Annotated in this window: 45 protein-coding genes (1 of these 45 only partly in view); 24 read left to right on the forward strand and 21 right to left on the reverse strand. The window is 72.5% G+C overall.

What is annotated here, in order from left to right; translation table 11 throughout:
• Positions 1-165 carry the 3' portion of a VOC family protein gene (locus FHU30_RS33630; protein ID WP_253881483.1) on the forward strand. Its footprint begins 225 nt before the window's first position, so the window shows 165 of its 390 coding nt (coding positions 226-390); its start codon lies off the left edge, out of view; its stop codon occupies positions 163-165.
• A gap of 681 nt (positions 166-846) precedes the next feature.
• Here FHU30_RS33630 and FHU30_RS33635 read toward each other — a convergent pair.
• On the reverse strand, positions 847-1,317 hold the full coding sequence (locus FHU30_RS33635; RefSeq protein WP_253881485.1) for a hypothetical protein: 471 nt from the start codon (positions 1,315-1,317) through the stop codon (positions 847-849).
• Positions 1,318-1,455: 138 nt separating this feature from the next.
• Positions 1,456-2,346 carry an LAGLIDADG family homing endonuclease gene (locus FHU30_RS33640; RefSeq protein WP_253881487.1) on the reverse strand — a complete coding sequence of 297 codons (891 nt, stop codon included), beginning with the start codon at positions 2,344-2,346 and terminating at the stop codon, positions 1,456-1,458.
• A 321-nt stretch (positions 2,347-2,667) separates the two neighbouring features.
• On the opposite strand from FHU30_RS33640, the gene FHU30_RS33645 reads away from it, so the two are divergent.
• Entirely contained in the window at positions 2,668-3,861 is a 1,194-nt protein-coding gene (locus FHU30_RS33645; RefSeq protein ID WP_253881489.1) for an RtcB family protein, read from the forward strand.
• A gap of 80 nt (positions 3,862-3,941) precedes the next feature.
• Positions 3,942-4,667: a hypothetical protein gene (locus tag FHU30_RS33650; protein ID WP_253881491.1), complete on the forward strand. Its 726-nt coding sequence runs from the start codon at positions 3,942-3,944 to the stop codon at positions 4,665-4,667.
• Here the strand turns inward: FHU30_RS33650 and FHU30_RS33655 are convergent.
• Together FHU30_RS33655 and FHU30_RS33660 are read right to left on the reverse strand one after the other, a co-directional pair.
• Positions 4,657-5,484, reverse strand: a complete 828-nt coding sequence (locus FHU30_RS33655; protein ID WP_253881493.1) for a MerR family transcriptional regulator — start codon at positions 5,482-5,484, stop codon at positions 4,657-4,659. The genes FHU30_RS33650 and FHU30_RS33655 overlap by 11 nt on opposite strands.
• A gap of 84 nt (positions 5,485-5,568) precedes the next feature.
• Positions 5,569-6,390 carry an alpha/beta hydrolase gene (locus tag FHU30_RS33660; RefSeq protein ID WP_253881495.1) on the reverse strand — a complete coding sequence of 274 codons (822 nt, stop codon included), beginning with the start codon at positions 6,388-6,390 and terminating at the stop codon, positions 5,569-5,571.
• Between the two features lie 176 nt (positions 6,391-6,566).
• Here FHU30_RS33660 and moaA point away from each other — a divergent pair, with 176 nt between their 5' ends.
• From moaA to FHU30_RS47355, 3 genes are all read left to right on the forward strand, one after another.
• Positions 6,567-7,556, forward strand: coding sequence for a GTP 3',8-cyclase MoaA (gene moaA, locus FHU30_RS33665; protein WP_253881497.1), 990 nt, complete (start codon positions 6,567-6,569; stop codon positions 7,554-7,556).
• A gap of 224 nt (positions 7,557-7,780) precedes the next feature.
• On the forward strand, positions 7,781-8,089 hold the full coding sequence (locus FHU30_RS33670; protein ID WP_253881498.1) for a DUF3467 domain-containing protein: 309 nt from the start codon (positions 7,781-7,783) through the stop codon (positions 8,087-8,089).
• An 11-nt stretch (positions 8,090-8,100) separates the two neighbouring features.
• Complete coding sequence (locus FHU30_RS47355) at positions 8,101-8,967, forward strand: NTP transferase domain-containing protein (protein ID WP_308211448.1); 867 nt, start codon at positions 8,101-8,103, stop codon at positions 8,965-8,967.
• A gap of 24 nt (positions 8,968-8,991) precedes the next feature.
• On the opposite strand, the gene FHU30_RS33685 is transcribed toward FHU30_RS47355, so the two are convergent.
• A complete protein-coding gene (locus FHU30_RS33685) occupies positions 8,992-9,231 on the reverse strand; it encodes a hypothetical protein (protein WP_253881500.1) in 240 nt (79 codons plus the stop codon).
• Positions 9,232-9,511: 280 nt separating this feature from the next.
• On the opposite strand from FHU30_RS33685, the gene FHU30_RS33690 reads away from it, so the two are divergent.
• Both FHU30_RS33690 and FHU30_RS33695 read left to right on the forward strand, forming a co-directional pair.
• Positions 9,512-10,948 carry an MFS transporter gene (locus FHU30_RS33690; protein ID WP_253881502.1) on the forward strand — a complete coding sequence of 479 codons (1,437 nt, stop codon included), beginning with the start codon at positions 9,512-9,514 and terminating at the stop codon, positions 10,946-10,948.
• 138 nt (positions 10,949-11,086) lie between these two features.
• Entirely contained in the window at positions 11,087-13,468 is a 2,382-nt protein-coding gene (locus tag FHU30_RS33695) for an FdhF/YdeP family oxidoreductase (protein WP_253881504.1), read from the forward strand.
• A 107-nt stretch (positions 13,469-13,575) separates the two neighbouring features.
• On the opposite strand, the gene FHU30_RS33700 is transcribed toward FHU30_RS33695, so the two are convergent.
• A complete protein-coding gene (locus FHU30_RS33700) occupies positions 13,576-14,943 on the reverse strand; it encodes an FAD-dependent oxidoreductase (RefSeq protein ID WP_253881506.1) in 1,368 nt (455 codons plus the stop codon).
• Positions 14,933-15,916, reverse strand: coding sequence for a tryptophan 2,3-dioxygenase (locus tag FHU30_RS33705; protein WP_253881511.1), 984 nt, complete (start codon positions 15,914-15,916; stop codon positions 14,933-14,935). Before FHU30_RS33705 ends, FHU30_RS33700 begins: the two co-directional genes overlap by 11 nt.
• 295 nt (positions 15,917-16,211) lie before the next feature.
• Here FHU30_RS33705 and FHU30_RS33710 point away from each other — a divergent pair, with 295 nt between their 5' ends.
• The 3 genes from FHU30_RS33710 (at position 16,212) to FHU30_RS33720 (ending at position 18,810) form a co-directional block, all read left to right on the forward strand.
• Complete coding sequence (locus FHU30_RS33710) at positions 16,212-16,868, forward strand: RNA polymerase sigma factor (RefSeq protein ID WP_253881513.1); 657 nt, start codon at positions 16,212-16,214, stop codon at positions 16,866-16,868.
• Positions 16,861-17,835: a CU044_5270 family protein gene (locus FHU30_RS33715; protein ID WP_253881515.1), complete on the forward strand. Its 975-nt coding sequence runs from the start codon at positions 16,861-16,863 to the stop codon at positions 17,833-17,835. The genes FHU30_RS33710 and FHU30_RS33715 overlap by 8 nt, the downstream gene beginning before the upstream one ends.
• Positions 17,836-17,976: 141 nt before the next feature.
• Positions 17,977-18,810 (forward strand): phosphoribosylaminoimidazolesuccinocarboxamide synthase, encoded by an 834-nt coding sequence (locus tag FHU30_RS33720; protein WP_253881517.1) that lies wholly within the window; start codon positions 17,977-17,979, stop codon positions 18,808-18,810.
• Positions 18,811-18,816: 6 nt separating this feature from the next.
• On the opposite strand, the gene FHU30_RS33725 is transcribed toward FHU30_RS33720, so the two are convergent.
• Both FHU30_RS33725 and FHU30_RS33730 read right to left on the reverse strand, forming a co-directional pair.
• A complete protein-coding gene (locus tag FHU30_RS33725; protein WP_253881519.1) occupies positions 18,817-19,593 on the reverse strand; it encodes a methylenetetrahydrofolate reductase in 777 nt (258 codons plus the stop codon).
• Between the two features lie 19 nt (positions 19,594-19,612).
• A complete protein-coding gene (locus tag FHU30_RS33730; protein WP_308211449.1) occupies positions 19,613-20,287 on the reverse strand; it encodes a MarR family winged helix-turn-helix transcriptional regulator in 675 nt (224 codons plus the stop codon).
• 45 nt (positions 20,288-20,332) lie between these two features.
• On the opposite strand from FHU30_RS33730, the gene icmF reads away from it, so the two are divergent.
• From icmF to FHU30_RS33745, 3 genes are read left to right on the forward strand one after another with little or no spacing between them, the layout of a single operon-like run.
• Positions 20,333-23,545: a fused isobutyryl-CoA mutase/GTPase IcmF gene (gene icmF, locus FHU30_RS33735; protein ID WP_253881521.1), complete on the forward strand. Its 3,213-nt coding sequence runs from the start codon at positions 20,333-20,335 to the stop codon at positions 23,543-23,545.
• A gap of 44 nt (positions 23,546-23,589) precedes the next feature.
• The gene (locus FHU30_RS33740) at positions 23,590-24,309 is read left to right on the forward strand and encodes a helical backbone metal receptor (protein WP_253881523.1); all 720 of its coding nucleotides are present in this window, start codon (positions 23,590-23,592) and stop codon (positions 24,307-24,309) included.
• A 26-nt stretch (positions 24,310-24,335) separates the two neighbouring features.
• Positions 24,336-26,657 (forward strand): TerD family protein, encoded by a 2,322-nt coding sequence (locus FHU30_RS33745; RefSeq protein ID WP_253881525.1) that lies wholly within the window; start codon positions 24,336-24,338, stop codon positions 26,655-26,657.
• 85 nt (positions 26,658-26,742) lie between these two features.
• On the opposite strand, the gene FHU30_RS33750 is transcribed toward FHU30_RS33745, so the two are convergent.
• Complete coding sequence (locus FHU30_RS33750; protein WP_253881527.1) at positions 26,743-27,471, reverse strand: TetR/AcrR family transcriptional regulator; 729 nt, start codon at positions 27,469-27,471, stop codon at positions 26,743-26,745.
• Between the two features lie 2 nt (positions 27,472-27,473).
• A complete protein-coding gene (locus FHU30_RS33755) occupies positions 27,474-28,625 on the reverse strand; it encodes an acyl-CoA dehydrogenase family protein (RefSeq protein WP_253881535.1) in 1,152 nt (383 codons plus the stop codon).
• A gap of 224 nt (positions 28,626-28,849) precedes the next feature.
• Here FHU30_RS33755 and FHU30_RS33760 point away from each other — a divergent pair, with 224 nt between their 5' ends.
• The gene (locus FHU30_RS33760; RefSeq protein WP_253881537.1) at positions 28,850-29,953 is read left to right on the forward strand and encodes a calcium:cation antiporter; all 1,104 of its coding nucleotides are present in this window, start codon (positions 28,850-28,852) and stop codon (positions 29,951-29,953) included.
• A gap of 6 nt (positions 29,954-29,959) precedes the next feature.
• Here the strand turns inward: FHU30_RS33760 and FHU30_RS33765 are convergent, their stop codons facing one another.
• From FHU30_RS33765 to FHU30_RS33780, 4 genes are all read right to left on the reverse strand, one after another.
• The gene (locus tag FHU30_RS33765; RefSeq protein ID WP_253881539.1) at positions 29,960-30,418 is read right to left on the reverse strand and encodes a DUF1003 domain-containing protein; all 459 of its coding nucleotides are present in this window, start codon (positions 30,416-30,418) and stop codon (positions 29,960-29,962) included.
• Positions 30,419-30,936: 518 nt separating this feature from the next.
• Positions 30,937-31,290: a DUF3099 domain-containing protein gene (locus tag FHU30_RS33770; RefSeq protein ID WP_253881541.1), complete on the reverse strand. Its 354-nt coding sequence runs from the start codon at positions 31,288-31,290 to the stop codon at positions 30,937-30,939.
• Positions 31,291-31,632: 342 nt separating this feature from the next.
• Positions 31,633-33,015: a metallopeptidase TldD-related protein gene (locus FHU30_RS33775; protein ID WP_253881543.1), complete on the reverse strand. Its 1,383-nt coding sequence runs from the start codon at positions 33,013-33,015 to the stop codon at positions 31,633-31,635.
• Entirely contained in the window at positions 33,012-34,511 is a 1,500-nt protein-coding gene (locus FHU30_RS33780; RefSeq protein WP_253881545.1) for a TldD/PmbA family protein, read from the reverse strand. Before FHU30_RS33780 ends, FHU30_RS33775 begins: the two co-directional genes overlap by 4 nt.
• Positions 34,512-34,757: 246 nt before the next feature.
• On the opposite strand from FHU30_RS33780, the gene fabG reads away from it, so the two are divergent.
• Entirely contained in the window at positions 34,758-35,462 is a 705-nt protein-coding gene (fabG, locus tag FHU30_RS33785; protein ID WP_253881547.1) for a 3-oxoacyl-[acyl-carrier-protein] reductase, read from the forward strand.
• Between the two features lie 5 nt (positions 35,463-35,467).
• Positions 35,468-36,256 carry an enoyl-ACP reductase FabI gene (gene fabI / locus FHU30_RS33790; RefSeq protein ID WP_253881549.1) on the forward strand — a complete coding sequence of 263 codons (789 nt, stop codon included), beginning with the start codon at positions 35,468-35,470 and terminating at the stop codon, positions 36,254-36,256.
• A gap of 74 nt (positions 36,257-36,330) precedes the next feature.
• Here the strand turns inward: fabI and FHU30_RS33795 are convergent, their stop codons facing one another.
• From FHU30_RS33795 to FHU30_RS33805, 3 genes are all read right to left on the reverse strand, one after another.
• Positions 36,331-37,011 (reverse strand): hypothetical protein, encoded by a 681-nt coding sequence (locus tag FHU30_RS33795; protein WP_253881552.1) that lies wholly within the window; start codon positions 37,009-37,011, stop codon positions 36,331-36,333.
• Positions 37,012-37,221: 210 nt separating this feature from the next.
• Positions 37,222-39,063: a helix-hairpin-helix domain-containing protein gene (locus tag FHU30_RS33800; RefSeq protein ID WP_253881553.1), complete on the reverse strand. Its 1,842-nt coding sequence runs from the start codon at positions 39,061-39,063 to the stop codon at positions 37,222-37,224.
• 320 nt (positions 39,064-39,383) lie between these two features.
• Positions 39,384-40,334, reverse strand: a complete 951-nt coding sequence (locus FHU30_RS33805) for an aldo/keto reductase (protein ID WP_253881563.1) — start codon at positions 40,332-40,334, stop codon at positions 39,384-39,386.
• Between the two features lie 172 nt (positions 40,335-40,506).
• Between FHU30_RS33805 and FHU30_RS33810 the strand changes: the two genes are divergently transcribed.
• Positions 40,507-41,325 carry an undecaprenyl-diphosphate phosphatase gene (locus tag FHU30_RS33810; protein ID WP_253881565.1) on the forward strand — a complete coding sequence of 273 codons (819 nt, stop codon included), beginning with the start codon at positions 40,507-40,509 and terminating at the stop codon, positions 41,323-41,325.
• Between the two features lie 102 nt (positions 41,326-41,427).
• Complete coding sequence (locus FHU30_RS33815; protein ID WP_253881567.1) at positions 41,428-42,063, forward strand: hypothetical protein; 636 nt, start codon at positions 41,428-41,430, stop codon at positions 42,061-42,063.
• A 106-nt stretch (positions 42,064-42,169) separates the two neighbouring features.
• Here FHU30_RS33815 and FHU30_RS33820 read toward each other — a convergent pair whose 3' ends face one another.
• The 3 genes from FHU30_RS33820 to corA all read right to left on the reverse strand — a co-directional run bounded on the left by FHU30_RS33820 (position 42,170) and on the right by corA (position 44,274).
• Positions 42,170-42,685, reverse strand: a complete 516-nt coding sequence (locus tag FHU30_RS33820) for a hypothetical protein (protein ID WP_253881569.1) — start codon at positions 42,683-42,685, stop codon at positions 42,170-42,172.
• A gap of 194 nt (positions 42,686-42,879) precedes the next feature.
• The gene (locus tag FHU30_RS33825; RefSeq protein WP_253881571.1) at positions 42,880-43,161 is read right to left on the reverse strand and encodes a hypothetical protein; all 282 of its coding nucleotides are present in this window, start codon (positions 43,159-43,161) and stop codon (positions 42,880-42,882) included.
• A gap of 141 nt (positions 43,162-43,302) precedes the next feature.
• Positions 43,303-44,274 (reverse strand): magnesium/cobalt transporter CorA, encoded by a 972-nt coding sequence (corA, locus tag FHU30_RS33830; protein ID WP_253881572.1) that lies wholly within the window; start codon positions 44,272-44,274, stop codon positions 43,303-43,305.
• A gap of 75 nt (positions 44,275-44,349) precedes the next feature.
• On the opposite strand from corA, the gene FHU30_RS33835 reads away from it, so the two are divergent.
• The 5 genes from FHU30_RS33835 to FHU30_RS33855 form a co-directional block, all read left to right on the forward strand.
• Positions 44,350-45,045: a histidine phosphatase family protein gene (locus FHU30_RS33835; RefSeq protein WP_253881574.1), complete on the forward strand. Its 696-nt coding sequence runs from the start codon at positions 44,350-44,352 to the stop codon at positions 45,043-45,045.
• An 11-nt stretch (positions 45,046-45,056) separates the two neighbouring features.
• The gene (locus FHU30_RS33840; protein WP_253881576.1) at positions 45,057-45,608 is read left to right on the forward strand and encodes a DUF3090 domain-containing protein; all 552 of its coding nucleotides are present in this window, start codon (positions 45,057-45,059) and stop codon (positions 45,606-45,608) included.
• Between the two features lie 46 nt (positions 45,609-45,654).
• Complete coding sequence (locus FHU30_RS33845) at positions 45,655-46,431, forward strand: SCO1664 family protein (protein WP_253881578.1); 777 nt, start codon at positions 45,655-45,657, stop codon at positions 46,429-46,431.
• Between the two features lie 33 nt (positions 46,432-46,464).
• Positions 46,465-47,226: an NRDE family protein gene (locus tag FHU30_RS33850; RefSeq protein WP_253881580.1), complete on the forward strand. Its 762-nt coding sequence runs from the start codon at positions 46,465-46,467 to the stop codon at positions 47,224-47,226.
• A gap of 215 nt (positions 47,227-47,441) precedes the next feature.
• The coding region (locus FHU30_RS33855; RefSeq protein WP_253881582.1) for an ABC transporter substrate-binding protein at positions 47,442-48,484 on the forward strand (1,043 nt) is incomplete at its 3' end.

Below are 48,484 nucleotides of genomic sequence, written 5' to 3' on the forward strand. Positions count from 1 at the left end.
CCCGCCACCTCCTTCGCCGTCGACGACGTCCGCGCCGAACACCGCCGCCTCACCGACCTCGGCGTCGCCTTCACCCAGGACCCCGCCGAAATGGGCCCCGTAACCACCGCCGTCTTCGACGACACCTGCGGCAACCTCATCCAAATAGTCCAACTCCCGAACTAACCCCACCCACCCGCGCACCAACTCGCCCACACCGCAAGCCCGCCCGCACCGCTCGCCTGCCCGCAGTGCACGCCGCCTGGCTGGCCGGACCGCGCAAACCTCTACGCTGCGCCCGCTCCGAGACCACACCCGCGCAAGCATGAGCGCCGCGCGCTACCCGCCTTCCGCGGCCCCCACACCATCGCCCGCTCCACACCATCGCCCGCCCCGCGCAGCGCCCGCCCCGCGCTTTGCCGTGCCGCGCTTTGCCCGTGCTTCGCCTGCGCCGCGCGGTCGGGGCTGCCCGAGCTAACACGCGCGGGCTGCTTGAGCTGCCTGGACCACGCCGCACACCTCCCTGCAATGCGCCCCACTCCACTCGCGCACGCGCGGTCAGGCACCCAAAGCTGCGCGCCTCCTCGCGCTCCCCGTCCACGCTGCGCGCCTCACCGCCCGCGCCGCGCTCCCGCACAGCGCACACCCGCGACCGCAACCTTTGCGAAGCGCGTGACCCACCCCCGAGCTACGCCCGCGTATGCCCCTGCGCCGTGCTTGCTGCCCGTTTCTGTGTCCGCGCCGCGCGGGCGTCCGATCTGCGGCTGTCGTCTCCGCCGTGCATTCGGCGTTGAGCAGGCTGCCCGCCACGCCGCCCCCAGACTGGGCTCAGGCCTGAGCTGGGATACGGCTGCCTTGGGGGCTTGCTCAGGGGAGGCAGCGGCGGAGGGTGGGTGGGGCGCTGTGGCCACCGAACACGTTAACGCCGCTGGTCCATGCGCCGCCCCAGCTGCCGCTCGCGCCGTCGACTCGGTACCAGACACTGGTGCCGCCGCCCGCCGAGGCGTCGTCGTCCTCCCAGTTGCCGTAGGTCCAGCAGTACATCTGGACCTTGGCGGCGAACACCGAGACGTCGATGGTGTGCCCCGTCGAACCCTGTGGTCCGTAGCATCCGACCGGGTCGCCCTCCGGCCACGGTGTCGACCGCAGTACTGAGTTGGCCTCCAGAGTGACCCCCACATCGTCCCCGCCGCTGGTGCCGCAGAACTTCGGACCGGCCGCCTGCGAACGGCCAGGCTGGGAACCTGGTGCCGCCTGCGCGGTGCCGCCGGCCAACGATGCGGTGGCGGCGACCGTCACCGCCATGGCGCCTCTGAGTGCGATTCGGCCTGCATTCATGAGCCCGTCCCTTCGTTTTCGGTGTATTCAGGCCAGGACGATCACACTCGGCGGTATGTCTTCGGTTCAGGGTGGGTAGAGCCCAGCACCGAGCTTTCTTCGGACTGGGCGAAGGGCGCCTTGCGTAGCAGCCGCTCCCTACTCGATGAGCGGCGGAAGGGTGATTCCTTGCCGTAGGCGCACTCGTCTGATCGCGACGCTTCTCTCTGTGCGCCCCAGGACTGTGGCGGCCTCGGCTGTCTTCATCGACAGGACGACCTGGTCTTCCTCGGGCGTCCACCGGCGGGGGTTGGCGCGTTTTCGCATGCCCTCGGGACGGACCCAGGCGGCGACCTCGATAGCCTTCGTGTATTTGCGTTCGAGCGCCAGGCAGCCGTCGTAGTACAGCCAGCGCGCGAACTTCACAGCCGGATCGGAGGTGAGGAGCAGGTTGTAGATGCCGTCGCGGTTGTTCGGCTGCACATTGCGCCGAACGCCTGTCACCTCGAAGACCTTGGTGCAGACGTAGGTGCTCAGAGCCGGGCTCGCCGTTGTGAAGCTGACGAACGGGTAGCCCTGGCCCGTGAATCCCACGGAACCGTCGGCGTCGACGAGCGCCCGCACGTAGTCGGGCTCACTGAACGGCGGCTGGGGCGGCTTGATGACGGCCGACTTCTTGCCGGGCGGCAGCCCGAGACCTTCAAGAGTGCGGCGCACCTCCAGGTCATACAGGTTCCATACCGCCGAACGGTGGGGATCGTTGGTGGTGAAGTTCGTCGATCGCGTTCGGAAGGTGATCGTGGACGGGTAGGGGACGAGCCGCTGGAAGGTCTCAAGGAGAGGCAGGTCACGCTGCGAGAGTTCGATCGAGACGCGTCCTCGATTACGCGTCGAATTGTACAGGTTTCCATCTGCCTGGAGGAATCCGAACAGGTAGGCCATCTCCGGTCGAGCAAGGTCGAACATGCGACGGCAGTGCTCCAGATCGATCTCCTTGGGCGCGAGCCCAATGCGTACCGGAGGCCGTAACTCCACGGGAGTCGCCTTCATCCACCGCTTGTAGCAGGCATTGCACATCCCGCGGGTTTTCACGGGTTTTGCACAGCCCGGATGTGAGCATTCTTCGGGTTTCATTGCACCGCTCTTCGAGTTGGATCATTCGAACTTTTATTCGACTCGCCGGGCTGAATACTATACGCATCCTTGAGTTGAAAAGCTGAAAATCTCATAACTTTGAGTGCATGTCTTGTGACTGCTGGTAACGAAGATGTGTCGTGGTCGACGGCACCGAAAATGAGTTGAACCGGATTGCGGTGGTCTGGCGTCATAGTTCCCGGTTCGCATCACTATCGAGTTCGGAAGGGGCACGACGTGCCGTATCGGGAGCTGAAGGGCGGGCGCGTCCCCATCCGCATGTGGACCGACCCGTCCACCGTTGAGGACGTCGCGCTGCAGCAGCTGCAGAATGTTTCGCGTCTGCCGTGGGTGGAGGGTCTGGCCGTCATGCCGGACGTGCACTACGGCAAGGGCGCGACCGTCGGTTCGGTCATCGCCATGCGCAATGCCGTGTCTCCGGCCGCCGTCGGAGTGGACATCGGCTGCGGGATGACGGCGGTGAAGTCGTCGCTGACCGTCGAGGATCTGCCGGACGATCTATCGGGGCTCCGGCGCCGTGTCGAGGCGGCCATTCCGGTCGGCCGTGGAGTTCACAAGGAGGCGGTGGACCCGTCCGGCGTCCCCGGCCTGAAGATGCGCGGCTGGTACGAGTTCTGGAAGGAATTCGAATCGCTGCATCCGGGTGTGCAGAACCGTCGCGGAAGGGCGAGTGTCCAAATTGCCACGCTCGGGTCCGGGAATCATTTTTGGGAACTGTGTTCCGACGACGAGGGGAACGTCTGGATTGTTCTGCATTCTGGGTCTCGGAATATCGGGAAGGAGCTGGCTGAGCGGCATGTAGAGGCTGCTCGGAAGCTTCCGCATAACCAGGATCTGCCCGACCCCGACCTTGCGGTTTTCCTTGCTGGGACCGAGCAGATGGAGGCCTACCGGCACGATCTGTTCTGGGCGCAGGAGTACGCGCGGCGCAACCGCGCGGTCATGATGGCGCTCGCGCAGAACGTGATCACGCAGCGGTTCGGCGAGAAGCGCTGCCAGTGGGGCGAGGTCATCTCCTGCCACCACAACTACGTGGCGGAGGAGACCTACGACGGCGTCGAGCTGCTGGTCACCCGGAAGGGCGCGATCCGCGCCGGGTCGGGCGACCTGGGCATCATCCCGGGCTCGATGGCGACCGGGACCTACATCGTGCGCGGCCTGGGGAACGCGCTCGCCTTCAACTCGGCGTCGCATGGCGCGGGGCGGAGGATGAGCCGGAACAAGGCGCGCAAGACGTTCACGGTGGCGGACCTGGAGGAGCAGACCAGGGGTGTCGAGTGCCGCAAGGACGGGGGCGTGCTCGATGAGATCCCGGGTGCGTACAAGGACCTGGAGACGGTCATGCAGCAGCAGACCGATCTGGTCGAGGTCGTGGCGCACCTGCGCCAGCTGATCTGCATCAAGGGGTGAGGGTGAGGACGGCTCGGAAGAGGCAGCGGCCCGGTACGGCGCGGGCCGCGGCGGACGGCATGAAGGTGCATCGCCGTTCGGTGGGTCTTGCGGGCCGTCCTCACACGGTCATCTCGCTGCGGCCGGGGACGGCGGTTCGGTTCAGCACGAACCTGTACCACCGGACGTGGCATGTGCTGTCGGACCAGCACGGCGCGCGGGTGCTGGCCCGGCTGCTCTGGGGGCTGTCGTACCAGTCGCGGCCGGGGACGATCGTGGTGATCGATCGCGAGTTCGTCACGACCACGCCGTTCGACGGGGACCCGGCGGATCCGATCGTGCTGGTGCCAGCGTGGGACACGCCGTTCACGGGTCGGCATGCGCGGGCGTTGAAGGCGCGCCTTCCGCTGTCGTCCGCGCCGGAGGGGACGGTCCGGTGGCGGACGCATGGCCTGGACGAGGCGTTGACCGCTCCGCGCGCGTGGTTCAGGGAGCACGAGGACAGGGACGATCCGCTCCGCGGCCGTGTGGAGAACCTGAACGGCCTGGTCGTACTCCGGGTGCACACACCGCATGAGATGCGCGAGTGGGCGGTCCTGTCGGGGATGCTCAATCCGCACAACAAGTACGGGACGGACCATTCGTATCTGGGTGAGGGGATGTGCTTCTACGCGTCCGGTGAGGTCCAGGTGTTCCGGGACTTCCGGCGCGATGTGTCGGTGGCGCGGCGTGCCCGCGCGGACGTGCTCGACGGCCTGGAAGCCCCGGTCCACCCGGACGTGCTGCGCCCGCTGGTATGGGATCGGGCGGATCGGCTCAAGCGGTGACGCCCGTGGCCAGGACGACGGGTTCCTGGAGCTCGGTGACCCAGTCGTCCTGGTTCTCGGGGCATTCGAGGTTGACTTCGCGGGGGTAGCCGGTCGAGCGGTAGCCGTTGGCGTCGATCCAGCGTCCGAGGGCCTGGATCGTCGGCAGGGCGGCGGCGGGCGCGCCGTGGTGCATGATCGTCGCGGCCTGCTCGACGGCCGGCAGGTCCAGGACGCGGAGGCGGTCGTCGTCGTGGAGCGGGGCGTCGACCTGGACGCAGGCGTGGACGAGGACGCCGCCGTCGGGCGCGTCCTCGTAGTAGGCGATGCCGGGTCCGGACGGAGCGATGCCCGCCTTCTCCAGGAGCTGGAACAGTTCGCCGTAGAGCGGTTGGATGACCGGCCCGATGTTGTCGAATCCGGTGGCGACGCCGGAGACCTCGGCGACGCGGACGGGCGGCAGGTTCCTGACCACGACGTCTTCGCTGGGCATCTGGCCCTCCCTTTCGATCGACCGGAGTCTCGCCTCGACCTGGACGAGCCGGGCCGCGGCGGCGGTCATGGCCGCTTCGAGCTCGGCGCGGCGGAGCCGGAGCATGGCGCGCAGCTCCTCGGTGGTGACCTTGTCGTCGAGGATCTCCCGGACCTGCTGGAGGGTGAATCCGAGGTCCTTGAGCGCGATGACGCGGTTGAGGCGGGCGAGCTGGGCGGCGGTGTAGTACCGGTAGCCGCTGGCCGCGTCGACGTGCGCGGGGTGCAGGAGGCCGAGGGCGTCGTAGTGCCGCAGCATCCGGACCGACACGCGCCCGTGCCGGGCGAACTCTCCGATGGTGAACATGGTGTCTCCAGATCAGCGCCTGACACGGTGTGAGGGTCAAGCGCCGTCCGCCGCGCGAATGCGGTGCCGGGCCGCTGGGGGCGTTCAGCGAGGGGGCGTGGTTGCGAGTGTGGCGTCGATGGCTGCGGTGACGTCGGTGAGGACCTCGTCGCGGTTGGTCTCGTTGAAGATCTCGTGGCGGGCGGACGGGTAGACCTTCGAGGTGAGACCGGGCCCGCGGATCGCCTCGATGCCGAGGCGGGTGCCCGATAGCGGGACGAGCCGGTCGTCCTCGCCGTGCAGCCACAGGACGGGCAGGTCGCCGAGGGAGCCGTCCGCGTTCACGGCCCTGATCGACGCGTCGAGGGCCTCGACGGTGCGGCGCCTGAACGGCCCGTGCCAGACGAGCGGGTCGGCGGCGTAGGCCTTCCCGACCTCGGGGTCGCGGGACAGCGTGGCCGGGTCGATCGGGATGTCGGGGATTTCGGGCAGCTCCAGCAGCGCCGACAGCGCGTCCCACCGGCCGAGGACGGGCCCGGACAGCACCAGCGCGGCCAGTCCGGCGCCGTGCAGCTGGGCGTAGCGGGTGGCGATGAGCCCGCCCATCGAGTGCCCGATCATGACCACCGGGAGCCCGGGCAGGTCCTCGCGGGCGGACTCGACGACGGTGTGCAGGTCGGCGACCAGGTCGTCCACGTCGTCGATGAGGACGCGCTCGCCCGCCGACAGGCCGTGCCCGGCGTGGTCGGGGCCGCAGACCAGCGCGCCGTGCCGGTGCAGGAACTCCGCCACGTGCTCGTAGCGGCCCAGGTGCTCACCGTAGCCGTGCACCAGGACGGCGACGTAGCGCGGCGCGTCGTGCGGCCAGATCCGGGCGGTGACCGCGCCGTTGCGACCGGCGAACTCCCACTGGCGGGCGGCGGGCATGGGACCTCCAGGTGGCGGGGCGTTTGGAGGAACCTCCGAACGCGGCGGGCACGGATCGCGCCGATACCGTCTCCCGCGGTGCGCCGGATCGTCAACCCGGGCAATAGGCTGGACCGTCAGAGTTCCGAACGGCAGGAACCGGACGTCAGGGTTCCGAACGGCAGGAAGGGGCGCCCGTGCTGGTCGACAGCTTCGGTCGGACCGCGACGGACCTGCGGGTCTCCCTCACCGACCGGTGCAACCTGCGGTGCTCGTACTGCATGCCGGCCGAGGGGCTGGAGTGGCTGCCCAAGCCCGAGCTGCTGACCGACGACGAGGTCGTCCGGCTCGTCCGGATCGGGGTGGAGCGGCTCGGCGTCACCGAGGTCCGGTACACCGGCGGCGAGCCGCTGCTGCGCCGGGGCCTGCCGGACCTGGTGCGCCGGACGGTGGAGCTGTCGCCGCGCCCGCGCGTGTCGCTGACCACCAACGCGATCGGCCTGGCCCGCCTGGCGGCGCCGCTGGCGGACGCGGGCCTCGACCGGGTGAACGTGTCGCTCGACACCCTCGACCGCGAGACGTTCAGGCGCCTCGCGCACCGCGACCGGCTCCCGGACGTCCTGGCGGGCCTGGCCGCCGCGCGGGACGCGGGCCTGCTGCCGGTGAAGGTGAACGCGGTGCTGATGCGCGGGGTGAACGACCACGAGGCCGTCCCGCTGCTGCGCTGGTGCCTGGAGCAGGGCTACCGGCTGCGGTTCATCGAGCAGATGCCGCTGGACGCCCAGCACGGCTGGAACCGCGACGACATGATCACCGCGGACGAGATCCTCGCCCGCCTCGGCGAGGCGTTCGCGCTCACCCCGGCCGGCTCCGCCGAGCGCGGCAGCGCCCCGGCCGAATCGTTCCTGCTGGACGGCGGCCCCGAGACGGTCGGCGTGATCGGCTCGGTGACGCGCCCGTTCTGCGGCGCCTGCGACCGCGTCCGGCTCACAGCCGACGGCCAGGTCCGCAACTGCCTGTTCGCCACCGAGGAGTCCAACCTGCGCGACGCCATGCGCGCCGGCGCCACCGACGACGACCTCGCCGATCGGTGGAGCGCGGCGGTCGCCCGCAAGCGCGCCGGCCACGGCATCGACGACCCGACGTTCCTCCAGCCCACCCGCCCCATGTCCGCCATCGGCGGCTGAGACCCGCCGAACCCGGGCGCCCCACGTCCGCCCCAGCGGCTGAGAGCCGTCGAACCTGTGCGCCCCTGCCCGCCAACGGCGGTTGAGACGCGTCGGATCGCGCGTTCCACGTCCGTCAACGGTGCCTCAGATCCGTCGGGCCCGTGCGCCGCGCCCAAGTGCGTCGGCCGCGGGCGGCGGCGCGGGGGACGGCGGGGGTCCGTGCGACGTGCGACGATGGCGGGGTGACGGACGAGCCGCTGGACACCCGTGTCGAGATCACCGTCCCTCCGGAGGCCGAGGTGGGGGCGTTCGCCGGGTTCGCCTCGGTCTGGCGGGCCCGCGACAGCTTCGTGCTGGACTTCGCGACCGAGGTACGGCCGCCCGAGGTCGCCGAGGACCGGGCGACCGGCGAGCGGTACGTGCACGTGCCCGCGCGCGTCGTCGCCCGTGTCCGGATCCCGCCGGGGCAGGTGTGGGAGCTGATGCGCGCGCTGGAGCAGAACCTCAGCGCCTACGAGCGCGAGACCGGCACCAGCACGCACAACGATTGACGCCCGCGCGCATGGCAAGGGAGCCCACGCCCGACTTCGACGCGGTGCTGCTGGCGGGCGGGCTGGCGCGGCGGCTCGGCGGTGCGAACAAGCCGGCGTTGACGGTCGGCGGTACGCCGCTGATCGTCCGGACGGCCCGCGCAGTCGAGGCGGCAGGACGGCTGGTGATCGTCGGCCCGAGGCATCCCGCCCTCCCGCAGGCCCGCTACGTCCGGGAGGACCCGCCCGGCGCCGGGCCTGTCCCGGCTCTGCGCGCGGGGGTCGCCGAGGTCGCCGCTCCCTGGACGGTCCTGCTCGCCGCCGACCTGCCGTTCCTGGCGCCCGAGCATGTCGCGGCGCTGGTGGGAGCGGCCGCGCGGCGCGGCGCCGAGGGCGCGGTGTTCGTGGACGACGACGGCCGCGTCCAATGGCTGACCGGCGTGTGGCGGACGGACGCGCTCCGCCACGCCCTTGACGCGTACGAGGGGACGCGGCTGCGCGGGGTGCTGCGGCAACTGCGTCCGGCCGGAGTGGCGGCGCGGGACGCGGGGGAGTGGCCGCCGTGGGCGGACTGCGACACCCCGGAGACGCTGGCCGCCGCCGACCGCGCCGCCTCCGGGCCGTACGATCGGTTGCGGCAGCCGGCTAAGGGGGAGATGACGGTGCTGGAGGACTGGATCGACGCGGTGTGCCTGGAACTGGGCATCGACCGCTCCGACATGGACCGCGACCTGGTCCTGGACCTGGCCCGCGACGTCGCTCACGGGGTGGCCCGGCCCGCCGCGCCGCTGACCGCCTACCTGATCGGCCTCGCGGTCGGACGCGGCGCCGCCGCCCGGGACGCCGCCGCCCGCGTCAGCGAGATGGCCGAGTCCTGGAAGGGCGACGCCCAGCCCTGACGCCCGAACCTGGCACCGGCCTGGTCAGCCGTCGGCGGGGGTGAGGTCGGTGACCGGGATGACGTCGCGGAGGAAGTCGCGGCGGTTCAGGAACTCCGAGAGCTGAGCGCGGTGGTCGTCGCAGGCCAGCCAGACCTTGCGCCGCTCCGGAGTGTGGATCTTCGGGTTGTTCCAGCGCAGCGCCCAGGCGGCGGGGGCCCGGCAGCCCTTGGCCGAGCAGATGAGTTCGTCGTCCGCCGGCCCGCCGGGGTGGGTTTCGGTCACGTTCCAAGCCTAGCCACCCGCGCCCGCCCGCAGCTCCCGCGCCCGCCCGCAGCTCCCGTGCCCGCCCGCAGCTCCCGTGCCCGCCCGCAGCTTCGCGCCCGCCCGCAGCTTCGCGCCCGCCCGCAGCTTCGCGCCCGTCCGCAGCTTCGCGCTCGGCGCACGTCCCCGCTCGGCCGTGGAGCGGGGTGGGCTAAAGCGGGGGGCAAGGGGGCGCACTGGAATGGTCGGGGGCTCTGCGTGGCGGGTTTGCCCGGTTCCCGAGCGGTGAACGTCTCGTCGGGTGAGTACCGAGTCGGCGTCGCCCCACGCGTGCGTCCACCCGTGGCGGGCCCTCTCGGTGTGCCTGGTGGCGGCGTTCATGACGCTGCTGGACGTCAGCATCGTCAACGTGGCGCTGCCGTCGATCCGGACGTCGCTGCACGCCTCCGAGGGCGGGCTGCAGTGGATCCTGTCGGGGTACGCGCTGACCTTCGGGCTGGTGCTGGTCGCGGCGGGACGGATCGGGGACGCTCGCAGCCGCCGGGCGACGTTCATGTTCGGGCTGGCGCTGTTCACGCTGGCCAGCGCGGCGTGCGGGCTCGCGCCGACGCTGCTGTGGCTGGTGGTGGCGCGGCTCGTCCAGGGGATGGCGGGCGGTGTGCTGACCCCGCAGGTCGCCGGGCTGATCCAGCAGCTGTTCCAGGGCGCGGACCGGGGACGGGCGTTCGGCGCGCTGGGGGCGGTGATCGGCATCGCGACGGCGGTCGGGCCGGTGCTCGGCGGCATCCTGATCCAGATCGCCGGGGAGGGCTCCGGCTGGCGCTGGATCTTCCTGATCAACATCCCGATCGGCCTCGTCGCGCTGGTGCTCGCGCGGCGGCTGCTGCCCGATCCGGTGTACGGCAAGAGCCAGGGCCTGGACCCGGTCGGGGTGGTGCTGCTCGGCGCGGCGGTCATCGCGATCATGCTGCCGTTCCTCCAGGAGCGGACGTGGAAGGGCGACGCCAAGTGGCTGCTGGTCGTGGCCGGGCTGGTGCTGCTGGTGGTGTTCGTGGCGTGGGAGCGGCACACCGGCGCGCCGATGGTGGACCTGGGCCTGTTCCGGCTGCGCTCCTACTCGCTGGGCTCGGGGATCGCGCTGCTGTACTTCGCCGGGTTCACCTCGATCTTCTTCATCTTCACCCTGTACCTGCAGAACGGCCTGCACTACAGCCCGCTGTCGGCGGGCTTGGCGATCACGCCGTTCGCGCTCGGGTCGGGGGTCTCCGCGGCGGTCGGCGGCCGCCTGGTCGGACGGCTCGGACGTCCGCTGGTCTGCGTCGGCCTGGCGCTGGTGGTGGTCGGGCTGCTGCTGACCTGGCTGGCGGTGGAGGTGCATCCGGACAAGGGCGTGGCCTGGTGGACGGTCCTGCCGCTGCTGGTCGCGGGTATCGGCAGCGGCCTGGTGATCTCGCCGAACCAGACCATCACGCTGTCGGAGGTGCCGTTCCAGCAGGGCGGCAGCGCGGCGGGCGTGCTGCAGACCGGCCAGCGGGTCGGGACGGCGGTCGGCATCGCCTGCGTCGGCGCGGTGTTCTTCGCGTCGGTCGCGAACAGCAAAGGGGATTGGGCGGTCGCGTTCCGGCACGGCCTGCTGGTGGTGTTCGGGTTCGTCCTGGCGGCACTCGTGCTCAGCCTGTTCGACCTGTTCGGCCAGGGCGCCAAGCCGATCGTCCGCCGCCTGAACCCCGTCGCATGAGCCCGCCATGAGACCCGTCCCATACGACCCCACCATGAGACCCGTCCCATACGACCGTCCCGCGAGCCGCGTCGCATGATCCGGCCGCAGCGGGAGACACCGAGCAACGACACGGACAGACGAGAGGGGGCGGCGCCCGTGCAAGGCGGCGACCAGGAGAAGATCAGGAGCCAGGGGGCGCCCGGTTCCCCGGCGCTCGGCCTCGGACCGGGCGGCGCCGGGCCGCCGTCCCGCGTGAAGTACCGGCATCCGACGGCCGGGTGGGGCGCGGCCAAGGAGGTCGGTGAGATCCTCGCCGGGTCGCGCGAGGTGGTCGAGCTGCCCCGCGCGCTGCTGACGATGAACCACGAGAACGGCGGGTTCGACTGCCCGGGCTGCGCCTGGCCGGACGCGCGCGACGGCCTCAAGCTGGACGTCTGCGAGAACGGCATCAAGCACATCGCGTGGGAGATGACCCACAAGCGGGCCGACCGGGCGTTCTTCGCCGCGCACACCGTGTCCGAGCTGGCGACCTGGAGCGACTACGCCCTGGAAGAGGCCGGGCGGCTGACCGAGCCGATGGTGTACGACGAGGCGTCCGACAAGTACGTGCCGATCTCGTGGGAGAAGGCGTTCCAGCTGGTCGGGCAGACCCTCCGCGGCCTGGACGATCCGGACCTCGCCGCGTTCTACACCTCCGGGCGGCTCAGCAACGAGGGCTCGTTCCTGTACCAGCTGTGGGTGCGCGAGTTCGGCACCAACAACCTCCCGGACTGCTCGAACATGTGCCACGAGGCCAGCGGGAAGGCGCTCACCCCGTCCCTCGGGACGCCGAAGGGCACCGTCGACCTCGACGACTGGGACATGGCCGACGCGATCATCCTGCTCGGCAACAACGCCGCGTCCAACGCGCCGCGGATGCTGACCGCGCTCGCCAAGGCCTACCGGCGCGGCGCCGCCCTCGTCCACGTGAACCCGCTGGTCGAGGGCGCGGCGCGGCGGACGATCGTCCCGCACGACTTCCTCGCGATGGGCCTGAACAAGTCGACCCCGACCGGGACGATGGACGTCCAGGTGCGGATCGGCGGCGACATGGCGCTGCTGCGCGGTGTCGCCAAGGCCGTCCTGGAGAGGGCCGAGACCGAGCCGCGCGCGATCGACCGCGACTTCCTCGACCGGCACACCAGCGGCTTCGACGACTACGCCGCGCTGGTCCGGGGCACCTCGTGGGCCGAGCTGGAGCGGGTCTCGGGCGTCCGGGAGGCGCGGATCCGCGAGGTGGCCGACGTCTACCTGCGCTCGGACCGGACGATCATCGCCTGGTGCCTCGGCATCACCCAGCACGACCACGCCGTCGACACCATCCGCGAGATCGCCAACGTGCTGCTGCTGCGCGGCAACCTCGGCACCGAGGGCGCGGGCGCGTGCCCGGTGCGCGGGCACAGCAACGTCCAGGGCAACCGCACCTGCGGCATCAACCACAGGGCGCCGGAGTTCCTCTGCGACCGGATGGACGAGATCTACGACTTCACCTCGCCGCGCGAGCCCGGCCTGGACGTCGTGCACACCGTCAAGGCGATGCACGAGGGCAAGGTGAAGGTGTTCGTGTCGCTGGCCGGCAACTTCGCGCTGGCCTGCCCCGACACCGCCTACACCTTCGAGGCGCTGCGCCGCTGCGACCTGACCGTGCACGTCTCGACCAAGCTGAACCGCAGCGACATCGTGCACGGGAGGAAGTCGCTGATCCTGCCCGCGCTCACCCGCAGCGAGCAGGACCGGCGCGCGGACGGCGAGGTCCAGGGCCTGACCGTCGAGGACTCGATGAGCATGGTGCACCTGTCGCGCGGTATGAAGCGCCCGGCGTCCCCGCACCTGCGCTCGGAGATCGCGATCCTCGCCGGGATGGCCCGCGCGACCCTGCCCGGCAGCACGACCCCGTACGAGTCCTACGCCGAGGACTACGACCGGATCCGGGACGTCATGGCCAGGTGCCTCGAAGGGTTCGAGGACTTCAACCGGCGCGTCCGGCAGCCGATGGGGTTCCGGCTGCGCCAGGCCGCACGCGAGCGGGTGTTCGAGACCCCGTCGGGCAAGGCCGAGTTCAACACCGCGGACCTCGGCGACGTCACGCCCGGCGAGGGACGGCTCATGCTCAGCACCGTCCGCTCCCACGACCAGTGGAACACCACGATCTACTCCGACGAGGACCGGTACCGCGGCGTCCGCAACCTGCGCACGCTGGTGTTCATGAACCCCGCCGACATGGCCGACCGGGGCCTGAAGGAGTTCGACCTGATCGACCTCACCTCCTTCGCCAAGGACGGCTCGGAGCGCTCGGTCTACGGCTACCGCGCGGTCGCCTACGACATCCCGCGCGGCTGCGCGACCGGCTACATGCCGGAGCTGAACGTCCTGTGCCCGATCGACGACTACAGCCGGCAGAGCGACCAGCCCTTGATGAAGCAGATCACCGTCGAGATCGTCCCCAGCGGCACCCGGACGCCCGCCAAGGAACGCAAACGCGCCTCAGCGGCGACGTGACCCGCGTCGGACGCGCGTCTGACCCGCGTCGGACGCGATGTCACAGCGTTCGGGCAACGTTCCCGCGGCTGTGCGACGTCTCAGCGGTTGCGAGACGTCGCAGGACGCTAGCGGCGACGTCGTGAGCGGGCGCGGAGCAGGCGGACGGCGGCGGCGGTCAGGACCGTGGCCCCGGCGGCCGCCCCGGCGACGGCGAGGTTCTGCTTCCTGATCCGGGCCGGGATCTCCGCGTAGGGGAGCGTCGAGAACGACACGAGTTCGTAGCGGGAGACGTAGCGTCCGGCGAGGCGCCGTTCCAGGGCGTGCACGGCGGCCTGCTTGGCGCGGAAGACCGGGGACGCGACCTTGTCGCGCATCTCCACGAAGTTCTCCAGCGCCATCTCGGCGATCGCGTCGGTGTTGGCCTTGCGGCGCTCCTGGTACAGCGCCAGCGCGGCGGGCCAGTCGCCGCCCGTCTCGTCCAGGCAGCGGTCGATCTCGATGCAGTCCTCGAACGCGCAGTTGGCGCCCTGCCCGAAGAACGGGACGATCGCGTGCGCGGCGTCGCCGAGCAGCGCCACCGAGGCGCCCTCGCCGGTCCGCACCCACGGCCACGCCCGGACGGTGACCAGCGACCCGACCGGGTTCTGCGCGAAGTCGTCGGCGAGGTCCGGCATCAGGTCGGCGACGTCGGGGTAGTGCCGCCGGAAGTGCGCGGTGACCGCCTCGGGGGTGGACAGCGCGTCGAAGTCGTCCTTGGGCCAGAACAGCGTGCAGGTGAACGACCGGTCCAGGTTCGGCAGCGCGATCATCATGGCGGTGCCGCGCGGCCAGATGTGCAGCGCGTCGGGGTCGAGCGCGAAGTCGCCGCCGCGCGGCGGGATCGTCAGCTCCTTGTACCCGTGCTCCAGGAAGTCGGTGTCGACGTCGAACGCGCCGCCCGGCCGGACGCCGCGCCGGACCGCGCTGTAGGCGCCGTCCCCGGCGAAGACGACGTCGGCGGACTCGGTGACCGTGCCGTCCGGACCGTCCAGGGTGAGCTTGCCGGACGCGGTGTCCACACCGCTGACCTTGTGCTCGAACCGCAGCGTCACGCCGGGCGTCGCCTCGGCGGTGTCCAGCAGCGCGGCGTTCAGCTCGGCGCGGCTGATCGAGTTGATCGCGCGCGTGCCGTCGGCGCTGTAGGACTGGAAGTTGGTCGCGCCGCCGCGAGGGTGCACCATCCGGCCGTGCATCGGCAGCGCCCGCGCGAGCGCGGACTCGCGCAGCCCGACCTGCTCCAGCGCGGCCAGCCCGCGCGCGGAGATCGCCAGGTTGATCGACCGGCCGCGCTCGGCCCCCGCCACGCGCGGGTCCGGACGCCGCTCGTACACCGTCACCGCGATGCCGCGGCGTCCCAGCAGGGTCGCCAGCAGCGCGCCCGCCAGGCCCGCGCCGACCACGGCGACGCGCCGCGCCTCCCCCTGCGGGGCCACCCCGGACGTCTCACTCGGCATCGTCGCCGCTCCCCTCGCTACCGGCGGACGTTCCGTTGGCGGCGCTCCGCCCAGTGTCGGCGGACGTTCCGGTATCGGCGCTCCGCCCGGTGTCGGCGGACGCTTCTGTGGCGGCGGGCGTTTCGGTGGCGGCGCTTCGCTCCGTGGCGGCGGACGGTTCGGTGGTGACGGTCTCGTCGATGCGCGAGCGGACCTCCCACAGGTCCGGGAAGGCCGGGACGAACAGGGTGGAGCGCAGGTAGTCGGCCCCGGCCGAGCCGCCGGTGCCGAGCTTGGCGCCGATCGTCCGCTCGACCATCTTCACGTGCCGGTACCGCCACTCCTGGACGCCCTCGTCGATGTCCACGAGCGCCTCGCACACCTCGGCGGCGGGGCCGCCGTCGTCGGCGTACACCTTCAGCAGCGCCTCCTGGACGCCCGGGTCGGACCGCCACGGCGCCGACGGGTCGCGCCGCAGCGCCGCGTCCGGGACGGGGTAGCCGTGCGCGGACAGGTAGCGCATCAGCGAGTCCATCAGCGAGCGGCGCGCGACCGCGGCCTTCAGGCCCTCGTCGTCGCGCAGGTCGGACGCGGGGAAGGTGCGGCGGCCGAGCACCGCCTCGATCTGCCGGAACTGCGCCGACTGGAACCCGCTGGAGGTGCCGAGCGCGTCGCGGAAGGAGGCGAACTGGCGCGGGGTCATGGTCTCCAGCACGTCCAGCTGCCCGACCACGGTCTTGAGGATCTTGGCGATCCGGCGCGCGGTGCCGAGCGCACCGGCGCTGTCGCCGTCCTCCAGCCGCCGCTGCAGCAGGTCCGCCTCGTGCAGGATCTGCTTGAACCACAGCTCGTACACCTGGTGGATGATCACGAACAGCAGCTCGTCGTGCGCGCGGGTGCGCGGCTCCTGGCAGTCCAGCAGCCGGTCCAGCGCCAGGTAGCCGCCGTAGGTGAGGGCTTCACCGTCCGGACGGCCGCTCGCCGGTTCGCCCATCGCCTGTCCTCCTTCGTCCCCGTCCGCCCGGCACGCCGATGTGCCGGACGGCCACACGCAGAACAGCGTCAAACGGGTGGATACATCGCAGACTCTATGAAGGCGGGCGGACGGCATGTCAGGGGAGGAGCTCAACCCTTTTCTCCTCCAGCTATACCCATCCCGTTATGGCCCGAACCGGTACCCGCCACTCCCGTCCCGCCCGCACCGGGAAAGCGATCGGCGCGATCGGTGAAGCATGGGTGTCCGATCAACCGAAACCCTCCGCGGAGACGCCCATGATGGATCTGATCGCGTGACCGCCGACCTGGCGTCCGGCCGTGCGCGACATGCCGGCGGGCCCGCCGCCCACCCGGCCGGCGGGCCGGGCGGCGGCGCCCGGGACGGCGAGCCGGCCGGCGGGATGGACGACGCGCGGCTGGCGGCGGCGATCCGCCGCGATCCCGACCTGTTCACCCTCGTGTACGACCGGTACTTCCGCGACGTGTACCGCTACGCGGCCGGACGGCTCGACACGCAGGCGGGCGAGGACATCGCCGCCGAGACGTTCTGCACGGCGTTCGCCACCCGCGACCGCTTCGACCCCGAACGCGGCGGCCTGCGCCCTTGGCTGTTCGGCATCGCCACCAACCTCATCGCCCGGCACCGCCGCCAAGAGGCCCGGCACTACAGGGCCCTGTCGCGCAGCGGCGCGCAACCGGCGGAGGGCAGCCACGAGAACGGCGTGCTGACCGCCGTGGCCGCCCGCCGGATGCGGCCCGAGCTGGCCAGCGCGCTCGCCTCCCTCAACCAGGGCGAGCGGGACGTCCTGCTGCTGCTGGCGCTGGCCCAGCTCGGCCACGACGAGATCGCCGAGGCGCTCGGCATCTCCTACGGCACCGTCGGCTCCCGCCTGAGCCGCGCCCGCCGCAAGCTCGGCAAGGCCCTCGACAAGGAGAAGTTCCATGGATGACGACCTGCTGGCCATAGCCGACACCCTGGCCAAGGACGACCCCTCGTCCGACGTGGTGGACCGCCGCCGCCACCAGCTCCAGAACGCCATGCGGGGCGGCGGTACCACCGCGTCCCACGGCCGCCGCCGCATACTGTGGGCGCTCGGCGGCACCGGCCTGACCGGCGTCGCCGCCGCAGGGGTGGCCGTCGCGCTGCTGGCCGGCTCGTCCGGCACGGCGACCACGCACGGGACCGGGCCGCGCGCGGGCGCGAGCCCCGCCGCGACCGCGATGAGCACCCGCCAGGTGTTCCTGGTCGCGGCCGAGAGCGCCGCGCGCGAGCCGGAGCGCATCGGCAAGTACTGGCACCTGGCCATGCTGGAGAAGGACGCGCAGGGCAAGATCGTTCCGGACCAGTCCTACGACCGCTGGTTCCTGCACGACGGACGGCACTACTCCAGCGGCGCCAAGACCGACTACAAGCCGTGGCTCGACCGCTTCGGCGAGCGCGGGTTCCGCATCGGCGGGCCGGTGCTCAGCTTCGAGGAGGTCCGCGCGCTGCCGTCCGATCCGGACGCGCTGGTCAAGCGGCTGACGACCCTCGTCAAGGACGCGCACATCCGCACCAGCGCGGGCGAGCTGAACGCCAAGGACCGGCGGATCCAGGTCCTGGACGACCTGTTCGTCCTGTCCACGCAGGCGCCGGTCACCGCGAAGGTCCGCGCCGCGGCGTTCCGCGCGCTGGCGGCCGCGTCCGAGGTGAAGAGCCTCGGCCCGGTGCGCGGCGGGCAGGGCCTGCGGCTTCCGATGCCGGGGCCGGACGGCGGCACGCAGGACGTGGTGCTCGACCCGACGACCGGCCGGATGATCAACTCGTCCGAGTACGTCGACTACCAGGGCGGCTTCATGACGATGGAGAAGGGCCACTACATGACCATCGTCGCCGAGTGGACCGACACCCTGCCGAAGAACTCCCGCCGCGGCTGACCGCAGCCATGCGCGGCTGACCGCAGCGGACGCCCCGGCCCCCGGCCTCGCCTCCGGGCCCCGGCCGCCCGGGGCCGGGGCGTCCCGTTACACTCCTGGTCGGACGACCTGGGGAAACGAGAGCTGAGGGCAACGATCCGCATGGAACTGATCCACTCGGGCAAGGTCCGCGACGTCTACGCCGACGGGGACGACCTGGTCCTGGTCGCCACCGACCGGGTGAGCGTGTACGACGTGGTGCTGCCGACCGAGGTGCCCGACAAGGGGAAGATCCTCACGCGGCTGTCGCTGTGGTGGTTCGAGCAGCTCGCGGACGTCGTCCCCAACCACGTGATCTCGGCGACCGACGTGCCCGCCGAGTTCGCCGGGCGGGCGCTGCGCGTGCAGCGGCTCACGATGCTGCCGGTGGAGTGGATCGCGCGCGGCTACCTCACCGGGCTCGGACTCAAGCAGTACCAGAAGGACGGCCGGGTCTCCGGCGTCGAGCTGCCGCCCGGGCTGGTCGAGTCCGACCGCCTGCCCGAGCCGATCTTCACACCGACGACCAAGGCGACCGAAGGCCACGACGAGTTCATCACCTATGACGAGATGGCCGCGCAGATCGGCGCCGACACCGCCGCGCGGCTCCGCGAGACCACGCTGGAGGTCTACCGGCGCGGCGCCGCGCTCGCCCTGGACCGCGGGATCATCATCGCCGACACCAAGCTGGAGTTCGGCCGCGCCGCCGACGGCACGCTGGTGCTCGGCGACGAGGTGCTGACGCCCGACTCGTCCCGGTTCTGGCCCGCCGACGAGTACGCGCCCGGACGCACCCAGAACTCGCTGGACAAGCAGTTCGTCCGCGACTGGTCGGCCACCGTCGACTGGGACCGCACCCCGCCCGGCCCCGAGATCCCCGAGGACATCGTCGAGGCCACCCGCGCCCGCTACGTCGAGGTCTACGAGCGCCTCACCGGCGACCGCTGGACAGCCTGACCACGCTTACCGGCGACCGCTGGAGCGGCTGAACCCGCGGGCTCCGAGCCGCGCTGCCACGTCGGCGTACCGCGACACCGGCACCAGGTGGACGCCGTCGAACGCGCCCGAGGCCCTGATCGCCTCGATCTGCGCGCACGCGGCGTCCACACCCGCGTCGGGGTCGCGGTCGACCGCGTCCACCAGGTCGTCCGGGATCGCGATGTCGGGCATGGCAGCGGTGACCCGGCGCGCCATCCGGCCGCTGGCCAGCACCAGCACGCCCGCGTAGACCGGACCGTCCAGGGCGGCGGTGTCGCGCCAGCGCATCAGGTCGTCCGTCGCGTAGGTGACCTGCGTCAGGACGAAGTCGGCGGCGCGCTTCCACGCCGGGACGGGGCGCAGCCCGGTGGTGACGCCGACCTCGAACGGCGGCGCGTCCTCGAAGGCGCGCGCCTCGTCGATCATCGTCCGGACGGTCAGGTCCCCGGCGCGCCCGCCCGCGCTCGGCCGGTCGCCGTAGACGAACAGCAGCCGCCGCACGCCGTAGGTCGCCGCCGTCAGCAGGTCGCGGCGCAGCCCCACCAGGTTGCGGTCGCGGGAGTTCAGGCAGGCCACCGGCGCCGCGCCGAGCGCGGCGACCTCGTGCGCGACGGTCAGGCTGGACACCGTCGCCTGCCCGACGCGGGTGTCGGGGACCAGGAAGGAGCCCGCGACCGGGCCGAGCACCTCGATCTGGTGCCGCACGCGGGACAGGTCCGGACGGGTCGGGGGCTCGATCTCGCAGAGCAGCTCGAAGGCCATGCCCCGACCGTAAGCCGGGTCAGCCCGCTTCGTCTGCGGCCCGGACGCCACTCCCGTGGACATCCGGCACCGCCTCGCCCTCCGCGGGCCCGCCCGGCAGGCCCTCGTCCCGCGCAGCGTCCCTCGTGGAATCGTGAGCGGGCGGGTTGCGGGGGAGGTCGCCGGCGGAGGCGCGGACGGCGTGCAGGGCGCCGGTGATTGCGGCGGCCTGGGCGGGGGAGAGTCCGGGGAGACCGAAGTCGGCGTCGTGCAGGGCGGCGGTGGCGGTCTCGGCCAGGTCGCGGCCCGCGCCGGTGATCGTCGCGAGGACGACCCGGCGGTCGTCGGGGGAGGGGCGGCGGCCGACCAGGCCGCGGGCCTCCAGGCGCCCGATCACGTTGGTGACCGAGGCGGCGTGCACCATCAGGCGCTCGCCCATCTTGCCCATGGGGAGGGTGCCGGTGCGGGTGAAGGCCAGCAGGCGCAGGGCCTCGTAGGCGGCGAAGGTGAGGCCGTAGGGCTTCAGCACCGCCTCGACCCGGCTCAGCAGCAGCTGCTGGGCGCGCATCACCGAGGTCACGGCCGCCATCTGGTCGGCGTGGGCGGGCCACCGCGCGCTCCACTGGCGGTGCGCCTCGGCGATCGGGTCCAGGGAGTTTCGGCCGGTCACGGCCCTACCGTACGGCACCCCGCCGCCCTTGACCGATTCGCTCACGGTTATTATTTTAACTTCTAAATATTGGATGTCCAAGGAGTTGTGATGTCGGGATCGCTGCACGTGCCGGTGCACCCGGTGCGGTTCGTCACGGCGGCCGCCCTGTTCGACGGGCACGACGCGGCCATCAACATCATGCGGCGCATCCTGCAGGGGCAGGGCGCCGAGGTGGTGCACCTCGGGCACGACCGGTCGGTGCGCGAGGTCGTGGACGCGGTGCTGGAGGAGGACGCCCAGGGCGTGGCGATCAGCTCCTACCAGGGCGGCCACGTGGAGTACTTCGAGTACCTGGCGCGCAGCCTGAAGGAGGCCGGGGCCGAGCACGTGCGGGTGTTCGGCGGCGGCGGGGGAGTGATCGTCCCCGCCGAGATCACCCGGCTCGCGGGCGCCGGAGTGAAGATCTTCTCCCCCGAGGACGGCCAGCGCCTCGGCCTGCCCGGCATGATCAACGAGCTGGTCCGGGACGCCGACGTGGACCTGGCCGCCGAGCCGTCCGGGGTGGACGAGGTGCTGTCGGGGGACCGGCGCGCCCTCGCCCGCGCGCTCACCTGCCTCCAGGCCGGACGCTACGACCAGGTGGACGCGCTGCGCGAGGCGGCCGCCTCCCGGAGCGTCCCCGTGCTCGGCATCACCGGCACCGGCGGCTCCGGCAAGTCCTCGCTCACCGACGAGCTGGTCCGGCGGCTGCGCGTCGACCAGCAGGACAAGCTGCGCGTCGCGGTGCTCGCGGTCGACCCGACCCGGCGGCGCGGCGGCGGCGCGCTGCTCGGCGACCGCATCCGGATGAACTCCCTGGACGGCGACCGGGTGTTCTTCCGGTCCCTGGCCACCCGCGGCGCGCGCGAGCTGCCCGACCACGCCGACGACATGATCGCCGCGCTGAAGGCCGCCGGGTACGACCTGATCATCCTGGAGACGCCGGGCATCGGGCAGGGCGACGCCGCGGTCGTCCCGCTGGTGGACGTCTCGCTGTATGTGATGACGCCCGAGTTCGGCGCCGCGTCCCAGCTGGAGAAGATCGACATGCTGGACTTCGCGGACGTCGTGGCGATCAACAAGTTCGAGCGGCGCGGCGCCGCCGACGCGCTGCGCGACGTGTCCCGCCAGCTGATCCGCAACCGCGAGGCGTTCGGGGCCAGGCCCGAGGACATGCCGGTGTTCGGCACGTCCGCCGCGACCTTCAACGACGACGGCGTCACCGCCCTGTACCAGCACCTGGCCGGCGCGCTCGGCGAGCACGGGCTGCGGCTGGAGGACGGCACGCTCCCGAAGGCGACCACCAAGGTCTCCACCGGCGCCGCGCAGATCATCCCGCCGAACCGCATCCGGTACCTGTCGGACATCTCCGAGACCGTCCGTGGCTACCACGCCGAGACCGAGAAGCAGGTCGCGGCCGCCCGCCGCGCGCAGCGGCTGGAGCTCGTCCGGGACGAGCTGACCGACACCGGCGAGATCGACGCGAAGCTGGAGGAGGCGCGCCGCGCCGTCGCGCCCGAGGCCGCCGAGCTCATCGCGCAGTGGCCCGCGACCGTCGAGGCCTACTCCGGGGACGAGCAGGTCGTCCGCATCCGGGACAAGGAGATCCGCACAACGCTGACGCGCGAGTCGCTGTCGGGCAACCGCATCCCGCGCGTGGCGCTGCCGCGCTACGAGGACCACGGCGAGCTGCTGCGCTTCCTGCGCCGGGAGAACCTGCCCGGCCGGTTCCCCTTCACCGCCGGGGTGTTCCCGTTCAAGCGCGACAACGAGGACCCGGCGCGGATGTTCGCCGGCGAGGGCGACCCGTTCCGCACCAACCGCCGGTTCAAGCTCCTCAGCGAGGGCCAGCCCGCGACGCGCCTGTCCACCGCGTTCGACTCGGTGACGCTGTACGGCCGCGACCCCGACGAGCGTCCCGACGTGTACGGCAAGGTCGGCACGTCCGGCGTGTCGATCGCGACGCTGGACGACATGAAGGCGCTCTACGACGGGTTCGACCTGTCCTCGCCGACGACCTCGGTGTCGATGACCATCAACGGCCCGGCCCCGACGATCCTGGCGTTCTTCCTCAACACCGCCATCGACCAGGGGATCGAGGCGTTCCGCGAGGAGCACGGCCGCGAGCCGTCGGACGCCGAGGCCGCCGGGATCCGCGCCCGGGTGCTGACGACCGTCCGCGGGACCGTCCAGGCCGACATCCTCAAGGAGGACCAGGGCCAGAACACCTGCATCTTCTCCACCGAGTTCAGCCTGCGGATGATGGGCGACATCCAGGAGTGGTTCATCGCCAACGGCGTCCGCAACTTCTACTCGGTGTCGATCTCCGGCTACCACATCGCCGAGGCCGGGGCGAACCCCATCAGCCAGCTCGCGTTCACCCTGGCCAACGGGTTCACCTACGTGGAGTCCTACCTGGCGCGCGGGATGGACATCGACGACTTCGCGCCGAACCTGTCGTTCTTCTTCTCCAACGGCATGGACCCCGAGTACAACGTCATCGGACGCGTCGCCCGCCGCATCTGGGCCGTCGCCATGCGCGAGCGGTACGGCGCCAACGAGCGCAGCCAGAAGCTGAAGTACCACGTCCAGACGTCCGGGCGGTCCCTGCACGCGCAGGAGATGCACTTCAACGACATCCGCACCACGCTGCAGGCGCTCATCGCGATCTACGACAACTGCAACAGCCTGCACACCAACGCCTACGACGAGGCCGTCACCACCCCGACCGCCGACTCGGTCCGGCGCGCCCTGGCCATCCAGCTCATCATCAACAAGGAGTGGGGCCTGGCGATGAACGAGAACCCCCTCCAGGGGTCGTTCATCATCGACGAGCTGACCGACCTGGTGGAGGAGGCGGTGCTCGCCGAGTTCGACCGGATCAGCGAGCGCGGCGGCGTGCTCGGCGCGATGGAGACCGGCTACCAGCGCGGCCGCATCCAGGACGAGTCGATGCTGTACGAGCAGCGCAAGCACGACGGGACGCTGCCGATCGTCGGCGTCAACTACTTCCGCAACCCGAACGGCGACCACGAGCACGGCGCCTCGCTGGAGCTGGCGCGCGCGACCGAGGCCGAGAAGCAGTCGCAGCTGGACCGCGTCCGCGCCTACCAGGCCGCGCACCAGGGCGACGCGGAGGCGGCGCTCACCGCGCTGAAGGAGGCCGCCCGCTCCGGCGACAACGTGTTCGCCGTGCTGATGGACGCGGCGCGCGTCTGCAGCCTCCAGCAGATCACCGACGCGTTCTTCGAGGTCGGCGGCCAGTACCGCCGCAACGTCTGACCCGCCCGGAGCCGGGGAGCGGTGGACGTGAGAGTCTCGCGGGCATGAGAGTCGTCTCGCTGGTGCCGTCGCTGACCGAGTCGGTCGCGGCGACGGCACCGGAGGTCCTGGTCGGCGCGACCGACTGGTGCAGCCACCCCGCCGACCTCGCGGTCACGCGCGTGCGCGGCACCAAGAACCCCGACCTGGAGGCGGTCAAGGCGCTGCGCCCGGACGTGGTGCTCGCGAACGCCGAGGAGAACCGCCCGCCCGACATCGCGCTGCTGCGTGCCGCCGGGATCCGGGTCTGGATGACCGACATCCGCACGGTGGACGACGCGTTCCCGCAGCTGCGCGCGATGCTGGTGGACGGCTGCGGGCTGCCCTCGCCCGCCTGGCTGGACGAGGCCGAGCGCGCCTGGGCCGCGGTCGAGCCGCTCTCCCCGCCGCGCCGCGCGGTCATCCCGATCTGGCGGCGGCCGTGGATGGTCGTCGGCCGGGACACCTTCACCGGCGACGTGCTGCGCCGCCTCGGCGTGGAGAACCTCTACGCCGAGCATCCCGACCGGTACCCGAAGATCCCGGTCGAGGAGCTGAACGCGGCGCGGCCGGACCTGGTCGTCCTGCCGGACGAGCCGTACGCCTTCACCGCCGAGGACGGCCCCGAGGCGTTCCCCGGCGTGCCGTTCGCGCTGGTCGGCGGGCGGCACCTCACCTGGTACGGGCCGTCCCTGGCCGAGGCGCCGGGGGTGCTGCGGCGGGAGCTCGAAAACGGAATGCCCTGACGATCCCGGTTTGCCACGATGGCCGGATGAAGACCGACCTGGAGTCCCTCGTCGTCCGGCACGCCCGCCGCGTCCCCGTGCCCGCCGGACCGGCGCCGGCAGGACCGGCGACCGCGGCGACCGGGGACGGCGCGGAGGCGGCGCGCCGGTTCGACGTGGCGCTGATGGCGGCCGGGTTCAAGCTGTCGGGCGACCTGCTCGCCGCGCTGTCTCGGCTGGACGGCCAGACCGTCGTCAGCCTCGCGGTCCGCACGCTCGCGACCGTCCGGGAGATGGTCGGCGAGCACGTGCGGCACAACACCTACTTCATCGCGTTCCCGAAGAACGTCCCGGACACCTTCGAGTTCTGGATGGACCGCGTCCGCGCGACCTTCCTCGACGCCGCCGACCAGGAGAAGGCCGCGGCGCTGCTGTCCGAGGGCGTCCTGGACCTGCTCACGCTCCCGGGCTACGGCGAGTACCAGCACACCTACGAGCGGATGCTGGCCGTCCAGCACGAGCTGATCGCCTCCGCCCGCGACCGCGTGACCGTCCTGCACCTCGGCGCCGACCTGGACGCGGAGGTCCGGCGGCTGTACCTGTCGCTCGGCGGCAGCCCGACCCCGCTGAACGAGGACGACGCGCGCGACCTGGCCGTCCTCGCGGCGCAGTGCGTGCACGGCCCGCAGCCCGCGGAGATCCCGGTGCGGGAGATCCGCGCCGTCATCAACGCCGCGCGGGTCGAGGCCGGCGCCGAGCCGCTGCTCGACACGGCGACCGACGTGCTGCGCCTCGCCTGCGCGCTCGCGGGCGGCGACGTGACGCTCCAGGAGCCGACCCGCTTCCCGGCCTTCCCGCGCCGCGTCCGCCGCGTCCTGCTCGGCGGCCTCGACGCCGTGATCGCGGACGCGCCGGGCAAGCTCGCCGACGTCGGCGTCCACCGCGAGCGCTGGAAGCGCCTCGGCGAGCGCCTGCACCCGCACGAGTACCCGCGCTGGCCGCACGCCGCCAGCGCCTTCGCCGTCGCGCGCGGTGACAGGGCCGCGCCGACCCCGGACGCCCGGATCGAGGCGCTGCTCGCGGCGGGCGACGTCCGCGGCGTGCTGGACCTCCTGTCGGCCATGCCCGGACGCCTCTTCCGCGCGCTGGACCGGCTGCTGCGCCTGCCGCTGCTCCCCGCCGAGCAGGAGGCCGTCCTCGCCGCCGCCGAACGCACCGCCAAGGACGTCTCGGGCCGCGTCCTCCTCTCGCTGCGCGAGCACCTGGACAACCGCGTGACGGGAAGCAACCGCGCGGGCCTGGACGAGAGCGCGAAGCCTGCCGTGCGCGGGGACGTCCAGGGGCACGCGGTTCCCGAAGCGCGGAAGAAGCGGGGCAAGCGCGGCACGAAGGGCGCGTACGACGGGCCGTACCGGGTGTTCGTCAACCGGCGCGGGCGGGCGTGGATGGCGCCGGAGGCGCGCGCGCCGATTCCCGCGCCGGTGCGCGAGCGGCTGGGCGTCCTGCTGGACGCGGAGATCGCGCGGCGGCTGCCCGTCCCCGAGCGGCTGCTGGTCCATCCGGACATGCTGGACGTCGCGCTCCCGCTCAGCGGGCGCGCCGCGGCGGCGGGCCTCGGCGTGCTGCCGCGCGGGTCCCGCTCGCGCGTCGAGGGCGAGGTGCTGCGCTTCTTCATGTACTGGAAGCAGCGGACCCACAGCACCGACTACGACCTGTCGGCGCTCATGCTGGACGCCGGGTACGCCAACCCGGCGTGGATCTCCTACACCAACCTGCGGGACGGCGCGGGCGAGCATTCCGGCGACATCGTCACCGCTCCCGAGGGCGCGAGCGAGTTCATCAACATCCGGCTGTCGCGGTTCACCGGCGAGTCCATCCTGCCGCAGGTGAACATCTACTCCGGCGAGGGCTTCGACGAGGTCGAGGAGTCGTTCTTCGGGTTCATGACGCGCGACCTCGACCAGGCGGGACGCCCGTTCGAGGCGCGGACCGTCCGGATGAAGTCGGACCTGCGCGGCCCCGGCCGGGTCGCGCTGCCGCTGGTGTTCCAGCGCGGCCGCGACGGCGCGTGGACGGCCCTCTGGCTGCACCTGTACCTACAGGGCATGCCGGCCCAGAACCGGGTCGAGCAGAACCGGGTGACGGTCACGGCGCTGCTGCGCGCGTTCGCCGACCGCCGCTACCTGACCGTCGCGCACCTGGTGGACCTGATGGCCGGGCAGGGCACCGAGGTCGTCCGCTGGGACGGGACGACCCCGCTGGAGGACGGCCGTCCGGTCATCTACCTCGGTCTCGAACGGCCCGAGGGACTGCCTGCGGGCAGCGAGGTGGTCACGCCGGAAAACCTGCGTGACCTGATCCCGGCCTGAGTGTTAGCGTGATCGCGGTGAGGCCATGAGGGGGCTTCCTTCTCACCTATGACCTTAGTCCCCTCGCTCTCCTCGCCACCTGCCTTCAAGAAGCGGGCGCGTCCTCCGCGGGCGCGCCCGCTTCGATTCCCGGCCCCGCTTCGATTCCTGGCCCCGCTTCGATTCCCGGTCCAGGAGGCCCCGGAGCCGCTTCCGGACGCGCCGAGAACAGCGCCTCCAGGCAGGGACCCATGCGCTCGTCCAGCTCGTCCACCGGGACGTTCATCTCCCGCGCCAGGTGCTCGCGGAACAGCGTGTACCCGTAGATCACCGAGGCGAGCGCGGCGTGCGCGGCGTCCACGTCATCGGTCGCCAGCTCGCCGCGCTCGGCGTCGGCGGCCAGCGCCGCCCGGCCCCCGCCCCGGTTCGGCAGGATGCGCGGGCGGTCGTCGCCGTCCAGTACCAGCAGCGTCACCAGCCGGATCGCCTCCGGCGCGGCGATGTTGGACGCCAGCAGCCGCGCCGGCCGCTCGGGCATCGGACCGGCCGAGGCCGCCGCCGCGTCCGCCGCGTTCCGCCGGGCCTCCCCGCGCAGCGCCGAGCGCAGCAGCGCCCGCCGCGACCCGAAGTACTGGTACACCAGCCCCCGGTTCACGCCCGCCTCGTCGGCGACCTCGCGCAGGTTCAGCCCCGCCAGCACGCCGCCCTCGCGGAGCCGGGCGATCGCCGCCCTGCGCAGCGCCTCCTCCGTCGCCTCCCGGTCCCGGACGGCCGGCCTGCCGTCGGCGGACTCGGCCTGGACGGGCCGAGGTCCGGGACCGTCGTCGGCGGTCATGCTCAGACCTTCATGTCCTTGGCGATGATGGTCTTCAGGACCTCGCTGGTGCCGCCGTAGATGCGCGTCACGCGCGCGTCGGTGTACAGCCGCGCGATCGGGTACTCCAGGATGTAGCCGTAGCCGCCGTGCAGCTGGAGGCACTTGTCGACCACGCGGGCCTGGGTCTCGGTGCAGAACAGCTTGGCGATGGCCGCGTCGGCGGGGGTGAGCTCCCCGGCGTCCAGGGCCTCGATGCAGCGGTCCAGCAGCGAGCGCGCCGCCTCCACCTCGGTCTGGCACTCGGCCAGCACGAACTTGGTGTTCTGGAAGGACGACACGGTCTTGCCGAACACCTGCCGCTGCTGCACGTACTCCTTGGCGAAGTCGACGGCGGCGGCCGCCTGGGCGCAGGAGCTGAGCGCGATGCCGAGCCGCTCCTCGGCCAGGTTGTGGGTCAGGTACTCGAAGCCGCGGCCCTCCTCGCCGAGCAGGTCCTCCACCGGGACGCGGACGTCCACGAAGGACAGCTCGGCCGTGTCGGACGAGCGCAGCCCGATCTTCTCCAGCTTGCGGCCGACCGAGTAGCCCTCGCTCTTGGTATCCACGACCAGGATGGACAGGCCCGCGCGGCGGTTCTCCGGCGTGGCGGGGGAGGTGCGCGCGACGATCAGCACCCGGTCGGCCAGCACGCCGCCGGTGATGAAGGTCTTGGCGCCGTTGAGGACGTAGTGGTCGCCGTCCAGCTTCGCGGTGGTGGCGATGCCCGCCAGGTCCGAGCCGGTGCCGGGCTCGGTCATCGCGATCGCGAACATCGCCTCGCCGGAAACGAACGCCGGCAGCCAGCGCTTCTTCTGCTCCTCGCTGGCGTACTTGAGCAGGTACGGCAGGCACAGGTTGACGTGCACGCTGTAGCCGCCGAAGCTCACCGCGCGCCGGGCGCACTCCTCGGCGATGACCGCCTGGTACTTGAAGCTGGTCTCGCCGGCGCCGCCGTACTCCTCGGGGACCTGGATCCCGAACACGCCCAGCTCGCCGAGCTGGTTGTAGAACTCGCGCGGCGGGTGGCCGGCGTGCTCCCATGCCTCGTAGTTCGGCGCCACCTCGGCGTCGATGAACTCCCGGATGGTCTCGCGGAACGCCTCGTGGTCCTCGTTGTACAGCGTGCGGCGCACGTCAGCCCCTTCCCACGGCCGCCGCCGGCGCCCGGCTCGGGGCCGACTTAGCGGAACGCTAAATCATCTCGAAGACGATTCTAGTTCGGCCCGGACGCGCGGTGCGCGACCGGGGCCGTCCCCGGGGCGCGGCGGCCGAAAATTTACCGGGACGAAAGCGGGCAAAGCCGCCTCCACCTGCGCGGACGCCGTTGCAGCCGACCGGCAGCGGGCACGATCGCTACATGATCGCTATCGCTGGTCGGAGGATCACCTGGTCCGGGCTGGTGCCGTGGCTGGCGCTCGCGGCGCTGGCGGTGACCTGGGGGCGGGAGCTGCCGGCCCTGCTCGCCGCGGTGGTGGCGCTGCTGCTGTGCGGGGCGGTGCTCGCCGCGGTGCACCACGCCGAGGTGGTCGCGCACCGGGTCGGCGAGCCGTTCGGCTCCCTGGTGCTGGCGGTCGCGGTCACCGTGATCGAGGTCGCGCTGATCGTCAGCATGATGATCTCCGGCAGCGGCGCCAAGGCCGCCACCCTCGCCCGCGACACCGTGTTCGCCGCGGTGATGATCACCACCACCGGGATCGTCGGCAGCTCGCTGCTGGTCGCGGCGCTGCGCCGGCGCACCGCGGTCTTCAACGCCGAGGGCACCGGCGGCGCGCTGGCCACCGTGGCGACCCTGGCCACGCTCAGCCTCGTGCTGCCGACCTTCACCACCAGCAGCCCGCAGCACGAGTTCAGCCCCTCGCAGCTCGGCTTCGCCGCGGTCGCGTCGGTGGTGCTGTACGGGCTGTTCGTGCTCACCCAGACCGTCCGGCACCGGGACTACTTCCTGCCGGTCGACCGCAGCAGCGGCGGCGTCATCGACGAGGACGGCCATGCCGACCGCCCGTCCGCGCGCGCCGCCTACACCAGCCTGGCGTTCCTGCTTGTCGCGCTGGTCGGCGTGGTCGGCCTCGCCAAGGTCGAGTCGCCGACGATCGAGTCCGCGGTGGCGAGGATGGACCTGCCGCAGGCCGTGGTCGGCGTGGTGATCGCCCTGCTGGTGCTGCTTCCGGAGACCATCGCCGCGGTCCGCGCCGCGTCCCGGGACCGCCCGCAGATCAGCCTGAACCTGGCGTTCGGCTCGGCGATGGCGAGCATCGGCCCGACCATCCCGGTGATCGCGGTCGCGTCCATCTGGCTGTCCGGGCCGCTGAAGCTCGGGCTGGAGCCCGTCCACATGGTCCTGCTGGCGATCACCGTGGCGGTCTCCACCCTGACCGTCGTCCCCGGCCGGGCGACCCTGCTCCAGGCCGGCCTGCACCTGGTCGTGTTCGCGGCCTTCCTCTTCCTGGCCGTCAAGCCCTGACGGGCGTCAGCCGCCCTGCCCGTCCTGCCCGCCGTCCTGCCGGGTGTTCTGCCGTTTCTCCTGCCGGACGTCGTGCCGGCCCTCGGCGACCGCCGCGTGGATCTCCTGGGTGAGCCTGTGGACGATCTCGGTCACCTGGGTGTTGTGCCGCAGCTCCAGCTCCTGCGCCTCGTAGTCGTGGTCGGCCTTGCGGCGGGCGAACTCGGCCTGCCGGTTCTGGCCGATCATCACGAACGTGGACAGGAAGATCGCCTCCAGCGACACGATCAGTGTCAGCGTCTGCCACGGGCTCTTCTCGAAGAAGACCATCCAGACGGCGAACAGCGCCGCGTGGATGTAGACGAACATCATCGAGCCGGCGAACCGGGTGATCAGGTCGGCGACCCGCAGCTGGAGGTCGGCGGCCCGCTCCTTCTCGACGTCCAGCCGGGCGGGGTGCCCGGCCGGTGAGTCCTTGGTTCCCATCGGCCCACGGCCTTCCTCGCGACGGCTTGATCGGCCCCTCACCGTAGGAGCCCGGGCCGCCCGCGGGCAATGGGAAGGCCCGCCCGCGGGCCGTGGGGAGGGCGGTGCCGGGCGGGCCGGGCGGCCTCCGGGGCAGGACGGGCGGAGCGGGACGAGTCGGGCGCGGCGGAAGTTCGCCCGGACGAGGTTTCGGTCCGTGGCCTGATCCGGCCACCGCCAGACCTTGCGCCGCGGCCGGCGGCATGGTCCGGGATGCGGCCGTGCTGGTGGGGTGCGGAGGGGCCGGGACGCGGACCAAGGACGATCTACGCGTTCACCAAGGGAAGGGCTCGGGGACGTCCGGATGAGCCCTGGAGAAAGTAAAAGCGACGCCGGGTGGATACGGGGGCAATCCACCCGGCGTCGCATCATCGGTGTTCCGACGGGGGCCCGGAACACCGGCACGGGCGCCCCGACGGGGGACCAGAGCGCCGGAACAAATCGTACACCGAAACCCCCGGGCCCGAGTCAAGAGAATGTCACGACCCGATTTCTGGTCCATGTCCGGAAATCTCTTTCCGGTCCGGGCCTTCCGGGCTGTCGAAGCGGGCCCGGGACACCGGCTCGCGGCCCCCGTTGGCGACCACGACGCTGATGTAGGGCAGGAACAGAGCGCCCACCACGAACAGGCCCACCACCCACAGCGGCGCACCGGCCATCCCGCTGAAGACCGCGCCGAGGAAGCAGACCGTGCGGATCCCCATCGACAGCAGGTACCGCTTCTGCCGCCGGTTGATGTCCTCGGACAGCGGGCGGGGCGCGTTGGTGACCGTGTACACCACCTGGTCACCGCGATGCTGCCGGACGTGCCCGTGCTGGTGCTTGGCCTTCACAATTCAACGGTAGTCCCCCAGGTGGCGATCGACGACACCAGGTAGGGCAAACCTTCTGGCCGGTCCCGGTAGGGCCCGAACGTCCCGGAGCTGGCCCCTGGACGTCCCGGAAGCGGGCCCCGGACGTCCCGGAGGAGTCCCGAAGGGGTCCCGAGGCGTCCGGAAGCATCCCGGATGCTCCTGGGACGTCCTGAGAAGCCCGGAGCGCGGCGCGGTGGGCGGAACCCGGCCCGGTTTCCGCCCGCCGGCACCGACGCCGCACAAGGCCGCCTGGGCGCCCGCCCGCCTCCAGACGCCCGCAGAGCCCGCCCGCCTCCAAGCGCCCGCGAGCCGCCCGCCCGCTCAGGAGGCCTGGGAGACCGTGGACATGTTGAAGTCCGGCACCCGCACCGCCGGCATCGCCGAGCGCTGGAAGTAGTCCGACCACTCCCGCGCCAGCGTCGGACGCGTCGCGCCGACCTCGGTGAGGCGGCCGAGCAGGTCCACCGGGCTCTCGTTGAACCGGAAGTTGTTCACCGCGCCGACGACCTCGCCGTCCTCGACCAGGTAGACGCCGTCGCGGGTGAGGCCGGTCAGCAGCAGCGACTGCGGGTCGACCTCGCGGATGTACCACAGGCAGGTCAGCAGCAGCCCGCGGCCGGTGCGCGCGACCATGTCGTCCAGCGACGCGTCGGCGCCCTCCGGGCCGGTCATCAGCAGGTTGTCCACCGCCGGGGTGACCGGCAGGCCGGTGACCTCGGACGAGCGGCGGGTCTGGGTGAGCGCGGCCAGCGTCCCGTCGTGGATCCAGTCGGTCGCCTGCAGCGGCAGCCCGTTGTCGAACACCGACTGGGTGCGGCCCGAGGAGTGCGCGATGACGAACGGCGCGGACTCGATCCCGGGCGCGGCCGGGTCGCTGAACAGCCGCACCGGCAGCGACGCCAGCTTCTCCCCGACGCGGGTGCCGCCGCCGGGCGCGCTGAACACCGTCGCGCCGTCGGCCGCGTCCCGCGCGCCCGCCGACCAGTACAGGTAGATCATCAGGTCGGCGACCGCGGACGGCGGCAGGACCGTCTCGTACCTCCCGGCGGGCAGGTCCACGCGGCGCTCGCCCCAGGCCAGCCGGCGCGCCAGGTCGGACGCCATCGCCGGCACGTCCACGTCGGCGAAGTCGCGGGTGCCGACGCCGGTCCACGCCGAGCCGCCCGCGCCCTTGGCGTTCAGCTCCAGCAGCCCGGTCGGCTGGTCGTGCCGGGCGCGCAGCCCCGCCGACGACCCGACGAACGTCGAGGTGACCATGTGGTTGGCGAACCCGTACAGCTTGCTGTCGCTCGCGGCGGCCGCCGCGAACGCCTCACCGAGCGCGGGCGCGACGTCCCGGTACACCCCGATGCCGGTGTCGGCGGGCGCCGCCGCCCAGTCGCCCAGCTCGCCCGAGAGCAGCGGCGCGGCGTCGTCGGCGGGCTCGTTGGACGCGGCGTCCGCCTCGGCGGCGCGCACCAGGTCCTCGATCCCGTCCGGGCCGACGGCCGCGCGCGACACCACGCCCGCCGCGACGCCCGCGGCGGACCGGCGCAGCGCGATCACGGTCAGCTCGCTGGAGCGGGTCACGCCGTTGGTGGTGAGGGTGTTGCCCGCCCAGCGCAGGTTCGCGGTGCTGGACTCGTCGGCGATGACGATGCAGTCGTCGGCGCGGGACAGCGCGAGCGCCCGTTCCACAGCCTCCTGCGGGGTGAGCGCGCTCACTGGCCCGCCTCCTTGACCGTGTTGAGGATGTTGACGCCGCGGAACACCGCGGCCGGGCAGCCGTGGCTGACCGGCGCGACCTGCCCCGGCTGGCCCTTGCCGCAGTTGAACGCCCCGCCCATCACGTACCCGGACGGCCCGCCCACCGCCTCCATCGAGTTCCAGAAGTCGGTGGTGGTGGCCTGGTAGGCGACGTCGCGGAGCTGCCCGGCGAGCCGTCCGCCGCGGATGCGGTAGAACCGCTGCCCGGTGAACTGGAAGTTGTAGCGCTGCATGTCGATCGACCAGGACTTGTCGCCGACGACGTAGATGCCGTCCTCGACTCCGGCGATCAGGCCCTCGGTGCCCGGGCCGTCCGGGTCGGGCTGCAGCGACACGTTCGCCATCCGCTGGATGGGCGTGTTGTGCGCCGAGTCGGCGAACGCGCAGCCGTTGGACCGTTCGGCGCCGGTCAGCTTCGCGATGCGCCGGTCCAGCTGGTAGCCGGTGAACAAGCCGCCGCTGATGATGTCGAACGACTGCGTCTGGACGCCCTCGTCGTCGTACCCGATCGTCGCCAGGCCGTGCTCGGCGGTGCGGTCGCCGGTCACGTTCATGACCTTCGAGCCGTACTGCAGGTTCCCGAGCTTGTCCGGCGTGGCGAACGAGGTGCCCGCGTAGGCGGCCTCGTAGCCGAGCGCCCGGTCCAGCTCGGTGGCGTGCCCGATCGACTCGTGGATGGTCAGCCACAGGTTGGACGGGTCGACCACCAGGTCGTACCGTCCCGCCTCGACCGACGGCGCCGCCAGTTTCTCGGCCAGCAGCTCGGGGATGCGGCCCAGCTCGTCGTCCCAGTCGTGGATGTCGCCGACCAGGAACTCCCAGCCGCGCCCGACCGGCGGCGCGATCGTGCGCATCGTGTCGAACGCGGTCTCGGTGATGCCGGTCGCGTTCACCACCGGGTGCACCCGGACGCGCTGCTGCGTCGTGGTCGTCCCGTTCAGGTCGGCGTAGAACTTGTTCTCGCGCACCTGCAGCAGCGCGGCGTCCACGTGGTCGACCCTGGAGTCGCCGAGGAGCCGGCGGCTCCAGTCGGCCAGCAGGCCGACCTTGTCCTGCGTGGACACCGCGAACGGGTCGATCTCGTAGGACGACACCCACGTCACGTCCCCGTGCGACGGCTCGGGCGCCAGCTCGATCGGCTCCCGGTTGACCGGCGCGGCGACCCGCGCGACCTCGACCGCCCGCTCGGCGAGCGCGGCCGCGCCCGCCGGGGTCAGGTCGATCCCGGCGGCGAACCCCCAGGTCCCCCCGGCGACGACCCGGACCGACAGGCCGAGGTCGCTGCCGTCGGCGGCGGTCTCCAGGACGGCGTCGCGCAGCCGGAGGCTCTGGGTGCGGATGCGTTCCACCCGGACGTCGGCGTGCTCGGCCCCGAGCTCGCGCGCCCGGCTCAGCGCGGCGTCGGCGAGCGCCCGCAGCGGCAGTGCGGTGAAGGCGGGATCTATGTCATGCACCCTGCCCAAGCTACCCCTTCGCCCTCCGGCTGATCATCACGCGGGCCCGGGTGTCGCGCTACCGGCCGGGTCCGGACGCTTCCGGACGGAGGCCGGGCGGAAGGACGCCCCCCGCCGAACGCCGTCCGGGGAGGCGCCGGGGGAACAAAGGTCGTTGCCGGATCTTGTCGGAATGGCACATCTCTGCGGCCGGGGACGGGTCGATACGCTCGACCCCGATGTGATGTGGACGACGGAAGGCATGAGATGAGTCGCTCTGTCCTGGTGACGGGCGGGAACCGGGGCATCGGCCTGGCGATCGCGCGCGAGCTGGCCGCCGCCGGTGACAAGGTCGCCGTCACCTACCGCTCCGGCGAGCCCCCCGAGGGGCTGTTCGGCGTGCGGTGCGACGTGACCAGCATGGAGGACGTGGACGCCGCGTTCGCGAAGGTGGAGGCGGAGCAGGGCCCGGTCGAGGTGCTGGTCGCCAACGCCGGGATCACCAAGGACACGCTGCTGGCCATCATGAGCGAGGAGGCGTTCAGCTCGGTGCTGGACACCAACCTCACCGGCGCGTTCCGGGTCGCCAAGCGGTCGGTGAAGACGATGATGCGCGCCCGCAAGGGCCGGATCATCCTGGTGTCCTCGGTGGTCGGCATGCTCGGCTCGGCGGGGCAGGCCAACTACGCCGCGTCCAAGGCGGGCCTGGTCGGCTTCGCCCGGTCGCTGGCCCGCGAGCTCGGCTCGCGCGGCATCACCGTGAACGTGGTGGCGCCCGGTTTCGTCGACACCGACATGACCGCCGCGCTGTCGGAGGACCAGCAGAAGGCCATCAAGGGCGCCATCCCGCTCGGCCGCACCGCCCGGCCGGAGGAGATCGCCAAGGCCGTCGGGTTCCTGGCGTCGGAGGACGCGGGCTACATCACCGGCGCGGTCATCCCCGTGGACGGCGGACTGGGAATGGGGCACTGAGCGCGATGGGCATCCTCGACGGCAAGAACATCCTGGTCACCGGCGTCCTCACCGACGCCTCGATCGGCTTCCACGTCGCGCGGGTCGCGCAGCAGGAGGGCGCGCGCGTCGCGCTGACCGCCTACCCGCGCCCGACGCTGACCACCCGCACCGCCAAGCGGCTCCCGTCCGGTCCGGACGACGTCCCGCCGGTCATCGAGCTGGACGTCACCGACAGCGAGCAGCTCGACGCGCTCGCCGGGAACCTCACCGATGCCGGGTTCGACCGGCTCGACGGTGTCGTCCACTCCATCGGGTTCGCGCCGCAGACCGCGCTCGGCGGCAACTTCCTCGACACGCCGTGGGAGGACGTCGCGACCGCGGTGCACTCCTCGGCGTACTCGCTGAAGTCGCTGACCATGGCCTGCCTGCCGCTGATGAAGGACGGCGGCTCGGTCGTCGGCCTGGACTTCGACGCGACCGTGGCGTGGCCGGTCTACGACTGGATGGGCGTGGCGAAGGCGGGCCTGGAGTCCACCTGCCGCTACCTGGCCAAGTACCTCGGGCCGCAGAACGTCCGGGTGAACCTGGTCGCGGCCGGGCCGCTCGGCACGATGGCCGCCAAGAGCATCCCCGGCTTCCAGACGATGACCGACATGTGGCCGAAGACCGCGCCGCTCGGCTGGGACATCAAGGACAGCGAGCCCACCGCCAAGGCGATCGTGGCGCTGCTGTCGGACTGGTTCCCGGCGACCACCGGCGAGATCGTCCACGTGGACGGCGGCCTGCACGCCGTAGGCGCACCGCCCGCGTAACGCTTCCGCGCGAAAACGGAGAACGGCGGGTGGCACCGGTCCGGTGCCACCCGCCGTTCGGCGTTTCGGAGTCGTCAGCGCCGACCGGGGCGGCGGCGGATCTGGCGTCCGATATGGCTGAGGTTCAGCGCCGCCGCCGCGCCGACGACCGCGGCGGCTCCGGCGACCCACAGCATCTGGCCGCCCTCGGTGCGCTCGGACGCGGCGACCGGCGACACCAGGTGCGTCTGCGGGACGGGCTGGGAACCGACCGGCTGCGCTCCCGGCCCGGCTACCTGTGGCGCGGGCAGCAGGCCGGGCACGTTCGGCTGCTGGCCGTTCGGCGTGCCGGACGGGAACGGCTGCGGGGCCTGGTTGTCCATCAGCGTCGGCCCGTTGCCGCTCGGGACGCTCGTCCGCGGCCCGCCATTGCCGTTGTTCGGGGCCTTGTCGCCGCCCCCGCCGTTGCCGTTCTTGTCCCCGCCGCCTCCGGTGCCGTCCCCGCCGGGGCGGTTGATGTCCTTGTCATGCGACTTGGTGGGGGTGGGGGACGGGGTGTTGTGGTGGTCGAAGCGGTCGCGGAGGTTGTCGAGCTGGCACTTCCAGTTCTCGACCGTGCTCTTGGGGTCGGTGCCCTTCTTGCACGGCTTGGCGGCGCTCGCGCTCGCCGCCTCGGCGGAGGCCGCCGGGGCGCCGAACGCGGTGATGACCAGGGCGGTGGCGGAGACCGCCGTCGCCGCGGACCCGAGCCGCACGAAGCGTCGCTGCTGGGGCATGTCACTCCTTCGCTGTTGACGCCCCGTCCAAGAGGATCGGACGGGGCGGTCGCGCCGGGTTCGCGCCTTCGTGATCGAATCGTGCCGCACGACGCCCCCGCGGTAAACACCGACACGAGGGTTTCCCGCGTCCCGGCAAAACCACCCCGCCCCCAGCGCCGCACAAGCGCCCGCTCCGAACGCGCGGACGGGCCGGGCGGGCGAGGCGTGCTAGCCGAGGACGAGGCGGGCGAGGCGGGTGCGGCGATCCGGAGCGCCGGTCTCGCGGACGGCGCGGGCGAGGCCGGGTCCGGCCGCCTGGACGATCGACAGGTGCCGCCGCGCGAGGCCGAAAGCGGTCGCGACGGTTGGACGCGACAGCGCGGACCCGGCGACCACGGCGACGACCGCGTCGCGGCGGGCGCCGCGCGCGAGCGCCGGCGGCAGCGCCCAGCCGTGCCGGAGCCGCGCCGCCGACGACGGCGGCACCACGGCCGTCCCGCCCGCGAACGCGATGCTCAGCCCTTCCGGCCCGGCGCCTTCGACGGTTCCGGTCTCGCCGACCGCGGCCTGGGGGAGCGGCGCGGCGACCACGACCCGGTCGCCGACGTCGAACCCGCCGAAGCGGCCCGGGCCGGGGTTCAGCTTCGCCTTCAGAGCGACGTTGAGCGCGCCCGCGGCGGCCTCGCCCGCCGGGGCCAGCGCCACGACCTGCACCTCGCCCGCCGGGATGTCCAGCACGCGCGGGATCGAGTCGGTGACCAGCTGCACCGCCCGGTGCACGGCCTCCTCCTCGCCCATCGCGGGGACGATCACGACCTCCTTGTTCGGCGCGGCCACCTGCGGCAGGTCGCCGCCCCGGACGGCCGCGGTCAGCTCGTCCAGCGGCCCGCCCGGACCGGCGGGCTCCAGCTCCACCACCGGGACGGTCTCGGACGCCTCCAGGTCCTCCATGACGCGGCCGGGCGCGGCGGGCGGGGCCGCGCCGGGCTCGCCGCCGAGCACCAGGTGCGCGCCGTCCGGGCAGGCGCCGACCAGCACCGCGCACAGCTCGACGTCCAGGCCCGACGCGTCCGGCAGGACGAGCAGGTCCAGCTCGAACGGGCGCTGGTCGCCGCGCCGGTACAGCACCGAGCCGGGCGCGGTGCCCGGCTCGTCGGCGGGGTCCAGCAGCCGGTGCAGGCCGACCGCCGCGCCCTCGGGCAGGTCCGGATGCGCGGCGGCGATGTCGGCGGCGGCGCGGTCGGTCGGCGTCACCAGCGCGGCCCGCACACCGGCGGACGCGGCGGCGGTGACCAGCGCCGCCGCCGTCGCCGTCAGGTCGTTCGCGGTGCCGCGCCACAGCGTCACGCCGGTGCGCAGCGCGGCGGTGAACGCCAGCGAGCGGTCCTCGGGCAGGCCCGCGCGCAGCTCCTTGACCGCCGCGTCGTCCAGCAGCGGCCCGGCGGTCGCGGTGAGCCGCTGGAACCCCTCGGCCGCGGCCTCCTCGGTCAGCGCCCAGCGCGCCAGCCCGAGCGACTCCTCCGGCTCGGGCAGGTCGGCGTCCTCGTCGAAGGACTCCTCGTCGAACTCCGGCTCCTCGGTGAGGCCGAGCACCTCGCCCTCGTCCAGCGCGTCCTCCACGGCCCGCCTGGGGTCGGCGACGCGCTCCTTCTCCAGCGCCGTCAGGACGTCCTGCAGCGGCGTGACGGTGTGCCCGCGCACGGCCGCCTCCGCCAGCAGCGCCACGACCAGCGTCCGGCCGCGCCGCGGGTCGTCCGGGCGGGCCGCGTCGCCGAGGACCTGCCGGGCGAAGTGGTCGGCCTGCCGCGGCCGGACTCCCGGCACCCGCAGCAGCCGCCACGGGTCGTCCCGCAGCCGCGCCGCGGCGCCCGCGCCGAGGCGGGCGGCGGCGCGCGGCGCGAGCGAGGCCGGCACGCCCGCCTCCTCGAACAGCGCGGCCAGCGCCGCGGTCTCGCGCGCCAGGTCGGGCGCGGCGGCCGCCCGGGGCCCGCCGTTCGCGGACGTCTCGGCGGACGCGGGGGCCTCGGCGGTGGCAGGGGTCTCGGTGGTCTCGGCGGAGCTCTCGGTCACGGTCTTCCCGGATGGCTGGTCAGCGGGCGGTCGGCGCCGCGGTTGCGGCCGCTCCGAGCGTGCCACGCCCGGCCCGTCCACGCGAACCGAGCCACGCGAACGCGTGCTTTCCGAGCCCGGCCCGCTTCATCCGCCAGGCCCCGCAGGCAGCTGCGGGCAGGCCCCGGCTCGGGGGCGTCAGCCACGCACGCGAACGCGTTGCCAACCCGGCGGAGCGCCGCCGAAGGCGAGCGAAGCCGGGTTGATCGCGAGGCGATGCCGCGTTCGCCCGGGCACGGTCACGTAGCGGGCCTTCAGGCGAGCGAAGTGGGCCGGGACCGCTAATGGCTCGCGGTCATGTCGGAGACGTCGTCCAAGGCGCGGAGGATCTCGCGGGGGAGGGTGAGGGCCTCGCCGGCGAGGGCCTGGTTGAGCTGGGCGACGGTGCGGGCGCCGACGATCGGGGCGGCGACGCCCGGACGGTCCCGGACCCAGCTGAGCGCGACCGCCAGGGGCGTGGTGCCGAGGCCCTCGGCGGCGGTGACGACCGACTCCACGATCCGGCCGCACTCCTCGTCCAGGAAGGGCTGGACGAACTCGGCGAAGTGCGCGGTCGCGGCGCGCGAGTCGGCGGGGATGCCGGTGCGGTACTTGCCGGTCAGGACGCCGCGGCCGAGCGGCGACCAGGGCAGCAGGCCCGCCTCGGCGTCCAGCAGGGCGGGGATCAGCTCGCGCTCGGGGTCGCGGCTCAGCAGCGAGTACTCGGCCTGCGCGGCGACGATCGGCGCGCGGCCCGGCCAGGCGCGCTGCCACGCGGCGGCCTTGGCGGCCTGCCAGCCCGTGAAGTTCGCCACGCCGACGTAGCGGGCGCGCCCGGACGCGACGGCCTCGTCCAGCGCGGTGAGGGTCTCCTCCAGCGGCGTGGCGGGGTCGTGGACGTGCAGCTGCCACAGGTCCACGTACTCCACGCCGAGCCGGTCCAGGGACGCGTCCAGCGCGGACAGCAGGTGCCGGCGCGAGCCGTCGTAGCGCCCGTCCGGGCGGATCGCGGCCTTGGTCGACACGACCAGGTCGGCGCGGTCGACCGTCTCGCGCATGAGGTGGCCGAGGATCCGCTCGGCGTCGCCGTCGCTGTAGACGTCGGCGGTGTCGACGAGGGTCCCCCCGGCATCGGCGAACGCGGTCAGCTGCGCCGCCGCGTCGTCGGGCTCGGTGTCCTGCCCCCAGGTCATGGTGCCCAGCCCGAGGCGGGAGACGACCAGACCGCTCCGCCCGACGTGACGCTCCTTCATGTTGGGTGAGGGTAGCCGCTCGGCGCCGGACCGGCCGTGCCGGGCCGGGCGCCCGCTACGCTTCGGTCGGGCCCGGTCAGCGGCCCGGGGGTCCCGCCGCGGGCGCCCGGTACCCGCCGCCGGCGGCCCGGTACCCGCCATCCCGCGCTCGTCCGAGGGGAAACCACCGACCGTGAACGTCGTCGAAGCGACCGTGCTCGGCATCGTCCAGGGCCTGACGGAGTTCCTGCCGATCTCCAGCTCCGGCCACCTGCTGATCGTCCCCAAGCTGCTCGGCTGGGGGGACCCGGGCGCGGCCTTCACCGCGGTGATCCAGCTCGGCACGATGGCCGCCGTCATCATCTACTTCTGGCGCGACCTGGTGAACATCATCACCACCTGGACCAGGAGCCTGTGGACGCCGGACCTGCGGCACAGCATGGACGCGCGGATGGGCTGGTACATCGGCCTCGGCACCATCCCGATCTCGGTGATCGGCCTGGCCGGCAAGGACTTCATCGAGAAGGGCGCGCGCAACCTGTGGCTGAACGCGTCCTCGCTGATCGTCATGGGCCTGCTGCTGATGGTCGCCGAGTGGGCCGGGGCCCGCAAGCGCGAGGTCGCCGACCTCAACCTGCGCGACGGGCTGATCATCGGAGGGTTCCAGTGCCTGTCGCTGATCCCCGGCTCGTCCCGCTCGGGCTCGACCATGACCGGCGCGCTGTTCCTCGGCTACACCCGCGAGGCCGCGGCCCGGTACTCGTTCCTGCTGTCGGTCCCGGCGGTGGTGCTGTCGGGCCTGTTCGAGCTGCGCAAGGCCTTCGACGGCGGGCTCTCCTGGGGGCCGACGATCATCGCGACGGTGGTGTCGTTCGTGGTCGGCTACGCCTGCATCGCCTGGCTGCTGAAGTTCCTCACCAAGCACTCGATGATGGTCTTCGTGTACTACCGGGTGGCGCTGGGCGGCATCCTGATCGGCCTGCTCGCCGCGGGCGCGGTCTCGGCCACCTGATCCCGCGTCGCCGTCCGGGCGAAACGGCCTGCTCTCTCCGGGTGAATTCTGTTCGCCTGGAGAGCGGTATTTCCGGGGGTTCTGGGGCTAGAGTGCCTGGCCATGGCGAGCGCGCAGTTCCCCCCGCCCGGCCCGGGGACGGACCCGTCAGACGACTTCGAGCCGGCCGTTCCCGGCGGCCCCGACGCGGCCGCCTATGAGGCGGGCATGGCGGACGATCCGGGCTACCTGGCGTCCATGCGCCCGCCCGAGACGGTGCTCGGGCAGCTGCGGGTGATGGTCACGGCGCTGGTGACGGCGCCGGTGCTGATGCTGGCGATCAGCCCGCTGATCGTGCCCGCCGGGGAGGGCCGCCTCGGGGACCTCGCGCCCTGGCTGTGCCTGCCGATCCTGGCCGTGGCCGCCGCCGCGCTGCTGCTCGGGCCGCGCGCGCCGCGCCCGCTCGTCCCGTCGCAGGACCGCGAGTGGGCCGTCCGGCAGTCGGTCCTGCTGTTCCGGCAGGCGGTCATGTTCCGGTACGCGCTGTCGGAGGCGACGATCCTGGTCGGCCTGCCGCTGGCGATGGTCGGACGCAGCGTGTGGGTGTTCGTCTTCGCGTTCGTCGTCGGCTACCCGATCCTGTTCTGGCTGACGGTCCCTACGGCGACGCGGGTTGAGGCGATCCGGCGCCGCCTGGAGACCGCGGGGGAGCCGTCCTACCTGTGGACGGCGCTGCTGAAGCCCGTGAACCGCCCTTGAACGGCCTCTGAGGCGCCGGTGCGGTGCCGGTGCGGCGCCAGGTGTGAAGGGGCCCTGCCCTTCCCCGAAACCGACCCCTGGGAAGGGCAGAGCACGCCTCAGCGGGTCAGACGCGCTTCCAGACCCACTGGCCCTGGGGCGTCCGCACGCAGCGGAACGGAACCAGGCCCTTGACCGGGTAGCCGAGGTGGTCGTGCGCCACCACGGGACACGCCCGGGCCGGCAGCACGCACGACCAGTACCCGTGCCCGAGCGCCTTGTGCGGCTTGCAGGCCGCGACGAGCTTGCCCGGCTTGGCGTTCACGACCTGCCCGGGCCGGACGAGGTGCCCGGGCCGGATCAGGTGGTGCGCGGGCAGCCCGGGCCGGACCAGGTGGTGCGCCGGACGACCCGGCCGGGTCAGGTGGTGCGCGACCTGCCCCGGCCGGACGAGGTGCCCCGGCTTGTGGTGCGCGGGCATCCCCGGGCGGACCAGGTGCCCCGGCTTGTGGTGCACCGGTCGCGCCGGGCGCGCCGGCTTGTGCGCGCCGCCGGGCCCACCGGTGGCGAGCGCCGGCGCGGCGGCCAGGCCGGCGACCAGCGCCCCCGCCGCGGCCGTGGTGACTATGAGCTTGGTGAGCATGCCGCTCCTCCAGTGAGAGTTCGAACGCAGCATGCTTACCAACGGTAGTCATATGATCACGTGACGTGGCCAGATGCGGCCAGCCCCGGACCTACCGATCCGGCCCGTCCGAACCCCCCGATCCGGCCCGTCCGGACCCGCGGCGACCCGCCGTCCTGCCCGGCCGGATCGCCGACCCGGCCGGTCGGCCGGGTTCAGCCCGCTGGGGGTGCCGCGGGCGGCGGCTCCGGAGCGGACGGGGCCGGAGCCTGCGGGGCTCCCGCCGGCGCGGCCTCCGCGACCCGCGGTGTGTGCTTGGCCAGCCACCCCGCGACGAACGTGAAGCCCGCCGTGATGAGCGCCGTGATGAACGCCTGCAACGGCGCCGCCAACGACGAGAGGGCGGGCAGCTTCAGCACGAGCCACCCCACCACGAATCCGGCCAGCAGGCTCGCGCCCGTGGCCGCTGTCACCTTGGTCTCAACGGTTGCCGCCATGGCCACTCCTCGGTGTCCCTAGAGGAATGGTCCCCCTGGCGCGTCCTGCCGGAACCCGCCGCGCGAGGCGGAAACAACTATCCTTACCCGCCATCAGGGCGGCGGAAAAGTGCGCGGACTGCGCCGTCCGCGAACGCCTCGTCAGAGCCAGCGGTTGCGGCGCAGGATCAGCCACAGCACGACGCAGATGGCGACCATGACGGCCAGCGCGACCGGATAGCCGTAGGCGGTGTGCAGCTCCCACATGTGGTCGAAGTTCATGCCGTAGATCCCGGCGATGGCGGTCGGGACGGCGACGATCGCGGCCCACGCGGAGATCTTCCGCATGTCGTCGTTCTGCCGCTGGCCGAGCAGGGCCAGGTGCGCGTTCAGGACGCTGTTCAGCAGCTCGTTGTGCGCGTCCACCTGGGTGTCGACGCGCAGCAGGTGGTCCAGGACGTCCCGGAAGTACTCCTGGACGCCGTGGCACTCGGTGACGCGGCCGCGGCTGATCTCCTGCATGACCGGGACGAGCGGGTCCTCGGCGCTGCGGAACTCCAGCACCTCGCGCTTGAGCCGGTAGATGTCCTCGGTGACGTCGTCGGCCTGCGGGTCGAACACGGCGCGTTCGAGGTCGATGATGTCGCGCTCCACCTCGTGCGCGACGATGCCGTACCGGTCGACGACCTCGTCGCAGACGGCGTACAGGACGGCGGCCGGCCCGTGGTCGAGCATCTCGGGCGTGGCCTCCAGGCGCTTGCGCACCGGGCCGAGCGGGTTGCCCGCGCCGTGCCGGACGGTCACCACGAAGTCGCGGCCGACGAACAGCATGATCTCGCCGACCTCGATGTCGGAGGTCGCGTCGACGTAGAACAGGGTCTTCAGCACCACGAACAGGGTGTCGTCGTAGCGCTCCAGCTTGGGGCGCTGGTGCGCCGACACCGCGTCCTCGGCGGCGAGGGGGTGCAGCTTCAGCTCGTCCTTGACGAGCTCGAACTCGTCGGTGTCGGGCTCGAACAGGCCGATCCAGACGAAGCAGTCACCCTGGGCGCGCGCGGCGTCGAACGCGTCGCTGATGTCCCCGTCGATGTCGGTGCGCATGCCGTCGGCGTAGATGGCCTTGTCCACAATCATGCCGGGCATTGTTGCGCAAACGGTGAAGAATATGCGGGCTTCGCCGGAAAACTTCCCTCTCGTAGAGTGCACGTCGTGACGACCCTTCTGCTCGTGCGGCACGGCCGCACCGCGCTGACCGGACCGGTGCTGGCCGGCTGGACGCCCGGCCTCGGCTTGGACGAGCACGGCCGCGCCCAGGCCCGCGACCTGGCCGAACGCCTCCACGGGACCCCGCTGGCCGCGGTGGTCTCCAGCCCCCTGGACCGGTGCCTGCAGACCGCCGAGGCGGTCGCCGCGCGCACCGGGATCGAGAAGATCGAGGTCGACGAGCGGTTCGGTGAGGTTCGTTACGGCGACTGGACGGGCCGTCCGCTGAAGGAGCTCGCCGAGGAGCCGCTGTGGCGGGTCGTCCAGGCGCACCCGAGCGCGGCGGTGTTCCCCGGCGAGGACGGCGAGGGCCTCGCCGACGCGCAGCGCCGCGCGGTCGCGGCCGTCCGCGACTGGAACGCCCGCATCGCCGCCGATCACGGCCCGGACGCGGTGTACCTGGTGTGCAGCCACGGCGACATCATCAAGGCGATCGTCGCCGACGCGCTCGGCGTCCACCTGGACCAGTTCCAGCGGATCCAGGCCGACCCGGCGTCGCTGACCGCGATCCGCTACACCGAGCTGCGCCCGTTCCTGGTCCGGCTGAACGACAGCGGCGGGGAGGTCGCGTCGCTGCTGCCGAAGCCCGCGGACGACGCGCCAGGCCGGGAGGGTGACGCGCCGGTCGGCGGCGGCGCGTAGGGTCTGGTGTCATGCCGGTCATCTCCTACGAACTGCCGGACCGCTTCGTCGCCGGGACGGTCGGCGAGCCCGGCGAGCGCGCGTTCTACCTGCAGGCCCGCGAGGGTCGCCGACTCACCAGCGTCGCGCTGGAGAAGTTCCAGGTCAGCCTGCTCGCCGAGCGGCTCTCGGAGCTGCTGGACGAGGTGCTGCGGCGCAGCGGCGGCGCGGCGCACGTGCCCGCCGTCACCCCCGCCGAGCTGCACGACGACGAACCGCTGGACGAACCGGTGGAGGAGGAGTTCCGGGTCGGCACCATGGCCCTCGCCTGGGACCCGGAGGACGAGCGCGTCGTCATCGAGGCGCAGGAGGCCACCGAGGACGAGGAGGAGGGCGCCGAGGCCGGCGAGCCCGACCCGGCGATCGCGGTGCTGCGGGTGCGGGTCACCGCCGCGCAGGCCCGCGCGTTCGCCGAGCGCGCGCTGAAGGTCGTCGCCGCCGGGCGCCCGCCCTGCCCGCTGTGCGGCCTGCCCCTGTCGGCCGACGGCCACGTCTGCCCCCGCCAGAACGGATTCCTCGGTTGACCCGCCCGTGCTGGATCATGGGGGCCGGGCACGGGAGAATGGACGCATGACGCAGGCTTCCCGGGGGCGCGTTCCCGCCGACGACGGTAGCGAGGAGGGCGTGTCCCCGCGCGACACCGAGGCCGCCGAGCGGCTGCTGACCGAGGGGACGCTGACGGTCGAGGGACGGCTCGTCCAGGCGTCCAACGCGACGCTGTACTGCTCGGTCGAGCTGGACGGGGTGCGCTCGGCGTGCGTCTACAAGCCGGTCGCGGGGGAGCGCCCGCTGTGGGACTTCCCCGACGGCACGCTCGCCGAGCGCGAGGTCGCCGCTTACGAGGTGTCGCAGGCGATGGAGTGGCGGATCGTCCCGCCGACGGTGCACCGCGACGGCCCGTACGGGGTCGGCATGGTGCAGCTGTGGGTGGAGCCCGATCCCGACACCGACACCGTGGCGCTGTCGCGCTCCGACACCGAGGCGATCCGCCGGATGGCGGTGTTCGACGCGGTCGTCAACAACGCCGACCGCAAGATCGGGCACCTGCTGCCGCCCGGCGACGGGCACGTCTACGGCTGCGACCACGGCGTGTGCTTCTCGGTCGACTACAAGCTGCGCACGGTGCTGTGGCAGTGGCGCGGCAAGCCGCTGACCGCCGAGGCGCTGGACGCCCTCGGCCGGGTGGAGGCGTCGCTGCGCTCGGGGCGGCTGCGCGACCGGCTCGCCGGGATGCTGACCGCCGAGGAGGTCGACGCGACGCGCCGCCGGGTCGAGCTGATGCTCAAGCACCGCATCCACCCCTACCCGCCCGAGGACTGGCCCGCCATTCCCTGGCCCCCGCTTTAATCCGGGTTTGCCGCGAGTGCTGCAATAAGAGCCATGTGTACGGCGATCGTCAGCGTGGACCCCGCCTCCCCGGTCCCGGTGCTCCTGGTGGGCGTCCGGGACGAGTTCCTCACCCGCGCCTGGGAGCCCCCCGGCCGGCACTGGCCGGACCGTCCCGGCCTCGTCGGCGGGCGCGACCTGCAAGCGGGCGGCACCTGGCTCGCGGTCGACCCGGAGGCGCGCCGCGCCGCGACCATCCTGAACGGGCGCGGGCCGCTCGCCCCCGAGGACCGGCGCCGCTCCCGCGGCGACCTCCCGCTGCTGGTCGCCGCCGGCGGAACCCCCGACGACCTTGACCTGAAGACCTACGACCCGTTCTTCCTGCTCGGCGCGGACCCCGGCGGCGCGCGCATGTGGAGCTGGGACGGCGCCGACCTCACCGGCCGCGACCTCGGCCCCGGCCTGCACATCGTCGTCAACAACGGCCTGAACGGCGAGGGCCACCGCGAGGGCGTCGTCGAGGACGCCTTCATGGCCGCCCGCCTCGCGCACCTGCGGCCGCTGCTGGCCGCCGCGCCCCGCCCCGCGCCGCGCCCCGGCGGGGACGTCCGCGACTGGTCGTCCTGGCTCGCCGAGCTGGAGGGCGGCGGCCTGGACCGCTCCGACCGCCGCACCCTGCTGCCGCTGCACGAGTTCGAGCCCGGCCGCGTCTGGGGCACCACCTCCGTCAGCCTGGTCGGCCTCGCCCCGGACCTGGTCCGCTACGACTTCTCCGCCCGCCCCGGCGACCCGTCCGCCTGGACCACCGTCCTCTGACCCGCCCCGCCCGTTCCCCGGCCTGAGCAGGGCGTCCGGGGCTCCCTTTCCCTTCCGCTCGAACAGGGCGCGCGACCTTTTCGGGGGTCGCGCGCGCGATGACATGACTCTGGGTGCTAACTTCGCTACCTAGCGCGATCTTCGTCGGGCGCACCCGGTGCCGCCGACCGTGGCGGGACGCGCTCAGGTCATCACGCAGAGCGGGGGAAGTGCAGATGGCAGCACGACGACGGGGGACGGTGATCGCCGCCGCGGGGCTCGGCGCGGCCGCCCTCGGACTGGCCGCGTGCGGCGGCGGGAGCGGGGGCTCGGGCGGCGGGTCCGCCGGCGGGACGCTGAAGGTGGTCGGCTCGTCCGACGTGGACCACCTCGACACCTCCAGCGTCTACACCACCTGGGGCAACCTGCTGGCCCGCCAGTTCGCCCGGACGCTGTTCAACGTGAAGGCGGCCGACAACTTCGACGACGCGATCAAGGTCGTCGCGGACGGCGCGGCCGAGATCCCGACCATGGAGAACGGCGGGATCAGCAAGGACGGCAAGACCTACACGATCAAGCTGCGCGACGGCATGCAGTGGGATACCAACCCGGTGCGCCCGGTCGTCGCCGGCGACTTCGTCCGCGGCATCAAGCGGATCTGCAACCCGGCCAAGCCGTCCGGCGGGCTCGGGTACTACACCGACACGATCGAGGGCTTCGCCAAGTTCTGCGACGGCTTCACCAAGGTCGGCGGGAACGACGCGGCGGCGATCGCGGCCTACCAGAACCAGCACCAGGTGACGGGGCTGCAGGCCAAGGACGACAAGACGCTGGTCGTCAAGCTGAACCGGCCGGCCAGCGACTTCACCAACATCCTCGGGCTGGCGTTCTCGGCGGCGGCGCCGGTGGAGTACGACCGGTACGTCCCCGACAGCCCCGACTTCCGCACGCACACGATCTCCGACGGCCCGTACAAGATCACCAGCTACCAGGCGAACAAGTCGATCACGCTGGCGAAGAACCCCGCCTGGAAGGCCGCCTCGGACCCGGTCCGGCAGCAGAACCCCGACGGGATCCAGATCACGATGGGGCAGGACTCGCCGGAGACCGTCCAGCAGCAGATGGAGTCGGGCGCGGCCGACCTGTCCTGGGACCAGACCGTCCCGACCGGGCAGATCCCGAGCCTGAAGTCCAACTCCAACTTCAAGATCATGGACGGCTCGACCAGCAACCCCTACCTGGTGTTCAACACGCTCAGCCCGAACAACGGCGGCGCGCT

The sequence above is a fragment of the Actinomadura rupiterrae genome (assembly GCF_024172125.1).
Classification (GTDB): Bacteria; Actinomycetota; Actinomycetes; order Streptosporangiales; family Streptosporangiaceae; genus Spirillospora; species Spirillospora rupiterrae.

Bases quoted from the DNA above. Each gene is read 5' to 3' on its own strand.
- FHU30_RS33825 (WP_253881571.1), bottom strand. From the start codon at position 43,161: ATGGCGGCAACCGTTGAGACCAAGGTGACAGCGGCCACGGGCGCGAGC.
- fabI (WP_253881549.1), top strand. From the start codon at position 35,468: ATGGGCATCCTCGACGGCAAGAACATCCTGGTCACCGGCGTCCTCACC.
- FHU30_RS33760 (WP_253881537.1), top strand. From the start codon at position 28,850: ATGATCGCTATCGCTGGTCGGAGGATCACCTGGTCCGGGCTGGTGCCG.
- FHU30_RS33745 (WP_253881525.1), top strand. From the start codon at position 24,336: ATGAAGACCGACCTGGAGTCCCTCGTCGTCCGGCACGCCCGCCGCGTC.
- FHU30_RS33845 (WP_253881578.1), top strand. From the start codon at position 45,655: ATGACGCAGGCTTCCCGGGGGCGCGTTCCCGCCGACGACGGTAGCGAG.
- FHU30_RS33815 (WP_253881567.1), top strand. From the start codon at position 41,428: ATGGCGAGCGCGCAGTTCCCCCCGCCCGGCCCGGGGACGGACCCGTCA.
- FHU30_RS33765 (WP_253881539.1), bottom strand. From the start codon at position 30,418: ATGGGAACCAAGGACTCACCGGCCGGGCACCCCGCCCGGCTGGACGTC.
- FHU30_RS33850 (WP_253881580.1), top strand. From the start codon at position 46,465: ATGTGTACGGCGATCGTCAGCGTGGACCCCGCCTCCCCGGTCCCGGTG.
- FHU30_RS33840 (WP_253881576.1), top strand. From the start codon at position 45,057: ATGCCGGTCATCTCCTACGAACTGCCGGACCGCTTCGTCGCCGGGACG.
- FHU30_RS47355 (WP_308211448.1), top strand. From the start codon at position 8,101: ATGGCAAGGGAGCCCACGCCCGACTTCGACGCGGTGCTGCTGGCGGGC.
- FHU30_RS33750 (WP_253881527.1), bottom strand. From the start codon at position 27,471: ATGACCGCCGACGACGGTCCCGGACCTCGGCCCGTCCAGGCCGAGTCC.
- FHU30_RS33820 (WP_253881569.1), bottom strand. From the start codon at position 42,685: ATGCTCACCAAGCTCATAGTCACCACGGCCGCGGCGGGGGCGCTGGTC.
- FHU30_RS33700 (WP_253881506.1), bottom strand. From the start codon at position 14,943: ATGCCGAGTGAGACGTCCGGGGTGGCCCCGCAGGGGGAGGCGCGGCGC.
- FHU30_RS33740 (WP_253881523.1), top strand. From the start codon at position 23,590: ATGAGAGTCGTCTCGCTGGTGCCGTCGCTGACCGAGTCGGTCGCGGCG.
- FHU30_RS33640 (WP_253881487.1), bottom strand. From the start codon at position 2,346: ATGAAGGCGACTCCCGTGGAGTTACGGCCTCCGGTACGCATTGGGCTC.
- corA (WP_253881572.1), bottom strand. From the start codon at position 44,274: ATGATTGTGGACAAGGCCATCTACGCCGACGGCATGCGCACCGACATC.
- FHU30_RS33795 (WP_253881552.1), bottom strand. From the start codon at position 37,011: ATGCCCCAGCAGCGACGCTTCGTGCGGCTCGGGTCCGCGGCGACGGCG.
- FHU30_RS33635 (WP_253881485.1), bottom strand. From the start codon at position 1,317: ATGAATGCAGGCCGAATCGCACTCAGAGGCGCCATGGCGGTGACGGTC.
- FHU30_RS33715 (WP_253881515.1), top strand. From the start codon at position 16,861: ATGGATGACGACCTGCTGGCCATAGCCGACACCCTGGCCAAGGACGAC.
- FHU30_RS33660 (WP_253881495.1), bottom strand. From the start codon at position 6,390: ATGCCCGCCGCCCGCCAGTGGGAGTTCGCCGGTCGCAACGGCGCGGTC.
- FHU30_RS33655 (WP_253881493.1), bottom strand. From the start codon at position 5,484: ATGTTCACCATCGGAGAGTTCGCCCGGCACGGGCGCGTGTCGGTCCGG.
- icmF (WP_253881521.1), top strand. From the start codon at position 20,333: ATGTCGGGATCGCTGCACGTGCCGGTGCACCCGGTGCGGTTCGTCACG.
- fabG (WP_253881547.1), top strand. From the start codon at position 34,758: ATGAGTCGCTCTGTCCTGGTGACGGGCGGGAACCGGGGCATCGGCCTG.
- FHU30_RS33725 (WP_253881519.1), bottom strand. From the start codon at position 19,593: ATGGCCTTCGAGCTGCTCTGCGAGATCGAGCCCCCGACCCGTCCGGAC.
- FHU30_RS33720 (WP_253881517.1), top strand. From the start codon at position 17,977: ATGGAACTGATCCACTCGGGCAAGGTCCGCGACGTCTACGCCGACGGG.
- FHU30_RS33805 (WP_253881563.1), bottom strand. From the start codon at position 40,334: ATGAAGGAGCGTCACGTCGGGCGGAGCGGTCTGGTCGTCTCCCGCCTC.
- FHU30_RS33705 (WP_253881511.1), bottom strand. From the start codon at position 15,916: ATGGGCGAACCGGCGAGCGGCCGTCCGGACGGTGAAGCCCTCACCTAC.